This is a genomic window from Arsenophonus endosymbiont of Apis mellifera (assembly GCF_903968575.1).
Classification (GTDB): Bacteria; Pseudomonadota; Gammaproteobacteria; order Enterobacterales; family Enterobacteriaceae; genus Arsenophonus; species Arsenophonus apicola.
Window position 1 is genome coordinate 115343 of the sequence record NZ_CAJCFU010000029.1, and the last position, 57671, is coordinate 173013.

51 protein-coding genes and 4 pseudogenes (2 of these 55 running past the window's edge) are annotated in these 57671 nt (G+C 37.0%); 22 read left to right on the top strand and 33 right to left on the bottom strand.

What is annotated here, in order from left to right; all coding sequences use genetic code 11:
- The 3 genes from recJ to lysS form a co-directional block, all read left to right on the top strand.
- Positions 1–889, top strand: the 3' portion of a protein-coding gene (gene recJ, locus H1X92_RS02970; protein WP_180558842.1) for a single-stranded-DNA-specific exonuclease RecJ. Its footprint begins 848 nt before the window's first position; the window shows 889 of its 1737 coding nt (coding positions 849–1737); its start codon lies beyond the left edge, outside the window; it ends in the stop codon at positions 887–889.
- 287 nt (positions 890–1176) lie between these two features.
- Positions 1177–2275, top strand: a protein-coding gene (gene prfB / locus H1X92_RS02975) for a peptide chain release factor 2 (protein ID WP_180558774.1) whose coding sequence is annotated in 2 segments (ribosomal slippage) — positions 1177–1251 and positions 1253–2275 — 1098 coding nt in all. Because the reading frame shifts where the segments join, the coding sequence is not laid out codon by codon here.
- Between the two features lie 9 nt (positions 2276–2284).
- Entirely contained in the window at positions 2285–3799 is a 1515-nt protein-coding gene (gene lysS, locus H1X92_RS02980; protein WP_180558775.1) for a lysine--tRNA ligase, read from the top strand.
- A gap of 62 nt (positions 3800–3861) precedes the next feature.
- Here the strand turns inward: lysS and H1X92_RS02985 are convergent, their stop codons facing one another.
- Positions 3862–4515 carry an epoxyqueuosine reductase QueH gene (locus H1X92_RS02985; protein WP_180558776.1) on the bottom strand — a complete coding sequence of 218 codons (654 nt, stop codon included), beginning with the start codon at positions 4513–4515 and terminating at the stop codon, positions 3862–3864.
- A 714-nt stretch (positions 4516–5229) separates the two neighbouring features.
- On the opposite strand from H1X92_RS02985, the gene H1X92_RS02990 reads away from it, so the two are divergent.
- From H1X92_RS02990 to H1X92_RS03035, 9 genes and pseudogenes are all read left to right on the top strand, one after another.
- Positions 5230–7143 carry an enterotoxin gene (locus tag H1X92_RS02990; RefSeq protein ID WP_180558777.1) on the top strand — a complete coding sequence of 638 codons (1914 nt, stop codon included), beginning with the start codon at positions 5230–5232 and terminating at the stop codon, positions 7141–7143.
- A gap of 1088 nt (positions 7144–8231) precedes the next feature.
- Positions 8232–9680 (top strand): SH3 domain-containing protein, encoded by a 1449-nt coding sequence (locus H1X92_RS02995; RefSeq protein ID WP_180558778.1) that lies wholly within the window; start codon positions 8232–8234, stop codon positions 9678–9680.
- A 250-nt stretch (positions 9681–9930) separates the two neighbouring features.
- Positions 9931–17400, top strand: a complete 7470-nt coding sequence (locus H1X92_RS03000) for a TcdA/TcdB pore-forming domain-containing protein (RefSeq protein ID WP_180558779.1) — start codon at positions 9931–9933, stop codon at positions 17398–17400.
- Between the two features lie 24 nt (positions 17401–17424).
- Entirely contained in the window at positions 17425–17577 is a 153-nt protein-coding gene (locus H1X92_RS03005; RefSeq protein WP_180558780.1) for a hypothetical protein, read from the top strand.
- 247 nt (positions 17578–17824) lie between these two features.
- Positions 17825–20866 carry a hypothetical protein gene (locus H1X92_RS03010; protein WP_180558781.1) on the top strand — a complete coding sequence of 1014 codons (3042 nt, stop codon included), beginning with the start codon at positions 17825–17827 and terminating at the stop codon, positions 20864–20866.
- Complete coding sequence (locus H1X92_RS16030; protein ID WP_180558782.1) at positions 20815–22590, top strand: C80 family cysteine peptidase; 1776 nt, start codon at positions 20815–20817, stop codon at positions 22588–22590. Before H1X92_RS03010 ends, H1X92_RS16030 begins: the two co-directional genes overlap by 52 nt.
- Positions 22557–23060, top strand: a complete 504-nt coding sequence (locus H1X92_RS16035) for a TcdA/TcdB pore-forming domain-containing protein (protein WP_180558783.1) — start codon at positions 22557–22559, stop codon at positions 23058–23060. The genes H1X92_RS16030 and H1X92_RS16035 overlap by 34 nt, the downstream gene beginning before the upstream one ends.
- 26 nt (positions 23061–23086) lie before the next feature.
- Positions 23087–24912 (top strand): annotated as a pseudogene (locus tag H1X92_RS16040) (TcdA/TcdB pore-forming domain-containing protein).
- Positions 24913–24999: 87 nt separating this feature from the next.
- A complete protein-coding gene (locus tag H1X92_RS03035) occupies positions 25000–25302 on the top strand; it encodes a hypothetical protein (RefSeq protein ID WP_180558785.1) in 303 nt (100 codons plus the stop codon).
- A 263-nt stretch (positions 25303–25565) separates the two neighbouring features.
- Here the strand turns inward: H1X92_RS03035 and H1X92_RS03040 are convergent, their stop codons facing one another.
- The 8 genes from H1X92_RS03040 to agaR are packed head-to-tail and all read right to left on the bottom strand — an operon-like array spanning position 25566 to position 32333.
- Positions 25566–26420 carry a tagatose bisphosphate family class II aldolase gene (locus tag H1X92_RS03040; RefSeq protein ID WP_180558786.1) on the bottom strand — a complete coding sequence of 285 codons (855 nt, stop codon included), beginning with the start codon at positions 26418–26420 and terminating at the stop codon, positions 25566–25568.
- Positions 26421–26429: 9 nt separating this feature from the next.
- Positions 26430–26861: a PTS galactosamine/N-acetylgalactosamine transporter subunit IIA gene (agaF, locus tag H1X92_RS03045; RefSeq protein WP_180558787.1), complete on the bottom strand. Its 432-nt coding sequence runs from the start codon at positions 26859–26861 to the stop codon at positions 26430–26432.
- Between the two features lie 9 nt (positions 26862–26870).
- The gene (locus H1X92_RS03050) at positions 26871–27764 is read right to left on the bottom strand and encodes a PTS system mannose/fructose/sorbose family transporter subunit IID (RefSeq protein ID WP_180558844.1); all 894 of its coding nucleotides are present in this window, start codon (positions 27762–27764) and stop codon (positions 26871–26873) included.
- The gene (gene agaW / locus H1X92_RS03055; RefSeq protein ID WP_370520625.1) at positions 27754–28554 is read right to left on the bottom strand and encodes a PTS N-acetylgalactosamine transporter subunit IIC; all 801 of its coding nucleotides are present in this window, start codon (positions 28552–28554) and stop codon (positions 27754–27756) included. The genes H1X92_RS03050 and agaW overlap by 11 nt, the downstream gene beginning before the upstream one ends.
- Entirely contained in the window at positions 28554–29036 is a 483-nt protein-coding gene (agaV, locus tag H1X92_RS03060) for a PTS N-acetylgalactosamine transporter subunit IIB (RefSeq protein ID WP_180558789.1), read from the bottom strand. Before agaV ends, agaW begins: the two co-directional genes overlap by 1 nt.
- 24 nt (positions 29037–29060) lie before the next feature.
- Positions 29061–30206 (bottom strand): SIS domain-containing protein, encoded by a 1146-nt coding sequence (locus tag H1X92_RS03065; RefSeq protein ID WP_180558790.1) that lies wholly within the window; start codon positions 30204–30206, stop codon positions 29061–29063.
- Entirely contained in the window at positions 30203–31504 is a 1302-nt protein-coding gene (locus H1X92_RS03070) for a D-tagatose-bisphosphate aldolase, class II, non-catalytic subunit (protein ID WP_180558791.1), read from the bottom strand. The genes H1X92_RS03065 and H1X92_RS03070 overlap by 4 nt, the downstream gene beginning before the upstream one ends.
- Positions 31505–31559: 55 nt before the next feature.
- Positions 31560–32333, bottom strand: coding sequence for a transcriptional repressor AgaR (gene agaR, locus H1X92_RS03075; RefSeq protein WP_180558792.1), 774 nt, complete (start codon positions 32331–32333; stop codon positions 31560–31562).
- A 1057-nt stretch (positions 32334–33390) separates the two neighbouring features.
- Between agaR and H1X92_RS03080 the strand changes: the two genes are divergently transcribed.
- On the top strand, positions 33391–34131 hold the full coding sequence (locus H1X92_RS03080; protein ID WP_180558793.1) for an SDR family oxidoreductase: 741 nt from the start codon (positions 33391–33393) through the stop codon (positions 34129–34131).
- A gap of 99 nt (positions 34132–34230) precedes the next feature.
- On the opposite strand, the gene H1X92_RS03085 is transcribed toward H1X92_RS03080, so the two are convergent.
- The 24 genes and pseudogenes from H1X92_RS03085 to sctN all read right to left on the bottom strand — a co-directional run bounded on the left by H1X92_RS03085 (position 34231) and on the right by sctN (position 50892).
- On the bottom strand, positions 34231–34983 hold the full coding sequence (locus H1X92_RS03085; RefSeq protein WP_180558794.1) for a DUF481 domain-containing protein: 753 nt from the start codon (positions 34981–34983) through the stop codon (positions 34231–34233).
- Between the two features lie 409 nt (positions 34984–35392).
- Positions 35393–36031 carry an HrpE/YscL family type III secretion apparatus protein gene (locus tag H1X92_RS03090; RefSeq protein ID WP_180558795.1) on the bottom strand — a complete coding sequence of 213 codons (639 nt, stop codon included), beginning with the start codon at positions 36029–36031 and terminating at the stop codon, positions 35393–35395.
- Positions 35977–36594 (bottom strand): annotated as a pseudogene (locus tag H1X92_RS15740) (SctK family type III secretion system sorting platform protein). The gene H1X92_RS03090 and the pseudogene H1X92_RS15740 overlap by 55 nt, the downstream one beginning before the upstream one ends.
- A gap of 6 nt (positions 36595–36600) precedes the next feature.
- The gene (gene sctJ / locus H1X92_RS03105) at positions 36601–37323 is read right to left on the bottom strand and encodes a type III secretion system inner membrane ring lipoprotein SctJ (protein WP_180558797.1); all 723 of its coding nucleotides are present in this window, start codon (positions 37321–37323) and stop codon (positions 36601–36603) included.
- A gap of 2 nt (positions 37324–37325) precedes the next feature.
- Positions 37326–37661 carry a type III secretion system inner rod subunit SctI gene (gene sctI, locus H1X92_RS03110; RefSeq protein WP_180558798.1) on the bottom strand — a complete coding sequence of 112 codons (336 nt, stop codon included), beginning with the start codon at positions 37659–37661 and terminating at the stop codon, positions 37326–37328.
- Complete coding sequence (locus H1X92_RS03115; protein WP_180558799.1) at positions 37661–37837, bottom strand: hypothetical protein; 177 nt, start codon at positions 37835–37837, stop codon at positions 37661–37663. The genes sctI and H1X92_RS03115 overlap by 1 nt, the downstream gene beginning before the upstream one ends.
- Positions 37838–37843: 6 nt before the next feature.
- Positions 37844–38191 carry a YscG family type III secretion protein gene (locus H1X92_RS03120; RefSeq protein ID WP_180558800.1) on the bottom strand — a complete coding sequence of 116 codons (348 nt, stop codon included), beginning with the start codon at positions 38189–38191 and terminating at the stop codon, positions 37844–37846.
- A gap of 7 nt (positions 38192–38198) precedes the next feature.
- Positions 38199–38450 (bottom strand): type III secretion system needle filament subunit SctF, encoded by a 252-nt coding sequence (gene sctF, locus H1X92_RS03125; protein ID WP_180558801.1) that lies wholly within the window; start codon positions 38448–38450, stop codon positions 38199–38201.
- Between the two features lies 1 nt (position 38451).
- The gene (locus tag H1X92_RS03130) at positions 38452–38649 is read right to left on the bottom strand and encodes an EscE/YscE/SsaE family type III secretion system needle protein co-chaperone (protein WP_180558802.1); all 198 of its coding nucleotides are present in this window, start codon (positions 38647–38649) and stop codon (positions 38452–38454) included.
- Between the two features lie 3 nt (positions 38650–38652).
- The gene (sctD, locus tag H1X92_RS03135) at positions 38653–39480 is read right to left on the bottom strand and encodes a type III secretion system inner membrane ring subunit SctD (RefSeq protein ID WP_180558803.1); all 828 of its coding nucleotides are present in this window, start codon (positions 39478–39480) and stop codon (positions 38653–38655) included.
- Positions 39471–39917 carry an FHA domain-containing protein gene (locus H1X92_RS03140; protein ID WP_180558804.1) on the bottom strand — a complete coding sequence of 149 codons (447 nt, stop codon included), beginning with the start codon at positions 39915–39917 and terminating at the stop codon, positions 39471–39473. Before H1X92_RS03140 ends, sctD begins: the two co-directional genes overlap by 10 nt.
- The gene (gene sctC, locus H1X92_RS03145; RefSeq protein ID WP_233458117.1) at positions 39914–41386 is read right to left on the bottom strand and encodes a type III secretion system outer membrane ring subunit SctC; all 1473 of its coding nucleotides are present in this window, start codon (positions 41384–41386) and stop codon (positions 39914–39916) included. The genes H1X92_RS03140 and sctC overlap by 4 nt, the downstream gene beginning before the upstream one ends.
- Complete coding sequence (locus tag H1X92_RS15745) at positions 41371–41712, bottom strand: hypothetical protein (RefSeq protein ID WP_225505642.1); 342 nt, start codon at positions 41710–41712, stop codon at positions 41371–41373. The genes sctC and H1X92_RS15745 overlap by 16 nt, the downstream gene beginning before the upstream one ends.
- Before the next feature lie 28 nt (positions 41713–41740).
- A complete protein-coding gene (locus H1X92_RS03150) occupies positions 41741–42568 on the bottom strand; it encodes a T3SS regulon anti-activator ExsD domain-containing protein (RefSeq protein WP_180558805.1) in 828 nt (275 codons plus the stop codon).
- A 101-nt stretch (positions 42569–42669) separates the two neighbouring features.
- The gene (locus H1X92_RS03155) at positions 42670–43488 is read right to left on the bottom strand and encodes a helix-turn-helix transcriptional regulator (RefSeq protein WP_180558806.1); all 819 of its coding nucleotides are present in this window, start codon (positions 43486–43488) and stop codon (positions 42670–42672) included.
- A 681-nt stretch (positions 43489–44169) separates the two neighbouring features.
- Positions 44170–45224, bottom strand: a pseudogene (gene sctU / locus H1X92_RS16175) (type III secretion system export apparatus subunit SctU).
- Between the two features lie 3 nt (positions 45225–45227).
- Positions 45228–46010 carry a type III secretion system export apparatus subunit SctT gene (sctT, locus tag H1X92_RS03165; protein WP_180558807.1) on the bottom strand — a complete coding sequence of 261 codons (783 nt, stop codon included), beginning with the start codon at positions 46008–46010 and terminating at the stop codon, positions 45228–45230.
- Positions 46010–46273, bottom strand: a complete 264-nt coding sequence (gene sctS / locus H1X92_RS03170) for a type III secretion system export apparatus subunit SctS (protein ID WP_180558808.1) — start codon at positions 46271–46273, stop codon at positions 46010–46012. Before sctS ends, sctT begins: the two co-directional genes overlap by 1 nt.
- Before the next feature lie 7 nt (positions 46274–46280).
- Entirely contained in the window at positions 46281–46934 is a 654-nt protein-coding gene (gene sctR, locus H1X92_RS03175; RefSeq protein WP_180558809.1) for a type III secretion system export apparatus subunit SctR, read from the bottom strand.
- Positions 46931–47143, bottom strand: coding sequence for a FliM/FliN family flagellar motor switch protein (locus tag H1X92_RS03180; protein ID WP_180558810.1), 213 nt, complete (start codon positions 47141–47143; stop codon positions 46931–46933). The genes sctR and H1X92_RS03180 overlap by 4 nt, the downstream gene beginning before the upstream one ends.
- Positions 47140–47925 (bottom strand): hypothetical protein, encoded by a 786-nt coding sequence (locus H1X92_RS03185; RefSeq protein ID WP_180558811.1) that lies wholly within the window; start codon positions 47923–47925, stop codon positions 47140–47142. Before H1X92_RS03185 ends, H1X92_RS03180 begins: the two co-directional genes overlap by 4 nt.
- Positions 47925–49094 carry a hypothetical protein gene (locus H1X92_RS03190; RefSeq protein ID WP_180558812.1) on the bottom strand — a complete coding sequence of 390 codons (1170 nt, stop codon included), beginning with the start codon at positions 49092–49094 and terminating at the stop codon, positions 47925–47927. The genes H1X92_RS03185 and H1X92_RS03190 overlap by 1 nt, the downstream gene beginning before the upstream one ends.
- Before the next feature lie 6 nt (positions 49095–49100).
- Positions 49101–49535: a type III secretion system stalk subunit SctO gene (sctO, locus tag H1X92_RS03195; RefSeq protein WP_180558846.1), complete on the bottom strand. Its 435-nt coding sequence runs from the start codon at positions 49533–49535 to the stop codon at positions 49101–49103.
- Positions 49536–49563: 28 nt separating this feature from the next.
- Positions 49564–50892: a type III secretion system ATPase SctN gene (gene sctN, locus H1X92_RS03200; RefSeq protein WP_180558813.1), complete on the bottom strand. Its 1329-nt coding sequence runs from the start codon at positions 50890–50892 to the stop codon at positions 49564–49566.
- A gap of 167 nt (positions 50893–51059) precedes the next feature.
- Here sctN and H1X92_RS03205 point away from each other — a divergent pair, with 167 nt between their 5' ends.
- The 9 genes and pseudogenes from H1X92_RS03205 to sctB all read left to right on the top strand — a co-directional run.
- Positions 51060–51434 (top strand): hypothetical protein, encoded by a 375-nt coding sequence (locus H1X92_RS03205; RefSeq protein ID WP_180558814.1) that lies wholly within the window; start codon positions 51060–51062, stop codon positions 51432–51434.
- 2 nt (positions 51435–51436) lie between these two features.
- Positions 51437–51763 carry a tetratricopeptide repeat protein gene (locus tag H1X92_RS03210; protein ID WP_180558815.1) on the top strand — a complete coding sequence of 109 codons (327 nt, stop codon included), beginning with the start codon at positions 51437–51439 and terminating at the stop codon, positions 51761–51763.
- Positions 51763–53874 (top strand): annotated as a pseudogene (gene sctV / locus H1X92_RS03215) (type III secretion system export apparatus subunit SctV). The gene H1X92_RS03210 and the pseudogene sctV overlap by 1 nt, the downstream one beginning before the upstream one ends.
- Positions 53871–54065, top strand: a complete 195-nt coding sequence (locus H1X92_RS16045) for a hypothetical protein (protein WP_180558816.1) — start codon at positions 53871–53873, stop codon at positions 54063–54065. Before sctV ends, H1X92_RS16045 begins: the two are co-directional and overlap by 4 nt.
- A 22-nt stretch (positions 54066–54087) precedes the next feature.
- Positions 54088–54306, top strand: a complete 219-nt coding sequence (locus H1X92_RS16050; protein WP_255498975.1) for a hypothetical protein — start codon at positions 54088–54090, stop codon at positions 54304–54306.
- A gap of 114 nt (positions 54307–54420) precedes the next feature.
- The gene (locus H1X92_RS03230) at positions 54421–55380 is read left to right on the top strand and encodes a virulence-associated V antigen (RefSeq protein ID WP_180558817.1); all 960 of its coding nucleotides are present in this window, start codon (positions 54421–54423) and stop codon (positions 55378–55380) included.
- 9 nt (positions 55381–55389) lie between these two features.
- Positions 55390–55896 carry a SycD/LcrH family type III secretion system chaperone gene (locus H1X92_RS03235; RefSeq protein ID WP_180558818.1) on the top strand — a complete coding sequence of 169 codons (507 nt, stop codon included), beginning with the start codon at positions 55390–55392 and terminating at the stop codon, positions 55894–55896.
- Complete coding sequence (gene sctE, locus H1X92_RS03240; protein ID WP_180558819.1) at positions 55877–57025, top strand: type III secretion system translocon subunit SctE; 1149 nt, start codon at positions 55877–55879, stop codon at positions 57023–57025. Before H1X92_RS03235 ends, sctE begins: the two co-directional genes overlap by 20 nt.
- 44 nt (positions 57026–57069) lie before the next feature.
- Positions 57070–57671, top strand: partial view of a type III secretion system translocon subunit SctB gene (gene sctB / locus H1X92_RS03245; RefSeq protein WP_180558820.1) — the 5' portion only. The gene runs 316 nt beyond the window's last position; the window shows 602 of its 918 coding nt (coding positions 1–602); it begins with the start codon at positions 57070–57072; its stop codon lies beyond the right edge, outside the window.

Consider the following 57671-nt stretch of genomic DNA (forward strand, 5'->3'; position numbering starts at 1 on the left):
AGGTTTCTCCATTGGACCACGGCTCAATGCTGCTGGAAGATTAGATGATATGTCAATCGGCGTGGAGCTGCTATTGACTGACGATATCGTGCACGCTAGGAAATTGGCTAATGAATTAGATAGCTTAAATCGTACCCGCCGCGAAATTGAACAAGATATGCAGCAAGAGGCTTGGCATATTTTTTCACAAATAGAAAAAAAACGTCATCAAATACCTAATGGTCTAGCACTCTATCATCCCGAATGGCATCAGGGAGTAGTAGGAATATTGGCTTCTCGCATCAAAGAACGTTTTCATCGTCCGGTTATCGCCTTCGCGCCAGCAGGCGAAGGGATTTTAAAGGGTTCAGGGCGTTCCATCAATGGTTTACATTTACGAGATGCACTTGAGCGCTTAGATACACTTAATCCAGGATTAATTTTAAAGTTTGGCGGCCATGCCATGGCGGCAGGATTAACTCTGGAGGAGCAGAAGTTTACTCAGTTTCAAGAGAACTTTTCTAATCTGATGGCAGAACTGCTAGATAACGATATGCTTGAAGGGGTTATTTGGAGTGATGGTGAGCTAAATAATGAAGAGTTGTCGCTGGATATTGCTGAACAAATTAGAAATGGCGGGCCATGGGGACAGGCTTTTCCTGAGCCTATCTTTGATGGCAAATTTAGGTTACTGCAACAACGTCTTGTGGGTGATAGTCATTTAAAAGTGATGCTAGAACCTCTGACTGGTGGCCCGATGATAGATGGTATTGCCTTTAATATTGATACTGCTTATTGGCCTGACAATAGTATTAAAATGGTCGAATTGGCTTATAAACTTGATGTCAATGAGTATCGTGGTAATCGTAACATCCAGTTACTTATTCAACATTTATGGCCTTGCGAATAGTCTTTAGCCTAATCTGACCATTATTTTTCACTGAAAGTGGTAGGGTATGGCTATGATTTTCCTTATTATAATCAATATATTTCTGCTACTAATTTGCTAATAGTTAGATTTAAAGCACTTTCTTATCGTGGCATTTACTGATTAAAAGCGGTCATTTGGTTGCTAAAAGGGGTTATCATGAAGCATATTGACTGAAAAACTATAATCCCGCAATCAGATCCGCTACAATAGGCGGTTTATATTTTTATGACTTTTTAATGAAAATTACATAAATAAGATACAAGGGTATGTTTGAAATTAATCCAATAAAAAATCAAATTCAGGATCTGTCTGAGCGGACGAAGATCTTGAGGGGGTATCTTTGACTATGATGCCAAGAAAGAGCGTTTGGAAGAAGTAAACGCAGAACTTGAACAGCCTGATGTATGGAACGAACCTGAGCGAGCCCAAGCATTGGGTAAGGAACGTTCTTCTCTTGAAGCCATAGTAGAAACCATCGACGCGTTAATACAAGGTTTAGATGATGTATCTGGTTTGCTCGATCTAGCAATCGAAGCTGATGACGAAGAAACTTTTCATGAGGCGGTAGCAGAGTTAGCGCAATTGGAAGGAAAACTGGGGCAATTGGAATTTCGCCGTATGTTTTCAGGGCAGTATGACAGTGCTAACTGTTATCTTGATTTACAGGCAGGCTCGGGAGGAACGGAGGCACAAGACTGGGCTAGCATGTTAATGCGTATGTATCTGCGTTGGGCTGAGTCAAAAGGTTTTAAAACTGAGATTATTGAAGCGTCAGATGGCGATGTGGCTGGTTTAAAATCTGCCACGATAAAAATTATTGGTGAGTATGCGTATGGGTGGTTACGTACTGAAACGGGTGTTCATCGATTAGTGCGTAAAAGTCCTTTTGATTCAGGCGGTCGCCGCCATACTTCTTTTAGCTCAGCCTTTATTTATCCTGAAGTGGATGATGATATTGATATTGAAATTAATCCGGCGGATTTGCGTATTGATGTTTATCGAGCATCAGGGGCTGGTGGTCAACATGTTAATAAAACAGAGTCAGCGGTACGTATAACTCATATTCCAACTGGCATTGTTACTCAATGTCAGAATGACCGTTCACAGCATAAGAATAAAGATCAGGCTTTTAAGCAACTAAAAGCAAAATTATATGAGCTTGAGATGCAAAAGAAAAATGCCGATAAACAAGCATTAGAAGAAAATAAATCTGATATTGGCTGGGGTAGCCAAATTCGTTCTTATGTGCTGGATGATTCTCGAATTAAAGATCTACGTACAGGTGTTGAAAATCGCAATACCCAAGCGGTACTGGATGGTGATCTGGACAAATTCATTGAAGCCAGCTTGAAAGCTGGCTTATGAGGAAAAAAGATGTCTCAACAACAACAGGGTACTGATCAGGCCCTTGATTTAAATAATGAATTAAAAACTCGTCGAGAAAAACTGGCGGGATTGCGTGGTAATGGCATTGCTTTTCCTAATGATTTTCGCCGGGAGTATTTATCTAGCGATTTACATGGTAAGTATGCGGATCAGGATGCGGAGCAGCTTACAGCACTGAATATTGATGTCTCTGTTGCCGGACGAATGATTACACGCCGTATCATGGGTAAAGCCTCTTTTGCTACCTTACAAGATATGGGGGGGCGCATTCAGATTTATATTTCTCGTGATGATTTACCTGAAGGGATCTATAACGAACAATTTAAGAAATGGGATCTGGGCGATATTCTCGGTGTTAAAGGTAAATTATTCAAGACCAAAACCGGCGAATTAACCATTCATGGTTATGAAGTTTATTTATTAACCAAAGCATTGCGTCCTTTACCAGATAAATTCCATGGGCTGGCAGATCAGGAAACGCGTTATCGCCAACGTTATCTTGATCTTATTGCTAATGATCGATCACGGCAGACTTTTATTACGCGTTCACGTGTGCTATCTGCTTTACGTAACTTTATGGTTAGTAAAGATTTCATGGAAGTTGAAACACCCATGATGCAGGTTATACCGGGTGGCGCAGCAGCTCGTCCATTTATTACTCATCATAATGCGTTAGATATTGATATGTATCTGCGTATTGCGCCAGAACTTTATTTGAAACGTTTAGTTGTTGGTGGATTTGAGCGAGTTTTTGAAATTAATCGTAATTTTCGCAATGAAGGTATTTCGCCGCGGCATAATCCAGAGTTTACCATGATGGAACTTTATATGGCTTATGCTGATTATAAAGATCTTATTGTATTAACCGAAGAATTATTCCGAACGGTAACTCAAGAAGTATTAGGTACATCTCAGGTAAAATATGGTGAGCATCTATTTGATTTCGGGCAGCCTTTTAGCAAAATGACCATGAAAGAAGCGATAGTCAAATATCGTGCGGAAACGGTGCTGGCTGATTTGGATGATATGACTAAAGCGACAGCGATCGCAAAATCACTAAATATTGAGCCAGAAAAAGGCTGGGGATTAGGTCGTCTACAATGTGAAATTTTTGAGGCAGTGGCAGAAAGCCATTTGATCCAACCGACATTTATTACGGAATATCCGGCAGAAGTGTCTCCCTTAGCTCGTCGTAATGATAATAATCCATTTATTACCGATCGATTTGAATTCTTCATTGGTGGTCGTGAAATTGGTAATGGTTTTTCTGAGCTTAATGATGCAGAAGATCAAGCCGAGCGCTTTGCACAGCAGGTTCGACAGAAAGATGAAGGTGATGATGAAGCCATGTTTTATGATGAGGATTATATCACCGCACTGGAGCATGGATTGCCACCAACGGCCGGTTTAGGTATCGGTATTGATCGGATGATCATGTTATTAACGGATAGCCATACAATTCGTGATGTTATTCTGTTTCCAGCATTACGGCCTGGTAAATAGCCTATTAGATTGCATAAACAATGCCTGGCTTTAGCCAGGCATTGTTATTTTTGTTCGATCTATTATTTGTCGGCAGTGTAATATTTAACCCCAATGCGAATAATTTCGCGTCCTTGTGAGCGCCGATGTTTATTGGTATCTCGCAGAGAATAGATACAACCGCAATATTCTTGTTGATAAAATTGTTCGCGCTTACTAATTTCAACCATTCTGGCTGAGCCGCCTTGCTTACGCCAGTTATAGTCCCAGTAAGTAAGGCCATCGTAATGGCTGGCAGCACGCTTACCACAATCATTGATTTGTTGCATATTCTTCCAGCGAGAAATGCCTAATGAACTGGAGATAATGCTAAAACCATGTTCAGCAGCGTAGAGCGCGGTACGCTCAAATCGCATATCAAAACACATAGTGCAACGAATTCCGCGCTCAGGTTCTTGTTCCATTCCTTTAGCACGGGTAAACCAGTTATCACTATCATAATCAGCATCAATAAACGGCACATTATGCTGCTCAGCGAAACGAATATTTTCGTTTTTGCGGATCTCGTATTCTCGTTGTGGATGAATATTTGGATTATAGAAAAAAATAGTATAATCAATACCTGAAGCACTTAGTGCTTCCATCACTTCACCTGAACAGGGAGCACAACAAGAGTGCAGTAATAATTTATTAGCGCCATTAGGCAGCGTTAGTTTAGGACGGGTAAATTTATCCATGGTTGCAAATTTTTATAGTAATCGATAATAGGGCTAATAATAACAGCAAGCAAGACATATATAATAGCCTTTTTATTTTTTGGGTCAAATTTGTTTGTTATGAGGCAAAGAAGATTTATGACTAGTGATAAGTGATAAAGGCATTCACTACATTTGACTTAAGCAGAAATTAAATTGACGTTGATTGATATAAAAATTTATTTTATTGGATATTAATACAATATTGGATAATTTTTCGTTCAGGAATTAAAGCATATAAATATCTAGTTAAATTAAAATACTTTTATATGAAATATTGTAATAAGATAATATTTCAACTATTGCAAGTGATAGAAAAAAGGAAGCTAAATAAAATTTAGTAATCAATATTTAGTGTAAAAGATTTTGCTAAAAATAGCGTGAATTAATTATAAATAAATAGCAAAAATTTATACTGAAATTGAATGTGTTAAATTAAAAGAGTAAGCGATAGAAAATTTTAATAAATTGTTAAATATTTTAATAACAGAATTTTTTATTGAAAAAATTGCTTTTTATCTGTTTTTGCATCGCAAAATATTGCTTTAGCAGATTATCTTGAGTTAAATAAACCAGCAACTGCCAACCTGTTCACAATTTCTTGATAAAGTTTTTGCTGTAATAACGCGTGTTACATGCTTTTGGACTTGATTTTTGCAAAATAACATAATTAAGTAGTCAATAGGAGTTTATTGCATGAGAGCATCGAGGGTCATTATATTAAGTCTATTTATATCATTATGTTTAGTAAAATCTTTACAAGCAAAAGAGTATCAATTAACGGGTAAAAATATCAATATTCTGTTATCCGATAAGACTAAAGATATATTAGTTTGGTTTAAAAATAACAAAAATAATGATGTCATTAAAGCCGATAATTTATTTGAGATTAGTTTTAATTCAGCAAAAAAATTAACTGAAAAGGATTTTAACTTGCAAAATATTAAGCAAGATAAAAATACCATCACAATAAATTATATTAGGAATAATATTAAAGTAACAACGATACTTGCTTTATATGATCAAGCAAATTTTGCTCGTTACGAAATCCGCATCACTGCTGAAAATAAACCCTTAAACATGAGTATGGTTTCATTAATGCCTTTTAAAACCCAAGCGCCTTTTGTTTATGGTTCAGTTGTTAGTTCTCCAATTATTAGTGATTCATTTTTTATTATTCCAGAAAATCCGTTAACCAATACCACGGCTTATGAAGGCGGTGTAACGCAAAAAATAGGGCAGGCCATTCCTTTACAACCCGCTCATACCCTCAGTTATAAAACTTATATTGGCACTTATAAAAGTGGCCAATTGCGTCGTCATGTTAATCAGTTTTTAAATGTTGTTCGTGCTCGTCCTTATAATCCGTATTTGCACTATAATTCCTGGCTTGATATTGGTTTTTTTAATCCTTATACCGAAAAGCAAGCATTACTACGTATTGAACAGTATGGCGAAGCGTTGGTTAATAAACGCGGTATTAAATTAAATGGTTATTTATTTGATGATGGATGGGATAATTTAAAAGGTAACTGGGGATTCAGTAGCAATTTTCCTAATGAGTTTAAGAAATTAAAATTAGCGGCCGAAAAATATCATGCGGCCTTAGGCATTTGGTTATCACCTTGGGGCGGATATAATAAACCACGCGATATTCGCGTTTCACATGCAGCTGAATTTGGTTATGAAATAATGGATGGTAAATTGGCTTTATCCGGTGCTAATTATTATGCCAATTTTCATAAACGTATTTTAGCGTTAATAAAACAACAAAATATTACTATGTTTAAATTGGATGGTACCGGCAACGCAGATAAGGTGATTCCAGGTAGCCCATTTACTAGTGATTTTGCTGCGGCAATCCATATGATTAGTGATATGCGAAAAGCCAATAATAATCTTTATGTTAACTTGACCACTGGCACCCAAGCGACACCATCCTGGCTTTTTTACGCTGATTCGATTTGGCGTGGTGGTGATGATGTCAACTATTATGGCCCCGGTCCTAAAGTACAACAATGGCTGACTTATCGCGATGCTGAAACCTATCGTTCAATTGTGATGAAAGGCCCATTATTTCCTCTTAATTCTTTAATGTTGCATGGTATTATTTATGCTAAACAAGCCAAATATCTTAATCGACAGTCTGAGCAGGACTTTGCTGATCAGGTTTGGAGTTATTTTGCTACCGGCACTCAGTTACAAGAATTGTATATTACGCCTGAGCTGTTGAGCGATAATAATTGGCATGTATTAGCTACTGCAGCAAATTGGGCCCGTGAAAATCAAGCTATTTTATTTGACAGCCATTGGATAGGTAGTGATCCGACCAAATTAGCGATCTATGGTTGGGCTGCCTGGAGTAATAATAAATCGATTATCAGTTTAAGAAACCCATCGGATAAACTCCAAGAATATTATTTGGATTTACAGCATGATTTAGAATTACCGGCTGGCGCGCCACAAAGTTATCAAGTTAGCCTAAATTATATTAGTAAAAATGGCAGTAAAAAACCGACTAAGATTAATAAATCAACATTAGTGACATTATCGCCTTTTGAAACGGTTGTTATGTTATTAGAGCCTGATAGAGAAAAAAAAGGACGATAAAATATTGGCTAGGATTTGCGCTTAAAAAGCATAATTCAGTTAATTAGCCTCAAAATACAAATACCTCCTTGTCCTTGTTGGCATGGAGGATATTAACAGTTCATTTTTTTATTTTAATTTAGTGTGAAATTTTACAGCTATCAACGTTGATAATGGTACTATCTGATTTTATGTTGGTAATTTCTTGGTATTCCTTGTTTGCTTTTATTATTGCTTCTTTTTGAATCACTCGTATTATAAGAGAAAAACCTATCCCATTCGCTTTGATCTATATTATTTGTATCAACCATGCTGCCAGTGCAATGATATTTTTTTCTTCCTCTAATGACGCAGTAGTTGTGGCTGAAAAGAAGCGTGGTAGTATAAAAATGATTGATAATATTAAGAATTTATTTTTCATGTAAAGAGTCATATTAATGTCCTATTGTTAATATAGTATTTTATTTACTTACGCTGGATATTCTTGTAAATAATAACCAAATTAATTTAAATCATTTGTTAACATTATGTGTAATTATATTTATTTTTTTATTAAATATAATTGGTGATATAATTGTAAATATTGCTGGTGAAAGATATTGCTAGACAATTTTCAGCTACTATTTTATCTATTGTTTTTTATTTTACCTATTATATCAAACTTCAAAATAGCAAATAATAGAATTAAAACCTGTTTTAATATGACAATAATTTAGTATGAAATTAATAAGTTATTTCCATGTTCAATATTCAATTATAAAAAAATAGATAAATGGTTATTTTTATCATTATCAATAATATGGGTATTAAAAATAAAATGATTTTACTATTTTTATAGTTAATGAAATTGTCCATTTTAATGCATTAAAAATGGATAATAAATATAAAAACTATCTTTTTTAATCGATTAACCATAAATACGATAAATTGTTCATTATCAGTAACCGACTAAATATTTTAAATTTACGATTTATTTGTTTTCATTATTTATAATAAATAGTGTAATATAATTTAAACAGTCATTTTAATTAAGCTTAATATTAAAATTTAAATAAGTTAGCATGACATGGATATAGTAAAAAGTAGTAAATCTCGAGGAGCTGGCATTAATGAAAAAGATTATTAGCTTTAGCATTCTGTTATTACTGATTGGTTGTGGTAATAAAACACCGCCTACATCGCCATCATTTAGTAATAAGCAAGATATTATCTTTATTGATCAAACCAAAAAACTTTTTCCAATTGCTAATTATCCCCAAAATAGCGCTCGCTGGATCCCGCCTCATGAACCGGGTTACCGACAACCATTTTTAACTGAAATACAACAAAAAGAGGCGTTCGATAACCTGTTAGCGCGCTATTTTGGGGAACAATCACCCTGGAATGGTAATTACATTCAGTCAGTTTTACAGGATGCACAGGATGTATCGGATGTAAAAAATGCGAAAAGAAATTTATCCCATTTTGCAGAAAAGTTTACTGCGCCTAATGTGAGTCACTATGGCGAAAATTTTCGCTTACTAGATGCTAACTGGAAAGCAAAAATGCAATATCGGGTATCCGTGCCGATAGCTGAGCATTTTACTGTTGCTGACCGAGGGATCACTTTGCGTGAAACCGCGGTAAGATTCCTACCAACGGCTTATCCTGCTTTTGAAGATCCGCGTGAAGCCGGTCAAGGTTATCCTTTCGATATGCTGCAAAACTCAGCCCTTCATCCAGCTGAACCGGTTTACATTGCGGCAGTAACAGCAGATAAATCTTGGAGTTTCATTATTTCATCAACGGTCATGGGATGGGTGGATAGCTCACATATTGCTAAAGCAAATAATCATTTTATCCAGCAGTGGACAGCCATGGCGAACAAAAAGCTGGCTGCGGTTATTAATGATAATGCCAGTTTTACTGATGAACAGGGCATTTTTAGATTTACCGCCCGTACGGGCACATTATTGCCATTAAAATTGATTAAAGGTAAAGCAAAGATTGTATTACCAGTATCGGATGGCAATGGTTATGCTGTTATTCGTTATGCACCACAGTTTGAACAACAAGTGCGTCAGGTACCTATCTTACCGACCGCCGAAAATATGGCACATATCATCCAATATATGCAAGGCAAGGATTATGGCTGGGGAAGTCTTTATGGTTTTAATGACTGTTCGGCGGAAGTGAGAAATCTTATGTTGCCTTTTGGTATTTTTCTGCCAAGAAATTCACTACCCCAATCGTTAATTGGTAAGCGAATTGACCTGAGCGATTATTCAACCAATGAACGGATTGCTTATTTGATGAAATATGGCCAGCCATTTAAAACATTAATCTATATACAAGGTCATATTATGTTGTATGTTGGTAACTCAAATTGGCAGGGGCGTCCTGTACCGATAATCTACCATAATGTATGGGGATTGAGACCCGCAGCGCCACCGAGTCGCAGTATTATTGGCCAGTCCGTTTTTCTGCCGCTGTTGGCTCAATATCCTGATGCACCAGAACTTGAATCACTGGCAAGCAAGCCGCTATTTATTATTAGCTATCTCGATCAAGCAGAGTGATGATGATTTGATAAATTTTTCCCTCGCCCCCTTTTATTAACGCAATGCAACTGCCAGTGGCAAATTAACAATCTTGCGGCTGGCAACAATTCTCTATTTGTTCATCCAGATGTTTGCTAACGCTTACTATTTTCTAGCAATCATTTATGTAATATTTGATGCAGTTAACATTCTTGAATAGCTCAATTGTTAAATTTTGCTAAATTAATAAGTCATTTTTAACAATTTACTTATCTTAGGATGGTGCATAATGGATCTATCACCTGCTTTATGGAGTCTAATCGCTCAATGGCGTGATTGGGCATCAGAACCAAATATTGATCCATCGGAACAGAGAGAGACTGCATTAAACAGAGTTTTTGACTGTATCATTAAAAAAGATCCACATCTTGATTTATCCCACTTGTCTTTAACTTCGTTGCCTACCTTACCAGAATGGTTAATAACATTAGATATTCATAATAATCAGTTAACCACACTGGCCGCTAATTTGCCCAAAACATTAACTCATTTGGATGCAGGTAAAAATCAATTAACTAGCTTGCCTGAGCATCTACCTGAAACATTAATAGAAATAAGGGTTGATCATAATAAGTTAACTAGGCTACCTGATAATCTGCCAAAAAACTTATCTATGTTAAATGCTGATCATAATCGATTAAGTAGTTTGCCTGAGCATCTGCCTGACGGATTATCAGTATTAGATGTTAGTGATAACCAATTGACGACTATACCTCATAATTTACCCCTATCATTAACCATTTTGTCTGTTAATAAAAATAACCTCGAAAGTTTGTCTGATAATCTACCAAATAACCTATTTTATCTTGATGCCAGCGACAATCCATTGACTGCTTTACCTAATAAATTACCATTTAAGCTAGAAAAATTAATGGTTAATAACGCATTTTTGACCGCATTACCAAATACTTTGCCTGACGAGTTATACCATCTAAGTGTCAGCAACAATCAAATAACCGCGCTGCCCACTAAACTTCCGCCTAAGTTACAAGCACTGACAATCGATATCAATCAGTTAAGCGTATTACCCAATCAACTGCCAGCACTATTAAGAATGCTGAATGTAGCATCTAATAAATTAACAAGCTTACCGCAAGTCTTGCCCGTAGATTTAATTGTGCTGGATGTTAGTCATAACCAATTAAAAGCACTGCCTAAAATTTTACCAAACAACTTACTTACCTTACTCGCTAATGATAATCAACTGGCCTCGCTACCATTTTTACCACGAGATTTAAATATTGTTAAAGTTTATGGTAATCAGTTAAAAAATATACCCGATCAACTACCACCTTGGTTAACAGTATTAGATATTGGTGATAACCAATTAACGGCCATTCAAGGCGCTTTACCGGATGAATTAAAACTGTTAAATGTTAGTCGAAATCAGCTAAAAAAATTGCCTGACCATTTACCAGATTCTTTAGTAGAAATTGATGCGAGTTATAATGAACTAGTTTCACTACCTGATAAATTGTCTGCTGCATTAAACCGCTTATTGATTGCCGGCAATCAATTAACTTGGCTAGGCAGGAATTTGCCGCGCGGGCTCACCCAATTAGATGTTAAGCGCAATCAACTAAAGGCGTTACCCGAGGACTTGCCAGATGGCATCACTGAATTAGATGTTAGCCACAATCAATTAAGGGTATTTCCTGATCATATACCCACATCACTAGAAATTTTGGATGCCAGCTATAACAAATTTGTAAGCTTGCCTGCTCATTTACCGCCAAGCTTACAATATCTTGTTGCTCACCATAACCAACTCAATTTGCTGCCTGATCCATTACCTTTTAACCTTAACATTCTGATTGTTAATAATAATGAATTAACTCAATTGCCGGAAGTTATGCCTGTTTTTTTACAGCAGATCGTGGTACATAATAATCAATTAACTGAATTGCCGCATTTTTTTGAAAATTTATCCTATCTTGATGCAAGTTATAACCGGTTAACTGAGTTTCCTGCACATTTGCCTACTGATGTGGTGACTCTTATTCTGCATAATAATCAGTTACCAGCTTTACCTGCTCATTTATTCCAAGATCTGATTTTTTTTGATGTACATAATAATCAGATCACTAGCTTACCTGACCATCTGCCTTTACTGTTGCAGTACAGTGACTTTAGTGGTAACCCATTGGACTCAATACCTACTCGTTTTCCATTGCAACTCCAACAATCGCGTGACGACGAGCATAGTATAGATATTTCAGAGGAGGAGTTACTTCATTGGGCACATGATAAATATATTAGTGCTGATGAATATCACGGCAGAAATATTGCAGTAAAAAGAATAAACGCTTGCATTAATGATAATAATAGTAAGTCACTTGATTTATCCGGTTTACATTTAACCCGTTTACCGGCTCATTTGCCTGCAAGCATTACCGAACTTAGAATCAACAACAATCAACTGTCGGTTTTGCCGACTAGCTTGCCAGCGAATCTAAAATATTTATATGCGGCAGATAATCAGTTAAATGCTTTACCGGGCAATCTGCCTAATTCCTTAATTTATCTTGATGTTAGTGGCAATAAACTGACGGCTTTGCCGAATACGTTGCCTATTATGTTACAACATTTAGATGGTCATAATAATTTATTGACCTATTTGCCAACTAATCTACCCAATATTTTAATTACCTTGGATGTTAGTCATAATCAACTGATATCCCTGCCAAATAATTTATCAAATAAATTAAAGAAACTCGATATTAGTGATAATCAATTAACAGCCTTACCTGACAGTCTGCCTAATCAATTAGGGCATCTTAATGTCAGTTATAATCAATTGGGAATAATGCCAGGAAGCTTGTCTAATAAATTAAAATACTTAGATGTTAGTCATAACAGATTGACCACTTTATCTAATCATCTATCTGACAAACTAAGATACCTTAATGTTAGTGATAATGAGCTAACGGTTTTGCCGCCTAATCTGCCGGCTAAATTAAAATATTTGAATGTTAACAGTAATCAGTTGAAAGAATTACCCGCTCACTTCCCTAATAAACTACTTTTTCTTGATATTGATAACAATCCGCTCACTAGTGATCATGCCGCTATTTCCATTGCGGCTATTGAAAGCAAGCAGACTGCACAATTATCTAAGTTATTCAGGCCTATATATGAATTAATTCCAGAATGGTTCAAATGGTTAGATCAAGCCCCCACAAAGGAAGCCAATGCTAGAGAAATTGCCGTTCATCGAATGATTGATTGTCTTTGTTTGCAAGAACGATCACTTGATTTATCCAACTTAAATCTTACTAGCCTTCCCGCTCATGTACCTTACAATCTGATATCATTAAATGTTAACGATAACCAACTTGCAGTGTTACCGGCGGAACTCCCATCCACTATCCAAAAGCTTTATGCTTCTAATAATCAGTTAACTTCTCTGCCTGTTAACCTACCTGAAAGGTTAATACTATTGGATGTTAACCATAACCAGTTAATGGCGTTAGGCAATAATTTGCCAACCACGTTGCTCGGTATAGATATTAGTAACAATCAATTGATTCGATTACCGAATAATTTACCAGCTGGTTTACTATTACTGAATGCCAATAATAACCAATTAACCTTCTTACCTGATAGCCTGCCGGCCAGTTTAACGCATCTGTTCGTGGGTAATAATGAATTAAAAACGTTAACTAACTATTTGCCAAATTCATTAATCAGGATTGATGTCAGTAATAATCAACTTACAGCCTTGCCTGATCATATTCCTGATAAATTAATAAAATTTAACTTTACGAAAAATCAACTCAGTGCTGAGTCGATATATCTGCCTATTAACCTTCGCTTGACTGATTCTAGTCGGGATTATGCTAGCTTGAACTTTGATCGTAAGGTATCAGATTGGCAACTGCCAGCAGTGAGTTTTCAGCATGAAGGTGAAAGCAGTCGTTTCGATGGCCAATTAATTATCCAACTGGAAGATGATCTACTAGTGAGAGAGGCGGCGAGTAAATTATTTAAAAAACATCCGCAAATATCGGTTTTAGTGCAACTGGATAGTGAGGGAAATAGTTTTAAGGTGCATGGCAATATCGAGCATTTGCGGCAGCAAACTAAGCAGCACTGGCAGTTAGTTGGCCATGGCCGTAGCCTGCCTGATGGAGAATATGTCAGCCTGGCCTGGCGTGAGGCTAAATCGCTGGCACAGCAATTAAAACAATTGGCGATAGATTTGCAGATAACTATTTCGCCCAAACATATCAATCTGGTGGGTTGTTCGTTGGCAGACGATCAGCAGCAAATCAGTTATGTCAAACAATTTGCTGTAGCCTTAGATGAAACGATTCGACCCTATTCTGTCTCTGCTTATTCGTCTAAGCTGATGGTCAATAATGAGGGCAGAAAACGATTGATAGAAACGGGTAATAAAACCACGCTGTTTTTTAATAATGAGAAAAATGACTGGCATATAGAGAAGGTGGCCGGTAAAACCGTTAATAACCTGGCAAAATCAGCGATTGAACCCGCGACCTTAGGTGCTCCTGCCAGGCTGGAGTCTATCTCTTATAAATTAATGTCTTTCATTAAGCAGGCTGAACAATTTCAGTCGATTATGAGTCAGTTTTATCATTATCATCGCTTGTCGCTACAAAAGTGGGTACCGCTTTTTACTAGTTTAAGCAAAAGTAAAATGCAGCCGGGCAGTTATGATTTACATTTTATTCATAATGAGACCCATCAATTGAAGAAATTAATTACTAATAATAAACATATTATTGATTTTATTAATAAATTTAATCAATATTTGGAAATGATTATTAAAGTTTATTATTACAACGGTAAAACATTAGTTTTGCGGGGTAATATGACAGATGTTGATAGTGTGCATGGATTAAATGCCGCTTTCCTGCTCAAAGAATTGATCCCCTGGTTTGCCAATAAACATCGGCTTGGTGTGATGGATAATGAGTTATCAGAAACCCTCAGTATGGCACTGAATATACACACTTATCTCAATTTGACACAAATAGTGCACGGGACAGTGGAAGATACATTAAGGTTGGTTAATTTATATCAAATGGCTGCCTACCAGGGGCAGCAGGCAACAAAAGGATTATTGAGCCCGTTGTTTTATGGCAGCTACGTTTTAGCAGGTGTCTTTAATATTGCCAGTATTGTTTTGGATAGTATTGAATTAGCGCATGCGCAAAATGATCTGCAACGAGTGGTTTTTAGTGCTCAGTTAGGGGTTGATATTACTAATTTAGTGGTTGTTGGCATAGGAATAGGGGCTAGCATGCTAGGGGCAACCACAGTTGCTACTTTTACTGGTGCGTTAGCTGTCCCATTAGCAGGGGTAGGGATCGGCGTCACTGCGTTGGCTGAAGCGTTTGGTAAGGTAACCCATAGTGTTCAGATAGTCGGCAACTATTTTGCCGATATCGATTTGGCTTATCAAGATGGTGGCTATCGGCGGATAACGAAAAAAATCACTGACAGTGATGCGGTTATCACAATTATGCAGCCGATTCCAGGCGCCGTCATTACTGAACTGGACTTACGACACAATACACTGACTTATGATAGCCAATATCTTTATCGTAATGATCCTACTTATTCCAGCGGATCAGGCCACAGTAATTATTTCTTGTTCTGGCCCAATCGAGGCGTAAATCGAGATAAAAGCCAGGCGATCAATATTCGACAGGGATTGGGCTATCAAAGTAGTCAATCCAACTTTAAGTCAGGTGATGATGTTCTGATCCTGCCAGGTACGCCGATTACCTACCTAGATTATGCCTATATGATCTTACCTTTTGTCACCACACGTGATGATAGAGGTTTTGCTCTATTAAGAAAACTGGAAGAAGACGGTCGGTTTGATTTCGATTTTTATGCTTTTCCCGGTGAACGGGCAATCTATCGGATTATACCCAATTATGTGGCAACCCCGATTAAAGTGATTTTAGACGATCGCGATCGGAACTTGGTGCTACCTACATTACCGGTCGAGTTTCAGCATTATATTAGTTATCAGTTGATTGGTGGTGAAGGAGAATATCGGATTAGCTTAGCGAGAGGCGTGTCAATAACCTTACAATCAAATCATGCCAATACGCGTTGGCTATTGGATGCACGTTATCTTGAGTTGGGCACTAATATGCAGGTTAGCGAAGAGGGTAACTATCTCTATATAGATAATGTTATTGTCACGTTACCAAAAAATGCCAGTCGGATTACGGTGATAAATAAACAGGGAACCTTCGTCTTTGATGAAAATAGTCAGCAAATGCATATCATTCATATGGATGCGATGCATTTCAATAATAGTGATTCACTGGATGAATATCTAAAAATGTTAGCCAATATTCAGGATCATCCAACTCCATTTGTCATCATCGATCACTATCAACCAGATAATGCTGTTGGACATGTCGGCAGAGCTTATTATGAAACCGCCCGTAGCCGTATGATTTATACCAATCGGCCAGATGCAGCGGAATTTCTCAGTCAAGCGATGTTAGCCAAAGTTGACGGTGATAAAGCCTGGTTTTATCGCGATACCGCTATTTGGCAGGTAGAAATTAGTACGGGGCAGTTATTGCGGCAATATCTGCCATTTAGTTTTCCTGTGGTAAATGATGCCGCTATTCGTAGCTATACGATTCAGGGAAATGGTCAATTGCTGTTTGTGATTGAGCAAAATGGCATGCGTTGTGTTTATACCGTTGAGGATAGTGCGCTGAATTTGGTTGCGATTAATGGTAGTAAAGCTCTGTTAAACCTGTTAAATCGGCTCAAACAGCTGGTAGATTTTGTTGGCCAAAATAAAAAACCAGAGTTGTTGTTATCTGAACATAATCAATTTGGTGCCTCTCCAAGCTTTGATATGCATCACTTAGATAAGCTTGCTTCATCAGCCGCTTTTATTCCCAGCCAACTGGCAAAAATAGTCTATTTATCGGGTTATAATGGCGGGCAAGAGCAGCATTATTGGTTAATAACTGAGGGTAAGAATGCAAACAAGATGATCCGTTTAAACTTAGTCGCTCAATCAAAGAGTGATGAGCTACCCCATGGCGATGAGGTGATTGCCAACCAAGCGCACTCGTCAACATCGCTGTCAGAATTTATTCTTGTGGCAACCACGACAGGGGAGTCAACCGGTTATTATTTTTATAATCCACAAACACATGCTCTCTATTTTCAACCAGATAATGGTTTGTCCAATAGCCAGGCGCAATTGGTTGCGAGTAATATTCGATCACTTTTTCCCATTAATAATAAATTATTTTGTCAGCGAGAAGATGGGATATTTAGTTTATTGGATAACCAGGGGAAAAATATCTTAATTGGGATTTCTCAGGATTGGTTACGTAAGCATAATGACAATGTTATATTAGATTTGCATAAACTGATTAATGGGATGCCAGATTCAGCTGATTACATCATGTTGCAGGGTTTACAGGATCGAGATGGAAATCCGATAAGAGGTTGGTATGATAGTAAAGCCGGTCGAATAGTACAAGCGGGAAGTAGTTTAGATGCTAATCATGATCTGGTTTATTTAGGTCTATCAGAAGATCGGCAGGAAGCATTGATTTATGATAATGACGAACAGCAGCAATATCGTTTTTTGCAACCCGCCAACGTCACATTGACGCCGACAGAAAATGGACTTTTGATCTCAGATATTCCGACAGATCCTTTATGGGCCGCTTTTGCTTAGTGGTCTTTCCGGATAATCGTTATTTTGTTGTTAAGACCGGCAGCGCCACTGGGTCGCAGTATTATTGGCCAATCAGTTTTTCTGCGGCTCTTGGCACAATATCCTGATGCATTAGAACTTGAATCACTGGCAAGCAAGCCGCTATTTATTATTAGTTATCTTGCTCAAGCGGAGTGATGATATGATAATTTTTTAATGCACTCTTCTATGCGCGCAATGCAACTGCCAGTGACAAATTAATAATCTTGTGGCTAGCAACAATTCGCTTTTTATTCATTCCATTTTTTGCCAACACTTGCCATTTTCTATCAATCATTTTATGCAATATTTGATGCAGTTAACATTCTTGAATAGTTCAATTGTTAAATTTTGCTAAATTAATAAGTTGTTTTTAACAATTTACGTGCATTTGGATGGCAAAATTATGGATATAACACCTGCTCTTTTGGAGTTAGTAACAGAATGGCGAGATTTGGCATCAGAACCAGATATCGATCCAATGGAACGGAGAGACATTGCGCTAAATAGACTTTTGAGTTGTATTAACGAAGATAATTCATGGCTGAATTTAGCTGGTTTGTCTTTGACTTCGTTGCCTGATTTACCGGAATGGATTACACAATTAAATATTAATGATAATCAGTTAACCACGCTGCCCAATAATCTACCAAAACAATTAACCAATTTGAATGCGGGTAACAATCAATTAACCAGCTTGCCTGAACATCTACCTGACACATTACTTGAATTAAATATTCAGCATAATAGGCTGACTTGGTTACCAGATAAGCTACCAAAAAAATTAACCATATTAAATGCTAACCAAAATGAATTAAGTAGCCTGCCTGATCAACTGCCCACAAAATTATCAATATTAAATGTTAATGATAATGAATTGACCGTATTACCGAGTAGTTTACCAACATTTTTAAGCATTTTGTATGTGGATAAAAACAATCTGGAGAGCTTGCCTGATAAGCTACCAAGTAACATATTTGAACTCAAAGCTAATGATAATCCATTGACTGCATTGCCTAATCAGTTGCCATATTGGCTAGAAAGATTAGAGGTTAATGGGGCATATTTAACGGCATTACCAAGCATGCTTCCTAACAAGTTATGCTCTCTTTATGTCAACAATAACCAGATAACCGCGCTGCCCGCTAAACTTCCAACTCACTTACAAGAACTTAAACTCGATAAAAATCTGCTAAGCACATTACCCCCTCAACTGCCAAAAATGTTGAAAGTGCTTAGTGTAGCAGATAATAAATTACAGAAACTGCCAGATGAGTTGCCAAGTAATTTAATTAACCTTGATGTTGGTAATAATCAGTTAAAAAAGCTGCCGGAAATTTTACCGCATGAATTACGTAGCTTACGCGCTAATGACATTCTACTGACTTTGCTACCATCAGATTTACCCAGTGAATTAAAAATTCTTAAACTTTGCGGCAATCAATTAAAATTTTTACCTGATAAATTACCAGCAGGCTTAATAGTATTGGATGTTGGTGATAATCAATTAACTGCTTTACCCGTCGATTTGCCGGCTAATTTATTCATATTATATGCTAATCGAAATCAACTAACAAAATTGCCTGACCATTTACCAAATTCAATAACCGCGCTTAATGCCAGTTATAATCAGTTAGTTTCACTAACCATTAAATTACCTGACTTGTTACAAATTTTATCTCTGGCGGGTAATCAATTAACTTCATTATCCAGTGAGTTGCCGGCCGGGCTTACCGAATTCTATCTTGAGCATAATAGATTAACTGTGCTACCTGAGGGTTTACCAGACGGGATAGAAACATTAGTTGTTAGCCATAATCTATCAACGACATTACCCGATGCTTTACCCTCATCACTAATCACGTTGGAAGCTTGCTATAATAAACTTACCAGTTTGCCTAATAGTTTATCGGATAGCATACAATATCTTATTGTTAGCCATAATCAACTCTCTTTGTTGCCCGATCGGTTACCTGGCGACCTTGTGACATTGATTGTTAATAATAATCAATTAACTCAATTACCTCCAATTATGCCTCCTTCCTTAGAGCATATTGTGCTATATCATAACCAATTAACCGAATTACCGCATTTTTTTGATGATGTAGAATACCTTGATGCCAGTTATAACCGATTAACAGAATTTCCCCCTGATTTGCCCGATGAATTGATTACGCTTATTCTGCATAATAATCATTTGCAGGCTTTACCTGCCCATTTATCCGAAGATTTGGTCTTTTTTGATGTACATAATAATCAGATAGTCATCTTACCTGAGCATCTGCCTTTAGAGTTGGAGTACAGTGACTTTACTGGTAATCCCTTGGATTCAATACCTACTCGTTATCCATTGCAATTCCCTCAATGGCATAGCGTTGAGCATAGTATAGACATTTCAGAAGAGGAGTTACTTGATTGGGCTGCTGATAAAAATATTACGCATGACGAAGCTAATAGTAGAGATGTTGCGCTTGAAAGAATAATGGATTGCATTAAGGATAATAATAGTCAGTCACTTGATTTATCTGGTTTATATTTAACCCGTTTACCGGATAATTTGCCTGCAAGCATTACCGAACTTAGAATCAACAACAATCAACTATCGGTTTTGCCGACTAGCTTGCCCGCCAATCTAAAATATTTATATGCGGCAGATAATCAGTTAAATGCTTTACCGGGCAATCTGCCTAATTCCTTAATTTATCTTGATGTTAGCGTCAATAACCTGACCGCTTTGCCGAATACATTGCCTATTATGTTAAAACATTTTGATGGTCATAATAATTTATTGACCTCTTTACCAACTCATCTGCCTGATATTTTAATTACTTTGGATGTTAGTCATAATCTGCTACAATCTCTGCCAGATAATTTATCTAATAGATTAAAAAAACTCAATATTGGTGATAATCAATTAACTGTTTTACCTGACAGTCTACCCAATCAGTTAGGGCATCTTAATGTCAGTTATAATCAATTGGGAATAATGCCAGGAAGCTTGTCTAATAAATTAAAATACTTAGATGTTAGTCATAACAGATTGACCACTTTATCTAATCATCTATCTGACAAACTAAGATACCTTAATGTTAGTGATAATGAGCTAACGGTTTTGCCGCCTAATCTGCCGGCTAAATTAAAATATTTGAATGTTAACAGTAATCAGTTGAAAGAATTACCCGCTCACTTCCCTAATAAACTACTTTTTCTTGATATTGACAATAACCCGATCATTATGGGTCATGTCCCTCTTTCTGTTACTGATATTGAAATAAAACAGGGAGCTCAATTACCTGAGTTATCCCGCTCTAAAGGTGAATTAATTTTAGAATGGTCAGAATGGTTAGTACGAGCACCGGCAAAGGAAATGGTTGGTAGAAAAACCCATTTGATCGAGTGGTTGATTGTCTTCGTTCGCAAGAACGATCCCTTGATCTATCAAACTTAAATCTAACCAGCTTACCGGATTATCTCCCCGATAATCTGTTATCACTAAATATTAACGGCAACCAATTGACGTCGTTGCCAGCTCATCTGCCAGCCACCATCGAGATGTTATATGCTTATAATAATCAGTTAACTTCTCTACCAGATACGCTGCCTAAAGGGTTAATACAATTGGATGTAAGCCATAACCGGTTGGCAGAGTTAGCAAATAAATTGCCAGCCACTTTGGCCAGTTTAGATATTAGTTACAATCAATTGATTCGCTTATCGGATAATTTGCCTGCTCAATTACAATTGCTTAATGTCGATAATAACCAATTAACCTTTTTACCTGATAGCCTGCCGGCAAATTTAACCAACCTGATTGTAAGTAATAATAAATTAAAAATATTAACCAATTATTTGCCCAATTCATTAATAAGGATTGATGCCAGTAATAACCAACTTATTGCCTTGCCTGATCATATTCCAGATAAATTAATAAAATTTAACTTTACCGGAAATCAACTCAAAGCTGAGTCAATTCATCTGCCAATTAATCTTAGCCTGGATGGTTCAATTTGGGATTATGCTACATTGATCTCTGCTCGTGTGGTGTCAAGTTGGCAACGGCCAGCTGTGAATTTTCAGCATGAAGGTGAAAGTAGCCGGTTTGATGGTCAATTAATTATACAACTGGAAAATGATTCGATAGTAAGAGAAGCGGCGAGCCAATTACTAAAAAAACATCCGCAAATATCGGTTTTAGTGCAGCTGGATAGTGAGGGAAATCGTTTTACGGTGCATGGCAATATCGAGCATTTGCGGCAGCAAACTCAGCAGCGCTGGCAGTTAGTTGGCCATGGTCGAGATAGCCTCCTTGATGGAGAACATGTCAGCCTGGCCTGGCGTGAAGCTAAACCGCTGGCACAGCAGTTAAAACAATTGGCGACGGATTTGCAGATAACTATTTCACCGAAACATATCAATCTGGTTGGTTGTTCGTTGGCTGACGATCAGCAGCAAACCAGTTATGTCAGACAATTTGCTGAAGCTTTAGATAAAACGATTCGACCCTATTCTGTCTCTGCCTACTCTTCCAGGCTGATGGTCAATGATGAGGGCAGAAAACGATTAACAGAAACGGGTAATAAAACCACGCTGTTTTTTAATCATGATAATAATCATTGGTTTATGGAGAATGTGCCCGGTAAAACAGCCAACAGCCTGACGAAAAAAGAGATGGAAAAAGTAGCCTTAGGTGATCCTGCTGGGTTAGACTCTGTATCTTATAAATTATTGTCTTTCATTAAATTAGCTGAACAATTTCAGTCCACTATAAGCCAGTTTTATCATTATCATAAATTGTCGCTACAAACCTGGGTGCCGTTTTTCGCTAGTTTTACTAAGAGTAAAGCGCAACTGGGCAGTTATGATTTACAGTTTATTAATAATGAAACTAATCAAATAAAGAAATTAGTCACAAATAATAAACATATCATTGATTTTATTAATAAATATAATCAATATCTGGCAATGGTTATGAAAGTGTATCATTACAACGGAAAGACATTAGCTTTGCGAGGTGATATCACTGATGCAGATAGTGTACATGGATTAAATGCGGCTTTTCTCATCAAAGAATTGATCCCCTGGTTTGCCAATAAAAAAGGCTTGGGGTGGTGGATCATGAGTTATCAGAAACCCTTAGTATGGCGCTGGATATACATACGTATCTCAATTTGACGCAAATAGTGCATGGAACAGTAGAAGATACATTGCGGTTGGTTAATTTATATCAACTGGCTGCCTACCCCGGACAGCTAACTACGAAAGGATTATTGAGCCCATTGTTTTATGGTAGCTATTTTCTAGGGGGGGTATTTAATATTGCCAGTATTGTTTTGGATAGTATTGAGTTAGCTAATGCGCAAAATGATCTGCAACGGGCGGTTTTTAGTGCTCAGTTAGGAGTTGATATTACTAATTTAGCCGTAATTGGCATAGGAATCGGTTCTGGCATGCTGGGGGCAACTACCGTTGCTGCATTTACTGGCGCCTTATCTGTACCACTGGCAGGGTTAGGCATAGGCATCACCGCGTTGGCAGAAGCGTTTGGTAACGTCACTCACAATGTACAGATAGTAGGCAACTATTTTGCTGATATTGATTGGGCTTATAAGCAGGGTGGTTATCGGCAAATAAAAAAAAAATAGCTGACAATGTTGCGGTTATTACTTTTATGAAGCCGATCCCTGGGGCAGTCATTACCGAACTGGACTTACGGCAAAATAAACTCACTTTTGATAGCCAGTATCTCTATCGTAATGATCCTACTAATACGGTTGGGTCAGGAAGAAGTGATTATTTTGTGTTTTGGCCCAATCGAGGCGTAAATCAAGATAAAAGCCAGGCGATCAATATTCGAAACGGCTTAGGCTATCAAAGTAGTCAATTCAACTTTAAACCGGGTAATGATGTTCTGGTTCTGCCAGGTACTCCTGTTACCTATTTAGATTATGTATATATGATTTTACCCTTTGTCACTGCTCGATATGATAGGGGATTTGATATATTAAGAAAACTGGAAGAAGATGGTCGGTTTGACTTTGATTTTTATGCTTTTCCCGGTGAACGGGCAATCTATAGGATTATTCCAGATTATGTTGCAACCCCCATTAAAGTGATTTTGGACGATCGCGATCGGGATTTGCTGATCCCTGCATTACCAAAGGATTTTCAACGCTATATCAGTTATTAGTTGGTGGCGAAGGAGAATATCGGATTAGTTTAGCAAAAGAGGCGTCAATAACTTTGCTATCAAATCATGCCAATACACGTTGGGTATTGGATGCCCGTTATCTAAACCCGGGCACCAATATGCAGTTTAATAAAGTGGATAACGATCTCTATATAGATAATGTAACAATAACATTACCAAAAAACGCCAAACAGATTAAGGTGATAAATAAACAGGGAACTTTCATTTTTGATGAAAAAAATCAACAAATGCGACTCATTAATGTGGATGGATCGCATTTTAATAATAGAGATTCACTAGATAAATATCTAAAAATGTTAGCCAATAGTGAGTCACTCTCTTCGGCATTTGTGATCATCAATCACTATCAGCCAGAAGGTGGCAAAGGTGAAGTGGGTAGAGCCTATTATGATACGGCTCGTAACCGTATGATTTATACTAATCTGCCAGATGCGGCGGAATTTCTCAGCCAAGCGGTTTTAGCTAAAGTTGAAGGCGATAAAGCCTGGTTTTATCGCGATACGGCTATCTGGCAGGTAGAAATTAGCACTGGACAGCTATTGCGGCAATATCTGCCATTTGGTTTTCCTGCTGTAGGTAATGTAGCTATTACTAGCAATACCATCCAGGGAAATGGCCAATTATTATTTGTGATTAATCATGACAATGGAATGCGCTGTGTCTATACTGTTGAGGATGCAGCGCTGAACTTGGTTGCAATTAATGGTAGTAAAGATCTGCTGAATCAATTAGATAATTTTAAACAGTTGATGGATTTTACTGGACAGAATAAAAATACTGCCACGTTATTATTATCCGAAGCTACCCAGTTTGGTAATTCCTCACCTATTAAAATTGATACTATTTCTAAGCTTATCTCCACAGCCGAGCTTGTTCCGAGCCGGGTTGCTGAAGTGCTCTATTTATCTGGTTATATTGACAAACAGAAACAGCATTACTGGTTAATACCCACAGCAAACCATGGACATAAAGTAATTCGTTTAAATCTGCCAACTTTAGTTGAGCAGGAGGAGGTACCGCTGCCTAATGATGATACTATTGTTAATCAATCGCTGTCGTTAGCACCGCTGTCAGAATTTATTCTTGCTGCGACCACGATGGGGGAGTCGCCCGGTTATTATTTTTATAATTTCCAAAAACATACCCTCTATTTCCAACCAGATGATGGTTTATCCAATAATCAGGCGCAATTAGTCGCGACTAATATTAAAACGCTTTTTCCTATCAATAATAAATTATTTAGTTTGCGACAAAATGGGATATTCAGTTTGTTGGATAACCAGTGAAGAAATGTATTACTTGGGGTTTCACAGGACTGGTTACGTCAGCATAGTGTCGATGTCACGTTAGAGTTGGAGAAACTGATTGAAACGATGCCACACTCAGCTGATCACATAATGTTGCAGGGCTTGCAGGATCGAGATGGAAACCCGATCAGGGGTTGGTATGATAGTTTAGCCGGCCGGATAGTACAGGGTGGAAGTAGTTTAGATGCTAATCACGATCTGGTTTACTTAGGGTTATCAAAAGATCAGCGAGAAGCATTGATTTATGATAATGATGAACAGCAGCAATATCGTTTTTTGCAACCCGCCACCGTAACCTTGACGCCGACAGACACTGGGTTTTTGATCTCCGATATTGCAACAGATCCTTTATGGGCTGCTTTTACTTAATGCTATTGCAGGATAATAGTTGTTTTGTTGTCAAACAAAACAACTGATTTTAATTAGTTATTTATACCTGCTGAATATCAATTTATTTGAACGCAAATATTTGGTCACTCGTGGGATGATTTATTTTTATCATTGCTATTTTTTATCTGTTTTAATGAAGATTAAGCCAGTTTTGTTATTTAATGTTGTTGCAATAAGCTATTAACAGATAATTAATCATCGGATTTTGTTAAATACTAGTGGCTGAATGTGGAAATATCGCGCTAGATTTTACCGGCACTATTACACATCAAAATCTTATTCTCTACCACTTGCTGCATTGCTTGTTTTCCTGGTGTGATATATTGGCGCGGATCGTTAGCATCCGGATGTTCAGATAAATATTGTTTTACTGCATCAGCAAAGGCAATCTTTAAGTCGGTGGCCACATTGACTTTACAGATCCCTAATGAAATAGATTGACGTATCATCTCTTCAGATATACCTGATGCGCCATGTAAAACTAATGGAATATCAACTTGACATTGGATCTCAGCCAGGCGTTTAAAGTCAAGGTGAGGTTCATCGTGGTAGAGTCCATGAGCAGAACCGATGGCAACGGCCAGTGAATCTATGCCGGTTTGCTCAACATATTCTTTAGCGGCACTCGGGTCGGTATAAAAACTCTCTTTACTATCAACCACTAATTCATCTTCTTGACCCCCTAAGCGCCCTAATTCCGCTTCGACACTCACATCGTAACGTTGGCAAAATTGAACAACATTTGCCACTGTATCGATGTTTTCTGCAAAGGGTAGATGGGAGGCATCGATCATCACCGAGCGAACGCCGGCTTTAACTTTATGGCAGATATCGGTCAATTCTTCATGATGATCCAGATGAAGCGCAAGGGGTAGTTTGTTTAATGAAGCGGCTTGGGTGCAAATAGATACCATGTATTCCAGGCCGGCGTAGGTAAAGGTACTCGGTGTACCGGCCAGAATGACCGGTGAAGCCATTTGGGCCGCAGTTTCTACAACCACTTGGATAGTTTCTAAATTGTGAACATTAAACGCGGGTATCGCATATTGCCCCCGTTGGGCATTTTTTAGCATTTCTCGGCTAGAAATTAAATACATGGTAACTCCTTAAATACCATCATTATTATGGGATCCTTTATTTTGCTGTTGCTGATGCCATAAACTGGTTAATCCTTGGTGGCCACAATCCAGCGCCATATCACGAAATTTTTCTGCATCCAGAGTTTGGCGTTCTAGCATCATTTCAACAGCCATTTGCATATTGGTTCCCGTTAGGACTTGCCATTGTGGATGGGTCAATGTTAACTGTGCGGCTTGAGAAAATGGTGTGCCGCCTAGTAAATCAGTAAGAAATACTAAGCCGTCACCCTTATCACAAATTTTACTGGCTTGATTTAGGGCTTGATATAACTCTTCTGTTGTCATGCCCTCAGTAAAATCAATTGCAGTGCACTGCGATTGTTTGCCAACAATTTGCTCCATTGCTTGCATTAAACCACTAGCAAAGCTTCCATGGCCGGTAATGACAATGCCTAACATATTTACTCCTTATAAGAATCCAACTAATTTACCTGCCAGCCCAAATAGGATGGTAATGCCAATCATTTTTACTGGTGAAAAGCCACGTTTCAAAAAAACGTAGACGATTAGGGTAAAAGCTAGCGGTAATAAATTGGGCATTAATTTATCCAATACATCTGTTTGTAATGCTACTTTAGCCTCACCGGCTTTTAGTACTAATGGCGTAGAGAGATGAACATAAGACGCTACCAATGCCCCAATTACCGTCATACCGACAATAGAGGCGGCATGAGAAATATTTTTGGTGTGAGTTTTTAGTATTGCAATCGCTTTAGTCCCTGCCTGATAACCGTAATGCGCTAAACCAAAGCGTAAGGCAAAATTAACGATATTAAATAGCAGAAAGAAAACGATCGGGCCAAAAATACTGCCCTGTAAGGCAAGTGAAGCACCAATACCGGCACAGATTGGTAGTAGAGTAAGCCAAAATAGGGCATCACCAATTCCCCCTAAAGGCCCCATCAAGGCTACTTTAACCGCACGGATAGTAGAAATTTTTTCTTTACTGCGCTCCATTGCTAATACTAGGCCGGATAAAAAAGTGACATCAAACGGGTGAACATTAATAAATTCCATATGCATTTTCATGGAATTGGCGAGATCTTGTGGATTTTTATGAATTTTCCGCAAAGCGGGGATTAGGGTATATAACCATCCACCGGCTTGCATACGTTCATAGTTAAATGAAGCTTGCAAAAGCAATGAGCGTAGCGCCATAACATTGATGTCATAGGATGTTAATGCTTTGCCGGGCGTGGTATCAATATAGTCATCACTCTCTACCTGGCTGGTGGCAAGAGCTTGTGCCATGCGTTTTTCACTTTTTTTTGCCATTTCTTCATCAGCTCGATTAAATGCCATCATTCATCTCCTGTTGATTGGTTTGTGATGGCATGTTTGCTGTCTCGCCATCATTATTACGAGTGCGGTTAAAGAAATCGATTAAAGCAATAGCAAAGGCACCTAAAGCGATGGCGATAATCGGTAGATCTAGGAAGGTGACTGCGAGAAAACCTAAGATAAAATAAGCGACATAAGTTTTTTTCATCATGATTTTCATTAGCAGAGCGAAGCCGATTGCCGGCATCATACCACCGGCAACCGCCAGTCCATCGAGCAGCCATTGTGGGGCTTTTTGTACCATAGCACTGGCAGCGTCAGCGCCGAAATAAATAGGTAAGAAGGCAACGATAAAGTAAAAACAGAATAGAATAATAATGCCAAGATAGTTTACCCATTCAACGCCGCGCCAATTGAGATTTTTGACCATTTGATCGCATTTATGCATCATGGGTGAATAAAGGGTAAATAATAGGGTAATGCAACCTTGCACCGCAATTGAAAAGGGAATGGCAATTCCAATAGCAACTTTAGGATCAGACTGGGTGAGAATGGCAAAAGCGGTACCAATAATACCACCGATAACCACATTGGGAGGTTGTGCCCCAGCAAGTAATACCATTCCCATCCAAACAAGTTCTAATGTTCCACCAACTAATAGACCCGTCTGCACATCACCTAAAATTAATCCCACAATGGGGCCTATTACAATTGGACGATGAAGATGAGTGAGCCCATCAAATAGATCAACGCCGGCAATGCCTGCTAATAAGGCGATCAATAATGCATCAGTAAACATATTTGTCTCCATTAATTCAGCAGATTGGTAATATTTTCACCCGTTTCGTCTGGCACGCGGCGAATTTCACAGGGGATGCCTAATTGATTAAGCTGACGAAAAGCCTCTATATCATTGTGATCAACGGAAACGGTTTTATGGATCTGTTTTTTTCCTTCGCAGAAATGCATATTACCAATATTGACAAAATTGATGGGTACCCCACCTTTTACTAGCGTCAATACATCCTGCGGTGTTTTGCAAACAATAAAAATTTTCTGCCGCTCCGCTGCCTTATGAATAATGTCGATCGTTTTTTGTAAGGTAAAATAGCGGGTTTGGACGCCATCGGATACCACCATGTCCATTAGTGATTGCTGAATTGGATCATTGGCTGCTTCATCATTAGCAACGACAACTAAGTTGGCACCAAGTGAATTGGTCCAAGTGATACCGACTTGACCATGGATCAGACGATTGTCAATGCGAGTCATTAAGATGTTTGGGGGGGACATATACGCTCCTTATTATTGTTCTGGTTACATATAGGGATAAATATGGACACCTTTTACTACCCGATTCACTTCACCGGTTGGACAGGGATTATCAGGCGATAGCCCCAAAGATAGTGAAGTTTCGACCGCGATTAATTGCAAAAATAATAGGTAGGGAAAAATAAGCCAAATATCAGCTAGCGTGGTGTTAAGTGCAATGGCATTGTTATCAGGTAGACTACTTAAGGCCAAAATTTTTTTTGCTCGTCCATCCTGTTTTAATTCATTAAGCAGATCCAAATCATAACGTCGGCAATAGGCTTCTTGAGAAAGTAGAATAATAACTAAGGTTTCTTCATTAATAAAAAATTTTGGCCCATGTCGCACTCCCATCGTTGAGTCATAACGGGTGGCCACTTGCCCCGCGGTTAACTCTAACATTTTAAGCGCAGCCTCCTCACTAATACCGGTAAAACAGTGGGAGCCCAAAACTATCATACGCTTGAAACCTTGTTGAATGATAGGTTGAATAATCCTTTGCCAGTTGGCGGCTTGCTTTTCACATAAAGTGATTAAGGTGGCTAAATTTTGTTGTGCATGATTCAAGCTTGAATTGCCTAATAACAATATGGTCGCTAATGCCATGCAACTAAAACTAGATGTCATTGCAAAACCACGATCGTTTGATCCTTCTGGCATAGTGAGTAAACAGACATTTGCTCGGTTTTTTGCATAGTCTGTAAGTGTGCTTTGGGGGTTACAGGTTAATATTAAGTGATGGCATTCTGTTAAGCATTGATCAGCGAGCTTTATGGCTGCAACGCTCTCTGGACTATTACCCGAGCGGGCATAAGAGACAAATAAAGTGGGTTTACTTTTATCCAGATATTGCTTTGGCGTGGGTACAATATCCGTTGAAGCAAAGGCATAAACGTTTAAATGTCTATGTTCACGTAACCAAGGTGCGATTGATTTGCCCACAAACGCGGAAGAGCCTGCGCCACACAGAATAATTTGTAAATTAGCTTGTTTTAATAATGGGTAAAGGAAGTTTTGCCACGCAGCTGAATTATCTGTTAGCGTTTGATATAAGTTACGCCATAACTGAGGTTGTTGCTGAATTTCTTGTACTGTATATTGCGCCTTATGGGTTTTAAGCCATAGAGGATCATATGAAAAAAAAGGCATCATAATACAATGGCTCCTTCTGTTTTTGTCTCACAAGCGCTGGCATAATGCATTAATACCGAACGAATTTTATCCTTTACCCACTCTTTTGGATCAGTCGCTGATAAGCGACCTGCATTAATGGCTGCCCTTTGTTCTGGTAGATATTGGCTTAACATCGAGAGGGGCACTGGACGCTGGCGTAAGTTGGTTAATAACTTTTCAACTGCTGCCTCGACTTTAGGATTTGTCCAATAATAGCGAATGCGATCACTTAAACTGTATTGGCGATCAATATATTGCTGATGTGCACTGCCTTGGTAATAAAGCTGCCAGCGCTTTGGTTGTTCAAGCATCACTTGTTCAAGGGTTTCACTGAGGTATGCGGCAAGCTGTTTTCCATTCCATTCACGATCTAATTTATCAAGTGCAAACAGGCCTTCGCGCAGGGCAAAGGTTAATGCCGGCCCCACTTTTAAAATAGCAAAATGATCGCGTACCAAATCTTGATAGCTTTGTGGTGTTTGATAATCTGTTGAGTGGGCTTCGTAAACGATATGAGGATGGCTTTCAATATAATGGCTAAGTGCTTTCGCTTTTTCTACTTGATAGTGTTCTACTTGGTGATGGCTAAATTCAACGCCTGGTTGAACAACTAAAGCGATGACTCTAGGCCAAACGTCGATGAGTCCTGCATTGTGCCAAGCGTTTTGATGAATATTAAGGGTCGTGGCGGCGGCTTTAGCTGATGTGATTTGCACTTGGGTAAGTGCTGATTTAATGCCACCAGGGGTAGGAACCTCAGTACCAATAACGTAAACCGGTGCTTCACCGCCATTTTCTCGCCAACTACGCTCTGCCACTGCGCACAAACGGGCTGCTCGCTGAGCAACAATTTCGTCGGTTAAAGGTGCTACATCATCAGCACAAGGCATTGAACAATCAAGATGAATTTTTCGAAATCCTGCTTTGACATAGTCATAGATCAGTGTTTCTGAAAATGTCATGGCTTGTTCTGCACTATGTTCCTGCCAGACATTAGGCCCTAGATGATCACCCCCTAGCCAAATTTGTTGGGTGGGAAAATCTAGTTTATTAGCGATGTCAAATATTTTATCGCGAAAATCTCTCGGCTGCATGCCAGTATAGCCGCCAAATTGATTTACTTGATTAGAAGTAGCTTCAATTAATACTGCTGTTTTTCTTTCTTTTGCAACCTGTAAAGCACTTTCTAATACCCAAGGGTGGGCGGAACAGACCGAATAGATCCCGACTGCGTCACCTGCTTTGTGACGATGAATCAGTTGTAATAGCGACTGCATAATATTTCCCTGCTAGCTGATGTATATTTATCTTTAGAATTAAATCAATAGGGCGTTATTCGTCGACAATAATGACATTAACCCCAAGTTCAGCCAGTTTTTCTCGATACTGTTGTGGGATCCGGCTATCAGTAATAAGATGATGAATCTGCTTTGTTTCACAAATTAAACAAAAGCTCTTACGGCCAAATTTACTGCCATCTGTTACAGCAATAATCTGCTGTGCAACATCACACATAATACGATTAAGATGGGCCTCGCCTGGATGAGGGGTTGTGATGCCGGCTTCAAGATCAAAACCATCAACCCCAAGAAACAAGGTATTGAAACGATATTGAGTTAGTTGTTGTTCTGCCACAGAACCATAAATTGAGTAGGAGTTTTTACGTGTATTTCCGCCTAGAACCATCACATCAATTTGCTCAAAATTGGCTAATTCGTAAGCGATATTAAGCGCATTGGTCATAACCACCAACGCATGGTGATTACGTAAAAAAGGCACCATTTCAGCAGTTGTTGAGCCTGAGTCGAGAATTAATGAATCGCCATCTTGGACAAACTCAGCGGCTTTTGCTGCGATCAATATTTTTAGTGCTCTATCTATTTGACCTTTTATTTGAAAAGGTCGGTCAAAAGCAAATTTATTATTTGCCATTGCGCCACCATACGAGCGTAAGGCACAGCCTTTTTTTTCTAAATAACGCAAATCATTACGAATGGTCACTAGGGAGACATTAAAACGCTGGCTAAGGGTTGCAACTTTTACACTACCATTATGGTAAAGCATGTCGATAATAGTTTCTCGGCGTTTTATTGTATCAGTACTCATTTAAACTCCTGTTACGTTATTAAATCGTGGTGGTAAACAATAGAAACTAAAGTTAATTGCACAAACAACGCATTAGTAATTACAACAAAAGCAAGTAAACGAAACTGTGATCCTGATTAAAGTTCATTTTTATAGAATATTGGGCTTAAATTACTTTCGATTTATGAAATATCGAAAGTAATAATATTGTGTTGATTTTTTTATTAATGAAATTTAAACCAGATAATATGGCGTTTGATAAAAAAACATGCACAATTAAAACGAAAGATATTTTATTTAGTCACAGTATCATTGCTTATACAGTAGGGCTAGTGATAGGGATCACAAAATAAAAAATACTTAGCACAGTGAGCAAAGTAGTTATTTACACTTTTTACGAAAAGTGAATAAAAGGATTATTTGAAATATTATCAAAAAACAATATTTGTTATTTTATTGATCATGATTAATAGTATTTTCGATTAAATTAAGTTGAGTAGTAGATTATTATTATAGTTAAAAACAAGTTGGCTTAATATTAAAAGTTTATCTGTTATTGATGTGAAAATAATATCATTTTTTTTAATTAATTGTTTTTATATAATTACAGATAATAAAGCTAAATAGATAATAAGGTTTTTATTTTTGTAAAAAAATAAAATATTAATCTTATTTTATGTAAATGATGGCATATTATTTTTGTATAAAAATAAATCAAGTGGTTGCGATAGGTGTGCTAGCGTTTTTATTCCTTTTATCAAACATCAGTGGCCTATTTTTTACTATAGTTAGAATTAACGAATGTTCATTACAGGTTATCTTTTATCTAACAAGCAAGGATTCAATCGATGGCAAAATTTTCTTAGAGATAAATACGGTGGTTAAACAATAAGGTGCTGAACACATTAAGGCATTGATTATTTTTATCTGCACTATTTATTTCAGTTAGATATGAAACCTTAAGATATAGCGCCGCTTGATGGCTCATAAAAATATTTTTTCAATAGATTAAATTAAAAAACGGTCAACTGCTGAGACAAGCATCCTAATGAAGAGTTTATAAAAAAGGATAAAGATTATGACACGAGGAATTGCAAATAAAGTTATTGTCGTGGTCGGAGCAAGTAGTGGAATAGGTGAAGAGTTGGCTCGCCATTTAGTCAAAGAAGGCGCCAGGCTGGTTTTAGGGGCGCGTCGTCTAGATCGGTTGCAATCATTAGCCGAAGAATTAAATCTTGATAAAGAAGCTGTTGTCCCAACCGATGTGACGAAACCTGAACAAGTGCAGGCATTAGTTGATCGAGCCATTAGTTTGTATAACCGAATTGATGTAATAGTTAATAATGCCGGTATTATGCCGCAATCACTGTTAGAGGATTGTCATATTAGTGAATGGAATGAGATGATCGATATTAATTTAAAAGGTGTGCTTTATGGCATAGCAGCAGCGTTACCCTATATGAAAAAACAGATGAGTGGCCATATTATTAATACATCATCAGTTGCAGGCCATAAGGTAAAACCAGGCAGTGCAGTTTATTCAGCTAGCAAGGCGGCGGTGCGGGTGATCTCGGAAGGTTTGCGTCAAGAAATGATACCCTATCATATTAGGACAACCGTGATTTCGCCAGGAGCAATCACGAGTGAGTTACTTGATAGTATTACTGATCCAGATATCGCTGCCAGGATGCGATCTTTTTATCACGATTATGCTATTCCTGCCGATTCCTATGATAGAGCGGTAATTTTTGCTATAAAACAACCAGAAAATGTTGATATTGATGAAATTTTATTTCGTCCAACTCGGCAAGAATTTTAATGATTTTTTAAATAGACCTAATTAGATAGGTCTATTTATTATTTTATTAATTACTCATAAAACAAGTTTGTTAATAAATGAGTATGGCTAATATATACATCAGAATGCATAACCTAGTTGAATGGATGTTTTGGTACTGATCCGTTTTGGAGCCGAGAGTGGAGGATTATCATTCCAGTTAACATTGTAAATCAAATTAAGTGACAGGCGTTCACTCATGGCAACTTGCAAAGCAGTTTCTGAAATAGCGGAAGAGTCATTACTGAGTCGGGTAAAAAATGATATACCTTGTTTGAATTTAGTATTGTCACTAATTTTCCATTCATAGTTGGCACCAATGTAACCTAATCCTGTTATTTCATGGCCACCATCAGTAAAATGTTCATATCTAACACTTGGGCCAGCTTCAACTTTCAGTGAATGAATGGGGCCATCAAAGATTTGTCGACCATAACCGACGGCAAATACGTCTTTAGAATCAAAACCATTATACCGATCCGTTAACCAGCTAGCTTGAGTGAATAGATAATCAAATTTAGTTAAATTGTATCTTGCCCTGGCACCTAACTGATAGGTTTCCGATGATCTTTGATCATTGGAGGAGTTGTTGGTGGCATTTCCCCAAAAGCTATAAGCTAAGTTTGAAGAATAGAGTGTTAGTGCTGTTTTTGCTGTTAAGTTTGAATTTTTAGAGTTTCCTGTTTGTACTTGATAACCACCTGATATTGACATTTCAACATCCTTTTTTGCCGTTGCAGGATCATCCATAACGGTAAATAAGCTGTCATTACCAATTGCAAGTGGGCTAATAAAAAATGTCATCCATAAAACTTTTTTATCACAGGTGATCATGCCTTCTCCTATTATGCTTTGCATGTTATCTAAATTAAACAAATAATGTAGTTTAATAATTTTCCAATATAGATAAAATTATGCTTTTGTGCCAGCAATGTTTGGTTGTTGTTATTTGATTAAACTCACTGACTAAACAGTGTAATATATTTCAATTAATATTTTACTGGATTAATTTGAATTAAAAATGATAATTTAACTTATTAATATCTATAATAAAATAGTAATTCACTATTTAGTAATCTTTTTTTTTGAATTATTAAAAAGCAAACTAAATATAAGAATTTTCTCATAACAAGTTTACTGTAAATCTGATTACCACTTGTCATTGCCGGGTGTGGAAAATGAACTTTTGCTCGCAGAATAATATTATTTAATTTTTACTTATTGCTATTAATTAAAATAATGCTTATTTTCCTAGTAAGGCTTGCTTTATTGCATTAAGTTGACTCTCAATAGTGGCATTTAACATACCGACTTCAGTTTCTAAAATACAATCTTTCTCTTCTAATCTTGGATCTTCTACAATATCGATATACTCAATTTCTGGTTGTATTTTATGTAGTTCGATTAATTTAGTTTGCAAAAAATTAACTTGCTTAGGGGAAATGCGTAAGATAACTTTTTTATGTTGATGTACGAGTGCAAGATTTTGGCTGATATTTTTATATAAAAGCTCATCAGGTTCATAATTAGCAATAATTTTTCGCATCGCTTCTATAGTGATATTAACTAATTGGCTTTCAACTTGTTGATAAAAAATTTGGCAATTTATTAAAGTTTGATGAATGATTTCTGCTTGTTGTTGGGTTGATTGTGCTAAACCTTCTTGCCAGCCTGCGGTGTAACGAACTTCATAAATACTATCCGCATCATTTTCAATTTTTCTAGCATGTTGTTTAGCAATATCAATAAACTCTTGGCCATTAAGATAGGATTGATAATCATTTTTTTTTAAAATTTTTATTTCATCGTTAATTTCAATCTGACCATCTATTTGAGTAAATGGTAACATTGTAAATTCACTTCTTTGGTTATCTTTTGACATAATATCTCTGCAGCGGGTTTATATTTATCGGCTAGGGTGATATTTTTCTCTATCTTTTTTTTGGGTAACCGTAGTTTTAGGCGTTTAATTAAATCGACATTATTTTGGTTGATTGTTTCTAACCAAAAATTGAGTCCAACTTGACGAAAATAGTTTATATGCATCTCAAGGGGTAATTTTTGTTGCCAGCCTTCTGGCCAATTACCAATAATAAAATTCGCATTGGCTAAGCAAAAGCGCTATTTCTCTTTACCGATCTCATTAATTACAATACCGATTTGTTTGCTATTAATACAATGAGAAAGCGATTTGATATGTAACATTATGCCTAATAAAGCTAAAATTTGATTGAATTCATATTCAGGGAAAAGGGCGATATTTTCATTTTTTTCAATTTTTATAATATTGTTATTTAATTTATAATGTTTAAAAATAATTTTATTTATATTTTTTGAGTGGCGCCAATGAGGTAGACTTTGTAGTGATTTTTGCCAAAGATTAGGGAAATTTTCAATATTAATATAAAGAGCAGGGCAATATTGTAATTGGAAAAGTGTCAGCATATTTTATTACGATTTCCTTTTATTAAGGAAATATTGCAGTAGATTAGTGCTGACAAGTAAAAAAATGAGTAAACAAATAAGAATAATAAATTTATTATAAGAGTTTTCATTAATCTCAATACCTAAAAAATGCTTATCATGACTAAAGGTATTGCTGGGTAAGATTTCATTGCCAGGTATCAGTGCTACGCTAATTCTATCATATTCTAATCCAGCAATACTGTTATTAATTAATCGCTTTATTTGTGGAGTATAATTGTCTAATTGAGCATTGGGTGCATATTTTATAAATACAGAAGCTGAAGAGTGGCTATTTTTGTCATTGCTATCCGGCAACACCACGTGAACCCGCGCATTAAGGACACCATCTATTTGTGATATAGTTTTTGCCAGCGCCTGCTCTTTGACAAAATTAAGCCGAGCTTGCTCTTCAACGGGAGAAGAAATCAAACTGTCTTTGGGAAAAACGTCTTTTAACGAAAAGAAAACTTCTCTCGGATAACCATGCTGCTTTAGGATCTCAGTCGCCTGAGCGATGTCGGATTCATCAACCAACAATTTAATCGTATTTTCTTTATCAGTTTCTTTATGAATAGAAATTCCCTCATTTCTGAGTAATGCATACATCTCATTGGCTTCTTTTTGCGACAGGCCAGTATAGAGATCTGTTTTACAGCCAGTTAGCAGCAGAAATAATAAAAGCGTTAAGGTAATCGGCGTTTTGTTCATTTTTATTGTGCTTTTAATAAAGTTTCCATACTTTGTGTGATTTTTCCGGCTGTTTTAGCAATTAATTCTTCTTGTAAGGTAATTCGCATCAGCGACCACTGTACCTGCATTAATTTTTGCGGTGATAACTCTTCATTATTGATATTTTGCTGAAATTCGCTTTTTGCTTGACTCATATTTTTTCGTACTGCTTCTATTTGCTCAATAAAACTGACGCCATGCGTTGTTGAGCTCCATGTAGTCACGAATTGATTATTAGTGGGATTACCATTTTCTATCGATTGATTAATTTCATCTAAATTAAATTTTATGTTGCTATTGAGCTGTTTAATATCCATTATTCATCCTTGTCAATTTGATGAGTATGTTGACTTAAGTTTTTTATTAATCCATCAAATAAAATTTTCTGTTTTTTAAGCGCAATATTATCTGTTGTAGCGATAATTTGATTATTATCTGTAACTTGCTCTTTTATTTCAAAATTGTATTGATAAAAATGTTTATTTATTTTCATAATATTTTATTTATTTTCAATTAACGCTATAGCAAAATTAATTAAATCTGTATGTTGGTTTTTATTAATAGCCAGTTTAGTGAAAAAGTCATTTTCCTCTTTGGCTAATCCTAGCTGATGGGCAGATAAAATAAAAAAAGGCATTAAATTTAGCTGCTGATGTTGTTGTGCCAGCTCTAAAATAGTTTGATATTGCTCCTGACGCAGCAAAATAAGTATTTTTATCAGTAATGCTGATTCTAGATATTTTTCATCTAATTGTTTTAGCCAGCCATAAATATCACTAGCTTCCGTTAAAAACTCTTTTTCTATGGCGATAATTGCCAGCTCAATTAATAGTTTTTCTATTTGCATGGCTATATTAGATTTTTTGTAAAATACTCTGGATCATATCGCGCATTGAGCGGGTAATCGTTGAATTCATATTAAAAATGGCTGACCAATTATTAATTTTATGCTGTAGTTCATCCACTAATGCTGGGTTGTCTGGGGAAGTATTGAGCGCATCAATAGCATTTTTGACATCTTCAGATGTTGTATCTGCAATGCCTTTTAGTTTATCTGCAACATCATCTAGTTTTATGCCTTTATTATGATCAAAAATAGCAGCCATATTAACTCCGTTTAATCTTTTCTAAAACAGTGATCCCTGCCCAAATAGCGGTTTGTTGCTGGGCGATTTGCTGATGCTCATCAGGTAATAGGGGTTTATTGAGCTTTTTACGACAATTATTTAGTTGGTCATAAAGATAATGTTGAATTTTAATATATTCAGCGTTATCACTGACTATTTGTTCTAGCTCTGTCAACATTGCTTATTCCTTTAATGTAATGATAATTTCCTGACTATTTTTTTTAAGAATAATTTTATTATCTTCGATTGCAGTAATAGTTTCTCCTGTGGGTAGAGTTGCATTTATCGGATATTTCATATTATTTCTTAGAATAAGATAAGGTGAACGCCCCAGTGAAATACCTTTAATATCCAATCTTATTTCTTTTTTTTTAATATTATTATCGGCCTTGATTAATTTAAGTTTATACCTCTGCTTAAATTCAATATTGAATGTTTGCTGTAATTCAATAAATTGTTGCCGCTGTTTTTCATTTAAATAACCATACAATTCAATAATATTATTCTCTTTTTCATTATAAATAAGAACATTTATCAATTCATATTGCTCTAGTAATTCGACTAATTTTTTTAGGTGATCGTCGTTTATTTTCACATGATTATTAATTCCTTTTAAGCCGGTAACATCGCGTTTAAGAATCGTTGCTAAGTTACTCCAGGATTTATTATTAATAAAACGTACTTCACCAAATAGATCGATCCAACCGATTTTTTCGCTATTGTTCACTTCAATATGATTATAACCCATTGTGTGTAGTATATATTTTACACTTTGTTTAATTTCTTCAATCGAATAAATATTTAATTGATGATTTAAGTTATTGTTATCCAGATAACGTTTTATTAACAAACGTTGCTGATTATTTTGTACATAACCACCCAAAATAAAGAGTTGCTTTTCTTGCTCGATGCGCATGGTAATGTATTTGTACTCTTCTTTATTCAGGTAATTTTGTAGTTTATGTTGTTCCTGAATATAATCAATTTCAGCGGGCCCGGCTAAAAACAACAGATACAAACTGACAAATAATATTGAAAAATAGCAATAACAATAAAAATAACTCTTTTTTTGTGTCTATGCTGTTGTTGATTATTAATCCGCTTAATATGATTATCAGTTAACTCATCTGGATTAGCAGGCAGTTGCTGTTTGACCGTGCTATAGCTCCAAATCAGCATACCGGCATCTTGCCGGTTGTAGGGAAGCAGCATTTCACCCTGACTTATCGCCTGGCCATTTTGTTGTGGCGTTTCTTCACAAGACCAGTCAATAACTCTAATACCTTCTTCTTCAATTTCTAGGATCAAATGAACGGCTTCAATACCCGCATCAACCAGAATTAAATCGGCTTGTACCGGATCTGAGCCAATAATGAAGCGCCCATTAGCCAGTTCTGTCTCAACGCCCTTATTTAATCCACTGTAAAAGCGAATTTTCCAATTCATTGGTATGCCTTATAAATACATTCTATTTGGTCTTCACTGCAAGAGAGATCAATAACTCGCCAGCCTGGCTGATTACCTTTATTACAACTGACAATAATCGCCTCTTTATTAGCCTGTTTAAACAGGGTTTGAATGCGTTTTGCTTGATCAAGGGATTGGCATTGGGCATCGCTTAAAATTTTGCTTAATGGTAGGTTCTGATTGGAGATTTGATCAATATTTAATAATCGCTTGGGTAATATTCTTTGATTACCGACCGATAAGTATTTGGCTAAACCTTTATCAATAATTTTTGGCTCAACAATGAAAATCCTGACAGCTCGGCGGGTTTGATTGCCGTTACTACGAAATAGTGCACCTAATAATGGAATATCACCAAGTAAAGGCACTTTTCTACTGGTTTTAATCACTTCATCACGGAATATACCGCCGATAACGAGGCTTTGTCCCTGTTCAACCCGAGCAACCGTGTGGATAATGGTTCTATTAATGGTCGGAATACCATCAACCCCGGAACTATTGGGTTTTTGATTGCCATCTTCAATGTGTAAAACTAGATGAATTTCAGGTTTATCACCGATTTGAATTACTCTTGGTGTCATCTGTAGCAGAGTGCCATAAGTAATGCCTTTTAATTCGGCGACCCGTTCTCCATTGACTTTGATATAGTAGGTTTCATTGTGATCGATGATGGCTTGGGTATTTTCTTGGGTAAGTAAAGTGGGTTTAGAGACAACTTGAGCAATGCCCTGGCTTTGCAATAAACTGACTTTAGCCACTAAATAATTTAACCCTTGTTTATCAAGCAGGCTACCCAGTACCGGCGAGGCGGCTTGAGTTAATGTGGAGGCAATATTTATTTGATGATGTTGTCCAGCTTTCAGCCCGACCCCCCAATCGATACCTAATTCCGAGAGATTATCGGCATTGACATCAATAATTGAGAGCGCAACTTCAATTCTGGCAGTTGGTTTATCGAGCGAATGGATCAGGCGTTGATACATTGGCATTCTTTCAGGCAGATCACGCACAATAATGGCATTAATAGACGGCTCTGGTTGGATCATAGCTTTATGGCCATTGGGTTTTTGTGTTGTTATCTTGTCATCATTGATTTGGCTAATTTCTGCGGTACTGACCATATTTGCTAAGATGCTAGCCAGGCCAGGTACTTGAATTTGTTCGTCACGATATTTGATGATCCGATCAACAGCAGAAGCATATTTTAAACTGAAAACTTGAATTGCTAAGGGTAGACCCTGTTCTTGTTGCATAGTAGCTTGTTGTTCTAGCGCGGATACAGTCTGCATGACTAATTCAATATAACGAGGCGGGCCAGAAACATAAACTAATTGATGGTGGGGATCAGGCTTCCAACTAAATTTTTTATCCCATATGCCTGAGTCAATTAATGCTTTTCTTAATGTTTTAACGGTAGTGTTTTCTAATTTGATCAGCTTTGATTGCACTTCACTGGTTTTAAAAACATAAAGTACACTACCATCGTAATACCAAGTAAGATATAAAGATTAGTTAGTTGTTGCAGGAACGCTTTTGGTGTCTCTTGAGCAAAGTGGCCAGTGACCTGTTCGTTTACTTTGTGGCTGACAATAACGGCGCTATCATAATTAGCGCCGAAATTAACCAGAATGTCCGTTAAACTTTCATCTTTAGCAATATAACTATAGGGGATAGGTAGCCAATCTAAATCTTGTGCATAGCTATTAATAGCAAAAAAAAGGAAAAAAAAAAGAAATGGTCCGCCCATTCCATGATAACGATGATCGGGGCACATAAATTGTCTACTCTATTTACCTTTGTTATTAGTCTGAACACCAGTAAAAACTGTCGTTCTCCAAGCATAGATGACGAACATACAACCAATCATGTATCAGTGCTGAAACATCTTTTCCCTTGGCAAGTTGAATCAGTAGTAACCAAAGATCACGGATATTTTCAGGTACTTCCATAAATGTGGTCAGATTGATCTGTTGACTCATTTGTTCAATGCCAACAAACCAGTTTGGCCACATCTGTGTTGCTGTTTGTTCTATTTGATGAATTTTATGCTGATAATCTCGCTGTTGATCTAAAGATAAACGCTTTTTTTGCTCAATATCTTGTTGGATTGATGATTTATTGACTAACTCAGTGTGGGTTATTGCCCAAAATTCAGACTGGGCTTTCAACTGGTTAATATGAACTTGTAGCTGGATTAATTCATTTTGCAGTATTGGATAAGAGGGTGCTAAGCTGGTTAACCACCATTGATAAACTGGCTCCAATAGCCAGTAACGTAAAAAATGGGGTTCAGTTAAATTAATGGTATCGCCTAAAAGATGATCCCAATTAATGGATTGTTTAGATGCAGTTCGAATAATAAATTTTAGTTCTTCACGTTCAAGCGGAATATTGCATTCCACTCGACGTTTGAACCAGGTTGAAGCAAAAAACGATTCAAATAGGGTTCGTGGTAGTAAGCGTCTGAGTAGCTCAATTTGATGTGCATGAATGGGTTCGGCATGCTTATAATGAGTAATGACCTCATTTCCTAATAAATGATTACGATTCAAGTTAGCTGGATTTATTATAGTAATCTTTCTATTAGACAATACAGGGTTAGAATGCAAGCGATTGTTAATAGATCCCATCGTTATTTACCTTATTGTCCGTTATTTAATATTGCATAATATCGCTTTATCTTAATTAAACATTTTTTTTTCAGATTGTAATAATAGCCAATAATTTTTAATTATTCGTCATGATCACCTCGAGCCCGACTTGGAGTAAAGCCAAATCTTTTACGATAACTTTGAGTAAAATAGGACTGACTGGAAAAACCGGCTTCCATTGAAATATCTACAATACTCAGATCCGTATTTATCAATAATTGATGAGCATACATAATACGTCTTTCACTGATCCATGCACGGGGAGAAGTGTTATAAATGGTACTGAATAACTCCTTAAATGTGGTTAGTCCCATACCAAATTCTCTGGCAAACTCATTAAGTTTCCACTCTTTTAAGTAATTATTTTCCATAAAAGATTGCAAACGCTCAGCTTGTCGATTGCTGAGTTGGCGAAATACCGATAACAGACTTGCACCCTGTTGCCCATGAGCAAGTAATAATAGTAATTCTTTAATGCGTAAGTCAATTAAGGCGCTATGGCAATCATAACTTAATAGTGTTTTTAATCCCTTAATACTTTCTTCCAATAAGGGTGAATGGCTAAAGGCAATTAAACTGGCAGTATTATTTTCATCCCGCTTAATTTCACTTAATAAGGTGCCAAATCGGCTCATAAAATTTCTTAGGAAATCGTCATACAGAGGTATCCAGAGAAGTGTGCTGGCTTTTTCTTCAGTTTTTACCGTATAACTCCCTTGTCTGATAAAGATAATTTCATTACTCAATACTTGATAAGTGTTGGCGGGATCTTGCCAGCTAACTTTCCCATCTAACACAATATAAAGTCCCTTGTTCCGGTGTTCTATAATATTATAATTAGGCATATTCCACACAATTGTGCTCACAAAGCCTTCATCAAAACTGATATTTTCTTTCATATCATATAATATTCCGATTTTTTATATTACTGTGAAATATCTTATTACAAGTACCACGGATAATAGTGGTCCTAGCCATAAGAATAATGCCATATTAAATTAGTCAATTTTTTATAGGGTTTAAGTAATATTTTAATATCTCACTATGTTTGTGAGTTATAAATAATTATATATTTTATTTTTCTAATTGTCAGAATATATTTCCAAATATTAAAAAATATGACCTTATTTACATAATTGATTGGAAGCTATGTTATCATTCGTTTTTTCCGTTTTTAATGATCGATAATCACCCAGCCTAGGTTAATAAAAATATCAATATTGTTTATATTTTGTTAATTTTGATCTTTTTTTATTAAAAATTTGATCAATTTTAACATATAATATTAGGCTTAAATTGCATTTTTAGGCTAAAAAATTTTTAAAAAGCGCTTTTAATGGCAATAAATGGATGATTTTTGCTTAATATTTGCTCAATTGATAAATATTTTTAATGATTTGACTGGTTTATCCAGTTACCGGTTAATAATATAAGTTAAATTTATGTTAATAAAATATATTTTTTTGGTAAAAAATAAGATTTAAATTTGGTTTTTACTCGTATTAAGTGTTAGCGTCAAAATGGTCAAAAAATTAACTATAAGAATTTCTAACAGGTTTATAATCACCTAGTTGATGATATTAACGATAATCATTTGCTTGGCTGATTTGGATTAACCAATGTAGTACTTCAGCCATAGTCTCAATGGTATTTTCTGGAATATATTGATCAATAATACCTTCAGCATATAAGCTGCGGGCTAACGGAATTCGTTGAATAATTGGGATATTTTCTTGGATAGCAATTTTTTTTACCAATTGCGCTAAGGCATCTGTTTGTTTTAAGGTGATGATAGGTAAAGGTGTTTGATGCTTAATGTAACGTATGCCAATGGCAATATGAGTTGGATTAGTGATAATGACTGAAGATTGTTTGACTTGTTTGCGGATGTTATTAACCAGTAGTTCTTTATGTAATTGTTTTCTTCTACCTTTAATTTCCGGATTGCCATCCATTTCTTTATATTCTTTTTTTATTTCTTCTTTGCTCATTTTTAACTGTTTAATATAAAAATGATATTCAAGACAATAATCTAAAAGTGAAATGATAATAAATCCCAATACGCAAATAATAGTTAGTTGAGTAAGTAATTGTCCAATAAATATTGGAATACATTTTAATCCACATTTTGGCAGGTGGAAAAAAAATTAATATTTCCTTTAATAACAAACCAGACAATAAAACCGATAAAAATAACTTTTAATAATGATTTAAAAAATTCAAGTAAATTTTTAAGTGAAAATATTTTTTTTGCACCGGCAATCGGATTAATATGTTTAATATCAGGTTTTAAAGATGATGGGCTAAGTAAAAAACCAAACTGAGCAAGATGAGATAATACGATAATAAGTATTGTTATGATTATAATTGGTAATAAAATATTAAGCGCAATATGCCAGATATGGGGCACAATCTTCGCTTTTGCCGTTGAGAAATCCAGCAAACTACTGTCTTGTAGATAAGCAAAGAGTGATAAAAAATGTTCAATGAAGAAAGAGGATAAACTTAATAGCAGTGATAACAGAATAACAATAATACAACTGGAAACAATTTCTTTACTTTTAAGTATTTGTCTTTTTTGGCGTGCATCTTTTATTTTTTTTGCGGTTGGGGCTTCGGTTTTTTCACCACTCATTATTTAGCTCATCATTTGAATTAATATTTTAAAACTTTTATTTATTTGATTTTGTATCATTTCAGCGTTAAAAATTAATACACTAAAATAGCTGACTAACAATAAACTAGAAATGGCCCCCTTCAAGGGCATAGATAAGATAAAAACATTTAGTGAAGGGGCAAAACGGCTAATTAGTGCTAATCCCCATTCAACAATAAACATCGCAATCACCAAGGGTGCAGCTAATAGCAGAAAGTTATCTAACATCAATTTAAATTGCTGAATGAAAAATATGAATAATTGCTGATTAAAGCCAGGTAAAAAGTGATAGATAGGCCAAACGGAAAAACTGTGATAAAGGGTTTGTACTAGAAATAGAAAATTACCACTAATAAAGAATAGCGTGGTAAATGCTTGACTAAAAAATAATCCCATTGGCGAGGTTTGTTCATCAAATAATGGGTTAACAATAGAAGCCATTGTGGTACCGCGTTGGTTATCGATCATAAAACCGATAGATTGCATCATCCAGAAAGGTATTGCAGCGATAAAGCCGAAAAAAAAGCCGAGTAATATTTCTTTAATGATGAGTAAAATATATTCATTGCCACTGATATTGATGATTAATTGTGTATCAATAGTAGGTATTAAAAAAAATATTAAAGAAAATAGGATGCCATTTCTCAACAGGGTTCCGCCTAATAATTTTTTACTCAAAATAGGTAATGTGGTGAAACATCCCAATAACCGAGGAATAAATAGCGAATAAGTTAATAAATATTGTTGTAACTCTTGAAAAAGCATTATAAGTTTACTATCCGTTGAAAAATCAGATCAGTGAAACGATAGATTTCATGCCCCACCCAATCGGCAATGACCAGCAAAGTGACAATGACACTGATTAGCTTAAATAAAAATCCTAATGTTTGTTCCTGGATCTGGGTTAAAGCTTGAATTAATGAGACTAAAGTGCCGACCGTGGCGGCAACCACAATAGGCGGCATCGATAGCATAAAAACTAACCATAATGATTGTTCTGATAGGTAAATAAAATCTAGGCTATTCATCTTAATCTTACCCACCATAACTCAATACTAATCCGTGGCTCAGACGACTCCAGCCATCAAACATAACGAAAAGAAGTAATTTGAAGGGTAAGGAAATTGTCATCGGCGAAACCATCATCATTCCCATTGCTAATAGAATATTTGACACAATTAAATCAATGGCAATAAAGGGTAAATAGAGTAAAAAACCAATTTCAAAGGCACGAGTCAGCTCGCTAATAGTAAAAGCAGGTAACAAGATAAATAAACTGTCTGATGACACGCTATTGGCATATTTTGCTGGCCATAATTTAGCAATATTTTCGTTAAAAAAAGCTTTCTCTTTATCGTGAATATGTTTTGTCAGGAAAGATTTATAGGGTTTAGTGCCCTCATCAAAAAAATAGTCAATAGAAGCGCTTGCCGATAAAGAGATCGGATTTTCGTTAAGAAAATCTTTGGTTGTAAGTGCAACTGGTGCCATAACATAGAGTGTAAGAATGATTGATAAACCATAAATCGCCATATTAGGGGGTATTTGTTGCACCCCTAGCGCATTACGTAGCAATGAAAAAACCATCGCCATTTTGACAAATGAAGTGGCCATGACAGCAATAAACGGGATTAATGCTAATAAAATTAAACCAATAATCAGCGATAACTCATCAGGTAGTTGGTTCATGAAGAGAGTTCCTCATTTTCATCGCTTGGATTTGTTAATGGGCTTAATTCTTCGCTCTGTGCAAATAACGGTTCAGTCTTTTTAGCAAATAATTCGACGACTTTAATGCCTAACCTTCCTTGAATTTCGACCAGTTGTCCTTTGCCCAATGGTTGCTGATTGGCGATAATTCTGACGTCACCATTAACAGGCACCGCAAGATCAATCATGATCCCTCACTGAGATGAGTGAGAGCTTGTAATTCAATATATTGTCGGCCCACTTCAAAACGAATAGGAATTTGAATTTCCTCTAAGTTAGTTAGTGACTGATTAGCTAAATTATCGGTTTCAGAATACATATTAATAAGTTCCAATTGGTGAGAAGACAAAGAAACCCATGCCCAGGGTAAATGTTCAATATAGGCCAGTTGTTGTTGCTGTCTTTTTAAGTAATGAGGTTGTAACAGGATATCGCCGATTTCTAACGTGTTAAGGGTATTTATCGTTAAGTAAATGGGAACCATGCATATTGATAAACTGACAACAAGCGGATATTTTTCTGCCTTTCGTCGTTTTGGTAATAACCGCTGAATAGCTTCGATTTGTGGAAACCAAAGTGAAAGGCTTTTACCCGCCATATTGAAATGGCCTTTAATGCCTAATTTAGCTTCATTGATATGTAGTGACTCAATATTTAGCCATTGTAATGAAGGAAAAAATTTTCCATGTTCTTTTAATAAACTAAGTTGTAACTCGAGCGGCAGATAACTAAAATCGGCGCTATCTAATGCCTCAGATAACCAGTTAGTTAACAGAGACTGATTGCAATAAGCGATAACGGTAGTATTTTTTAATAGTATGGTTAGCTTTAAATTATAGTTAGCATCGGCCTGTTCCAGTGTTAATGTTAATAATTGTTCAGCAAATTGAAAATGATGACGATATTGCATAAAACATTTTCTAAGCTGAAACTCATGTTCACTGATCGTAGGCAATGTGGGTGTCCGCATTAAGTCATCTCTTCTTCAAAGTCATCCAATGATTGTGACCGATCTTTTGATCGCTCTTCTGACTGTTGATCATTTAAGATGACCAGTTGGATATGTTGCTCAGGATGAATGCGCTGTAACTTGTTAATGAGATCTTGTTGGTGGTCGAGTAATATCTTTTGTCCCATTGTCTGGGCGACAAATTCGATCATAATATGTTGTTGCTGTTGTTGAATTTTAATTTGTAGATGTCCAATCTGCGCTAAGTTTAATTGGATGATTGGTGGCTGATAGTTTTTGTTGACCTCGACATTTATAACCGCATTGAGTTTGTTAAATAGTGTATTAAGTAACGAGGCCGAGGTTTTCTCATTATCGACAGTGGCTAACATTTTTTCTGTTGTCGTTGCCGTCGATATGACGGCTGGCAAACTGGGCGGTTCAATACTATTTTCCTGCCGCTTGCCTTTATCTTGCTCTTTATTAGCTGAATGTGGTTTTTTTTCTGATGGAAAAATAGCTTCCATTGGATCAGTAATTTTATTTGGATCAGTGACCGATGATATTTTTTTTGTGCTAAGTGGCTGTCGCTTGTTAACTGGAGAAGTCATCACTATTTGCTCACCTGTTGGCAAGTTTACGATAGGTTTTGCTAAATCAGCCGATACTATTGGTTGATTAGTTATTGGATTGGCCAATAAAGTATTAGCTGATAGTGGAGCTTTTAGCGGATTATTTCGCCCAGCTTTAGCCGTTGGCAGCTTCTGTTTACTAGTCGATGGCGGTAATTTGTCATTATTGCCGGTTTTGGTTGCCGTTTTATTCTCAATAGTGGTGTAGGGCGGATTGCCATAGGGTTGGCCGCAATTATCCGTTCTTTCCTCAGTAGCGATAGATAATCTGTGGTGTGCTTTATCTTCTGCCTGTGCGGTTGATTTTTTTTTAATTCCATGGCTGAAGGGATAAGCATCCATTGATGGTTGCTCAGCTAATAGATAACTAGCAACGGAGGAGCTTTTATCTGTTACTAAAGGGGAGACAGGCGTCGCTGAACCGGCTAATTTGAGCGCTGATTCAAATCTTTTTTTTAAAACAGGATCACTTTCTAATGGTAATTTGGCGATTGATGGTAGCGACAAAGACTGCGATTGTCGATCATGTGATATATGGCTGATCTGCTGTTTTTTCATATTATATTATTTCCCTATAGATAACCTAACAAACTCTTCCTGTTCTTGTTCTTCTCGTTGTTCATTTAAATGCTCAACAGCATATTTTTCTTGTTGTGTCAGTTGAGTAAATTTTTCTGTTTGCTGTATACAAAAATTGAGTTTTTTTCTTAATTTGATAAGTTGGCTTTCTAATTGATTAACTTTATCGGTATGTAATGCAATATCTTTAATTAAGTTGTCTTTTTGCCATTGAAAGTATTGTCGTTGTGCTTGCCAGTGGTGCCATTGGGCGGCAGAAATAGCCTTTTGCTGATGTGCTTGAAAAAATTTTTCTTCCCGCTCTTTATGGTTGTGGTACAGCATATCTAATTGTTGCTTAGTTATATTTAATTGTTGTTGTTGTTCAGTGAGTTGTTTTTTTGTTGCAAAACCTGTTTTTCTGCTTTTTGTTTTCTTAATTGTTTAATTTTTAATAAGTGGAAAAATATCATTGATTGATTACATCTAATTGGTTCAGGGTTTGCTCATAGCAACTTTTTTCATCAGTAGATTGACAAAGCCAGCTTTGAATTTGTGGATAACGTTTGATCGCTTCATCGGCCAATGGATCATTGCCTGGCTGATATTCACCAATTTGTAGCAATAATTCTATTTCTTCGTATTTGGCTAACCATTTTCTTAGCTGTTGTGCTTGTTGTTGATGTTTTTGACTGATAACCCGATCCATCACGCGACTGGCTGAGCGTAAAACATCAATAGCAGGATAGTGGCTGGCTGCGGCCAATTTTCGTGACAGAATAATATGTCCATCTAAAATTGAACGGGTTTCATCGGCAATTGGTTCAGTCATATCATCGCCTTCAACCAACACCGTATAAAGGGCAGTGATCGAACCTTTATCAGACTGGCCGGCACGCTCCATTAAGCGTGGCAGTTCAGCAAAAACGGAAGGTGGAAAACCTCGTCGGGTTGGTGGTTCACCAGCAGCAAGTCCGATTTCTCGTTGCGCTCTGGCAAAACGGGTAACCGAATCCATTAACAACAATACGCGCATATTTTGGTCACGAAAATATTCAGCGATACTGGTTGCGACAAAACCGGCTTTGGCGCGTTCAATGGCTGGGCGATCAGAAGTTGCTACAATTAAAACGCTGCGCTTTAATCCTTCTTCGCCTAAATCTTCTTCAATAAATTCGCGCACTTCGCGCCCACGTTCACCAATCAATGCCAAGACAATCACATCCACCTCAGCACCTCGAATGAGAGAGGCTAGCAGAGTACTTTTGCCACCGCCAGCAGCAGCAAAAATGCCCATTCTTTGCCCTTCTGCACAGGTTAATAAGCCATCAATCGCTCTTATACCCAGAGAAAGTGATTTTTCGATTAATTTTCGCTGCATGGGGGCGGGGGCATCACGATAGATAGGATACCATTGTTCAGGCTCAATATAATTTTCTGCCGTAAAGGGATTACCTAATCCATCAAGTACTTTGCCTAATAGATGACGGCCAACGCCAACTAAGTGACGGGTTCCTGTTGGGCACACTTCCGTATAAATGGATAAACCACGTGTATCACCAAACGGAGTAAGAATAGCTTGTTGTTGTTTAAAACCAATGATCTCGGCAGTTAACGACTCTCCAGTATCGCTATTGTATAATTTGCATAGCTCACCCACTTTAACGCCAGGCAGTTGGGCTGTGATCAAGGTACCTGTAACTGCCGTTACACGTCCTCTTAGCAGTACTGGCCGGCATGTTCTCAGTGCCGCTAGCATTTTTTCTGGAATAGAATAAAGTTTAAGCTTGCTTTGCATTGTTTACCTCAATGCAAAACATATCGGAACAACAGCAATAAATGTTTAGTTTTTGGCTCGGTTTTTTTTATTCCAGCCAGCTATTAAAAATAGCGACTTCTAATGACATCCAGCGAGATTATCTAACTCTATACTCATATCCAAAAAATAAATAATGAACAATACACATGAGAAAAATAACTAGGTTAGATTCACCATCAGCAATAACGGCCATTAGCGACCATTTTTTCAGCGAAATTGTCGAGCATAACGAAATAGAACAAGTTTTGTTACTGCCGAATAGTCAAGCGGTAGCGGCACATTTTTCCCATCTATACCCGACTTTTTGTCTAGAGGCGGCATTATTAAATTATGTAACACCTAAGTTAATTACGCCGTTATTAATGACACCTATTTTTTTTAAATTAACCATGGCACGTCTCAAACAACAATTAGCCGCTGTAAATTTGCCAGAAGTAGAGGCCGCTTATGACCTATTAATGGAACTGGATAATCTAGAGCGGCAATTGGAACTGGCAACCGGCTTACTGCATCGAGGATAAAGTTGATTTTAGATCCCATTACCCAAAATGCCTTATTACTGCAAGGATGGTTAGCACTGCAATATGGCCAGTTGGCTCGTAGTCAAATATTGCTTGAAGCCTTGTTAAAAATGGCGCCAGATGATTATCAAGCCAGAAAAATGCTTATTGTGGTGTTATTAAAACTTGATCTGCCTGAACAGGTACTGATCCATTGCACAAAGCTAAAAAACGCTAACATCAATGAGGCTGAACTATGGCTATGTGAATCACAGGCCTATTTGATGATGGAACAACAGGAAAAGGCGCAACAGGCCTATCACAATTATCTGTTATGGAAATCTAATTGATGAATAAAGGAATAATGCTGTTGCAACAGCTTGGCCAACGTAAAGATATTATGTTAGCTATTTTACTACTTGCTGTGGTATTTATGATGGTATTGCCATTGCCGACGGTGATCCTGGATGTCCTAATTGCGATTAATATGACTATTTCAGTCGTATTATTGATGGTCTCGGTTTATATCACTTCGCCATTACAGTTTTCGGTTTTTCCGGTGTTGTTATTAGTAACCACGCTGTTTCGTTTAGCTTTAGCGGTCAGTACGACGCGAATGATTTTATTACAAGCTGATGCAGGACAAATTGTTTATACCTTTGGTCAATTTGTGGTTGGCGGTAATTTGATCGTCGGTATCGTGATCTTTTTAATTATTACCATTGTGCAATTTTTAGTGATCACCAAAGGTTCAGAGCGAGTTGCCGAGGTGAGTGCTCGTTTTTCGCTGGATGCGATGCCGGGTAAACAAATGAGTATTGATGGTGATATGCGGGCCGGTGTTATTGACATGGACGAAGCCCGCGAAAGGCGCAGTCAGGTTGAAAAAGAGAGTCAGATGTTTGGCTCAATGGATGGCGCCATGAAGTTTGTCAAGGGTGATGCCATTGCCGGCCTGGTCATTATTTTAGTTAATATTCTAGGCGGTATTGCCATTGGCGTCAGCCAGCGTGGTATGAGTGCTTCAGATGCGTTGAGCCTTTATTCCATCTTGACGGTTGGCGATGGTATGGTTTCTCAGGTGCCAGCGTTATTAATCGCTATCACTTCTGGCATTATCGTTACCCGTGTTTCGTCAGAAAACTCCGCTGATTTAGGATCAGATATCGGTGAATAGATTATTGCCCAACCAAAAGCGATTTTTATTGGTGGCGTGTTATTAGTGTTATTTGGTTTGATCCCCGGCTTTCCGACCATCACTTTTTTTATTTTAGCCGCATTGATGACAGCCGGTGGTTACTGGTTAATTAGGCAAAATAAGCAAAGCGCAGAAAAACCACCGAGTGATATTAATACCTTGATCAACCAAGGTGCTGGCGCACCGGCAATCAAAAAGAAAAATAGTGCGCCGTTAAAAAACGATAAATTAGAACGACAGGAAGAATTTGCTTTAACGGTACCGCTATTAATTGATTTGGATATTAAATTAAAAGAACAGTTAGAAGCGGTGGCGTTTAATGAAGAATTAATGCGTGTAAGAAGGGCGCTTTATTTGGATCTGGGAGTGCCATTTCCCGGTATTTATTTAAGATTTAATGATGGCATGGCAGAGGGTGAATATATTTTTGAATTACAAGAAGTACCTGTGACGCGAGGTGTATTAAAAGCAGGTAAATTGTTGGTACAAGAAAATGAGAAACAGCTCAATTTGTTGGCTATTCCCTATGAAAAAGGCGACATGCTATTAACAGGCAAAAGAGCGCTTTGGGTGGAAGAACAATATTTAGAGCGATTAGTTCGCTCAAATCTATCGGTGCTGACAATGTCACAGGTGTTAACCTGGCACTTATCTTTTGTGTTAAAAGAGTATGCTGCCGATTTTATTGGCATCCAAGAAACGCGTTACTTACTGGAGAAGATGGAATCTCACTATAGTGAATTGGTCAAGGAGGTACAACGTTTATTACCGCTTTATCGGATCACTGAAGTATTACAACGTTTAGTCAGTGAAAATATTTCCATTCGCAATATGCGCACTATATTAGAGGCACTCGTTGAATGGGGGCAAAAAGAGAAAGATATTGTGCAATTGACGGAATATATTCGCAGCAGTTTGAAAAGGTATATTTGTTATAAATATGCCAGTGGTAATAATTTTTTACCGGCTTATCTCTTTGATCAACAACTGGAAGAAATTATTCGCGACAGTATAAGGCAAACCAATGCCCGCAGTTATTTAGCACTGGAACCCAATGTGAGTGAAAAGCTGATTGAAAATGTACGTAATACCGTGGGTAATATTAAAAAATTGGCTAATAAACCGGTGGTGATTGTTTCGATGGATATTCGCCGTTATGTGCGTAAATTATTAGAAAATTAATTTAATGAATTACCGATTTTATCTTATCAAGAATTAACTAATAAAATTAACATTCAGCCATTGGGGAAAATATTATTATGAATAGCGATCCCTTAGATAATTATTTTAAACAGCAAGGCTATTTTGTCGCTCCCTATTATTGGCAAAAAAGCCATTGGCCAATAGGCTATTTTACCGTCATTAATAATATTGAAATTGCCTGGCGTTGTGAAGGAAGCCGAATATGGATTTTAATGTTAAGACGAAAAGAAAAAAAATTTAGGCTTAGGTAATGCATTCAAGCCATTATATATTTTGGCCGATATAATAAAAGAAGTGTTAGGTGAACACTATTCTTTATATGGTCAAGTTAATGTATTAAGCCGCTCACCTTTAACACAACAGCGATTACAACAATTTTATCAACGCTGGACAGGGGCGGTTGAAGTTGACAGCGGCTGGTTTGAATTAGCTGTGGGTAAAGTGATTAGTTTAAAAAATAACAAAATTAAAAAAATATTATCCGCTAACTGACAGAATAGTTATTAAATTTACGTTAGATTCAAATAATAAATAGATTTTAACCATATTTATTTTAATAAAATTTAATGTGCGGATGATTTTATTATTTAATCACAGGGGATCGTTATGGCTACAATAAATGGATCATCTAATAACGTAACAAATCAAAATTATATCAATAATCTTTTGGTACCAACAACCACCACGCCAGATATTAATAAAATAACCAATGCAATTATCAATAAATTAGCTCAATTGGGCGTAAGAGTAGAATTAGATCAATCGGTTGCCGGTGGTAAGCAAACGTTGGATGCTAATGTTCCTGCTGAGAGGGATAAATTAGAACAATTATTTAGTCAGATTTTTCAATTAGCGCAGCCACGAAATATAAAAAATTCAACTGATGCTGAAAATGATATTCAAGATTTTATGGCAAAGTTAGATAGTCAGCGACAAGGTGCTTCCTTGGTATCGGCAAATATGCTGTTAACAGTGATAGAAAGCTACTTTTCTTATGCCAGTCTGGATGAAGATATTATTGCTGTGTTTGCTAAAAACATGGTCTATCACGATGATAAACGTAAAGAATTAAAAACTGAATTGGAAGAAATTTCCGCTGAGATGAAAGTTTATAGTGTTATTCAGTCGGAAATTAATAGCGCATTATCAGCAGCCAGTTCACAAACAATTAATACCGATCAAAATGGTATCAATATAATGAATTACCAGCTTTATGGCTATTCATCAGTGGCAGAATTTAAAACGAAAGCTGAATACCAGTTCTTGCAAAAAATCGCCCCATCCTCAACCACGGTAACGATAAAACAGTTTTTACTCAGTGCCGATAAAAAGAGTGGTGCAATGAGTCGGGTAGAGAATTCTTATAAATATGATAAGGATAATAATCGTCTGGCTAATTTTTCTACTATGGTCAGTGATCGTTCTCGGCCATTGTCTGACAGTATCAGTGAAAAAACCACTCGATTGAATGATATTAGTGGACGTTATAACGCTGCCATCGAAGCACTCAATCGTTTTATTCAAAAATATGACTCAGTTATCCAGGATATTCTGAGAGCAATTTAAGGAAAGCATATGGAACAGCAAATGGAAACCACAACAGGCAAAATGGAACATGAAATTGAGTCTTTTCTGACTTGCGGTGGCACCCTCGCGATGTTGAAAGAGGTTTCTGCTGAAGAGTTAGAGCAATTTTATACCCTGGCTTATAACCTTTATCAATCGGGTAAACAACAAGATGCAATGGCGGTATTTCAACTGCTTTGTATGTTAGATCACTATGATAGTCGTTTCTTTTTAGGTTTGGGGGCTTGCCGCCAAGCGACAGAGAATTGGAGCGCGGCATTAGAAACTTATAGCTTCGCTACTTTTTTAGATGTTAATGATCCCCGTTTTCCGTTTCACGCCGCCGAATGTTTAATGCAATTGAATGATTTCGATGGCGCACAATGTGGTTTTGAATCGGCGCGTTTATTAGCGACCGATAAGCCGGAATATGAAGATATTGTCTTACAGGCTGAAACCATGTTGGAAGTGATTAATATAAAAAGGGAGCAGCAAAATGAGCACAATCACCACTAAACCCGATACCAGTAGTGTTCAAAACCTAGTTAATAATAGCCCTATTACGCCAATAACAAAAAAGAGCACACCTAATATTGCATTGGAAAAAAGTCCGGCTTTATCAGCAGCAAAGCCATCGTTGCAACCTAATCGAGTGTTATTGCCAGAACCCAATGCTAATTTGGCTGCAAAATCAACCAATAGTGACACACTGTTAGCAAAATTGAATGTTTTGCAACAGGAGGTGGTTCCGGCTATTGATGTGAAATCATCACTGAAGCTACTTTCGCTGGCATTAACTTCACCTGCCTCGTTTGAGGTGGAATTAAGTAAAGTGACTAGTGAATTAAAAACTAATCAGCAAAAATTGAAATTAGAAGATATTCAACGTATTAAACAGCAAAATGCGTTAAAAATGGATGAAAATCAAACCAAAATCCAAGAATCAGAAGATGCAGTAAAGCAGTCGCAAAAATCGGGTTTGGCCGCCAAAATTTTTGGTTGGATCAGTACTGCTGTTTCTGCCGTTGTCGGTGCTATTTTGGTCGCAACGGGAGTTGGAGCGGTGGCTGGCGCTTTAATGATTGCCGGTGCGGTGGCCAGTGCGGCTAACCAAATTGTCCAAGAAGCGGCTGCTGCCGGTTTGATTAGCCCTGAAACGATGAAATGGTTAGGGCCGACCTTGATGGGAATACAGATTGCAGTGGGTATTGCTTCCATTGCGGTCAGTTTTGGTGGGCCAGCGGCGACAGCCATTGCCCAAGTTGGCGCCAAAATTGGTGGTAAGGCAGCTGAGGTTACCGCTAAATTGCCTGCTATGGTCTCTTCCGGTGTAACGGCGACAACTCAGTCGGTGGCCAATAATGTTAAGACTGGTTTAGAGGTTGGTAATTTAGTCGCTGATGTCGGAGAAACTGCGTCACAATTGGCCAGTTCCATCACGCATAGTATTGCCAGTGACAAAATAGCCGATGCTAAAATGCTCGAAAGTGTGATGACCATGAGTCAAAGTATTTTAGATAAACTCAATAGTGAGTTAGCAAAAATGACCGATGATTATCAGCAGGTGATGGAAACACTGGCGCAGATGATCCATGAAAAAGGGGAAGTATTGCGTGAGTTAGCAGTGCGCCCGAAAACAATTTAATAGAAATTAATTGGCTGTCATTAGCTGTTAATAAGGAGATTTATATGGCTACTATCAATAATAATGTGCATCAACGTCCACTGGCTAATACTCACGATGCCGCACCCGTGGTAAAGAGTACAGCGACAAAAAAAAGTGAGGCAGTAAACAAAGTTGAGATACAGACGTTACCAAAAACTCAGCCAACGGCAAAACAATCAACTGACAGTGTCAAATTAGCCGCGCCTAAATTGGATCTAATTAATGCCAGTCAATTGTTAAGTACTGCCACGCAAATGATGGATTGTATTGCTTTGCTGGTTAAAGCCCAGCAACAGGTTCGCCAATCAAATGATGCCGTTGCCACTAATCAGGCTACCGCGGTAGCCGAAAGTCAGAAAAAACAAGCGCAGGAGATGGACAAAAACTCGGATTGGCAGTTAGCCTTATCCATTGTTTCCGGGGTATTAAACTTTGGCATGTCAGCATTAAGTGCAATATCGGCTTTTAAAGCCAATAAAACTCAACAGCAGAAAAATACGTTACAGCAATCAATTAATGAACGTACCGAACTGGTTAAGAGCAAAACCAGTCAACTGAAGGATAAGACATTATCAGTCAAGCAAAAAGATAATTTGAAAGTTGAAATAGCTAAATTAAAGGATCT

Excerpts from the sequence above, each read along its gene's own strand:
- lysS (WP_180558775.1), top strand. The coding sequence starts at position 2,285 with ATGTCTCAACAACAACAGGGTACTGATCAGGCCCTTGATTTAAATAAT.
- H1X92_RS02985 (WP_180558776.1), bottom strand. The coding sequence starts at position 4,515 with ATGGATAAATTTACCCGTCCTAAACTAACGCTGCCTAATGGCGCTAAT.
- H1X92_RS02990 (WP_180558777.1), top strand. The coding sequence starts at position 5,230 with ATGAGAGCATCGAGGGTCATTATATTAAGTCTATTTATATCATTATGT.
- H1X92_RS02995 (WP_180558778.1), top strand. The coding sequence starts at position 8,232 with ATGAAAAAGATTATTAGCTTTAGCATTCTGTTATTACTGATTGGTTGT.
- H1X92_RS03000 (WP_180558779.1), top strand. The coding sequence starts at position 9,931 with ATGGATCTATCACCTGCTTTATGGAGTCTAATCGCTCAATGGCGTGAT.
- H1X92_RS03010 (WP_180558781.1), top strand. The coding sequence starts at position 17,825 with ATGGATATAACACCTGCTCTTTTGGAGTTAGTAACAGAATGGCGAGAT.
- H1X92_RS16035 (WP_180558783.1), top strand. The coding sequence starts at position 22,557 with ATGGCGCTGGATATACATACGTATCTCAATTTGACGCAAATAGTGCAT.
- H1X92_RS03035 (WP_180558785.1), top strand. The coding sequence starts at position 25,000 with ATGCCACACTCAGCTGATCACATAATGTTGCAGGGCTTGCAGGATCGA.
- H1X92_RS03040 (WP_180558786.1), bottom strand. The coding sequence starts at position 26,420 with ATGTATTTAATTTCTAGCCGAGAAATGCTAAAAAATGCCCAACGGGGG.
- agaF (WP_180558787.1), bottom strand. The coding sequence starts at position 26,861 with ATGTTAGGCATTGTCATTACCGGCCATGGAAGCTTTGCTAGTGGTTTA.
- H1X92_RS03050 (WP_180558844.1), bottom strand. The coding sequence starts at position 27,764 with ATGGCATTTAATCGAGCTGATGAAGAAATGGCAAAAAAAAGTGAAAAA.
- agaW (WP_370520625.1), bottom strand. The coding sequence starts at position 28,554 with ATGGAGACAAATATGTTTACTGATGCATTATTGATCGCCTTATTAGCA.
- agaV (WP_180558789.1), bottom strand. The coding sequence starts at position 29,036 with ATGTCCCCCCCAAACATCTTAATGACTCGCATTGACAATCGTCTGATC.
- H1X92_RS03065 (WP_180558790.1), bottom strand. The coding sequence starts at position 30,206 with ATGATGCCTTTTTTTTCATATGATCCTCTATGGCTTAAAACCCATAAG.
- H1X92_RS03070 (WP_180558791.1), bottom strand. The coding sequence starts at position 31,504 with ATGCAGTCGCTATTACAACTGATTCATCGTCACAAAGCAGGTGACGCA.
- agaR (WP_180558792.1), bottom strand. The coding sequence starts at position 32,333 with ATGAGTACTGATACAATAAAACGCCGAGAAACTATTATCGACATGCTT.
- H1X92_RS03080 (WP_180558793.1), top strand. The coding sequence starts at position 33,391 with ATGACACGAGGAATTGCAAATAAAGTTATTGTCGTGGTCGGAGCAAGT.
- H1X92_RS03085 (WP_180558794.1), bottom strand. The coding sequence starts at position 34,983 with ATGATCACCTGTGATAAAAAAGTTTTATGGATGACATTTTTTATTAGC.
- H1X92_RS03090 (WP_180558795.1), bottom strand. The coding sequence starts at position 36,031 with ATGTCAAAAGATAACCAAAGAAGTGAATTTACAATGTTACCATTTACT.
- sctJ (WP_180558797.1), bottom strand. The coding sequence starts at position 37,323 with ATGAACAAAACGCCGATTACCTTAACGCTTTTATTATTTCTGCTGCTA.
- sctI (WP_180558798.1), bottom strand. The coding sequence starts at position 37,661 with ATGGATATTAAACAGCTCAATAGCAACATAAAATTTAATTTAGATGAA.
- H1X92_RS03115 (WP_180558799.1), bottom strand. The coding sequence starts at position 37,837 with ATGAAAATAAATAAACATTTTTATCAATACAATTTTGAAATAAAAGAG.
- H1X92_RS03120 (WP_180558800.1), bottom strand. The coding sequence starts at position 38,191 with ATGCAAATAGAAAAACTATTAATTGAGCTGGCAATTATCGCCATAGAA.
- sctF (WP_180558801.1), bottom strand. The coding sequence starts at position 38,450 with ATGGCTGCTATTTTTGATCATAATAAAGGCATAAAACTAGATGATGTT.
- H1X92_RS03130 (WP_180558802.1), bottom strand. The coding sequence starts at position 38,649 with ATGTTGACAGAGCTAGAACAAATAGTCAGTGATAACGCTGAATATATT.
- H1X92_RS03140 (WP_180558804.1), bottom strand. The coding sequence starts at position 39,917 with ATGAATTGGAAAATTCGCTTTTACAGTGGATTAAATAAGGGCGTTGAG.
- H1X92_RS15745 (WP_225505642.1), bottom strand. The coding sequence starts at position 41,712 with ATGTGCCCCGATCATCGTTATCATGGAATGGGCGGACCATTTCTTTTT.
- H1X92_RS03150 (WP_180558805.1), bottom strand. The coding sequence starts at position 42,568 with ATGGGATCTATTAACAATCGCTTGCATTCTAACCCTGTATTGTCTAAT.
- H1X92_RS03155 (WP_180558806.1), bottom strand. The coding sequence starts at position 43,488 with ATGAAAGAAAATATCAGTTTTGATGAAGGCTTTGTGAGCACAATTGTG.
- sctT (WP_180558807.1), bottom strand. The coding sequence starts at position 46,010 with ATGCTTTTTCAAGAGTTACAACAATATTTATTAACTTATTCGCTATTT.
- sctS (WP_180558808.1), bottom strand. The coding sequence starts at position 46,273 with ATGAATAGCCTAGATTTTATTTACCTATCAGAACAATCATTATGGTTA.
- sctR (WP_180558809.1), bottom strand. The coding sequence starts at position 46,934 with ATGAACCAACTACCTGATGAGTTATCGCTGATTATTGGTTTAATTTTA.
- H1X92_RS03180 (WP_180558810.1), bottom strand. The coding sequence starts at position 47,143 with ATGATTGATCTTGCGGTGCCTGTTAATGGTGACGTCAGAATTATCGCC.
- H1X92_RS03185 (WP_180558811.1), bottom strand. The coding sequence starts at position 47,925 with ATGCGGACACCCACATTGCCTACGATCAGTGAACATGAGTTTCAGCTT.
- H1X92_RS03190 (WP_180558812.1), bottom strand. The coding sequence starts at position 49,094 with ATGAAAAAACAGCAGATCAGCCATATATCACATGATCGACAATCGCAG.
- sctN (WP_180558813.1), bottom strand. The coding sequence starts at position 50,892 with ATGCAAAGCAAGCTTAAACTTTATTCTATTCCAGAAAAAATGCTAGCG.
- H1X92_RS03205 (WP_180558814.1), top strand. The coding sequence starts at position 51,060 with ATGAGAAAAATAACTAGGTTAGATTCACCATCAGCAATAACGGCCATT.
- H1X92_RS16045 (WP_180558816.1), top strand. The coding sequence starts at position 53,871 with ATGAATAGCGATCCCTTAGATAATTATTTTAAACAGCAAGGCTATTTT.
- H1X92_RS03230 (WP_180558817.1), top strand. The coding sequence starts at position 54,421 with ATGGCTACAATAAATGGATCATCTAATAACGTAACAAATCAAAATTAT.
- H1X92_RS03235 (WP_180558818.1), top strand. The coding sequence starts at position 55,390 with ATGGAACAGCAAATGGAAACCACAACAGGCAAAATGGAACATGAAATT.
- sctE (WP_180558819.1), top strand. The coding sequence starts at position 55,877 with ATGAGCACAATCACCACTAAACCCGATACCAGTAGTGTTCAAAACCTA.